General features: G+C 37.0%; 37 protein-coding genes and 1 pseudogene (1 of these 38 running past the window's edge). 15 read left to right on the forward strand and 23 right to left on the reverse strand.

The genetic code is table 11. From position 1 onward, the window contains the following. The 5 genes from ACHFIZ_RS07955 to ACHFIZ_RS07975 form a co-directional block, all read left to right on the forward strand. Positions 1-743, forward strand: the 3' portion of a protein-coding gene (locus ACHFIZ_RS07955; RefSeq protein WP_410884598.1) for a response regulator. It extends 382 nt beyond the left edge of the window; the window shows 743 of its 1125 coding nt (coding positions 383-1125); its start codon lies beyond the left edge, outside the window; the stop codon is at positions 741-743. Beyond that, a complete protein-coding gene (locus ACHFIZ_RS07960) occupies positions 744-1082 on the forward strand; it encodes an STAS domain-containing protein (RefSeq protein ID WP_410884600.1) in 339 nt (112 codons plus the stop codon). Between the two features lie 2 nt (positions 1083-1084). Next, the gene (locus ACHFIZ_RS07965; protein ID WP_410884602.1) at positions 1085-1606 is read left to right on the forward strand and encodes a hypothetical protein; all 522 of its coding nucleotides are present in this window, start codon (positions 1085-1087) and stop codon (positions 1604-1606) included. 314 nt (positions 1607-1920) lie between these two features. Beyond that, positions 1921-2565: a DUF6266 family protein gene (locus ACHFIZ_RS07970; RefSeq protein ID WP_410884604.1), complete on the forward strand. Its 645-nt coding sequence runs from the start codon at positions 1921-1923 to the stop codon at positions 2563-2565. Positions 2566-2979: 414 nt separating this feature from the next. Then, positions 2980-5052, forward strand: a complete 2073-nt coding sequence (locus ACHFIZ_RS07975) for an LruC domain-containing protein (RefSeq protein ID WP_410884606.1) — start codon at positions 2980-2982, stop codon at positions 5050-5052. A 10-nt stretch (positions 5053-5062) separates the two neighbouring features. Here ACHFIZ_RS07975 and ACHFIZ_RS07980 read toward each other — a convergent pair whose 3' ends face one another. Further along, positions 5063-5944 carry a glycosyltransferase family 8 protein gene (locus tag ACHFIZ_RS07980; RefSeq protein ID WP_410884608.1) on the reverse strand — a complete coding sequence of 294 codons (882 nt, stop codon included), beginning with the start codon at positions 5942-5944 and terminating at the stop codon, positions 5063-5065. 135 nt (positions 5945-6079) lie between these two features. On the opposite strand from ACHFIZ_RS07980, the gene ACHFIZ_RS07985 reads away from it, so the two are divergent. Together ACHFIZ_RS07985 and ACHFIZ_RS07990 are read left to right on the forward strand one after the other, a co-directional pair. Next, positions 6080-6853: a glycosyltransferase gene (locus tag ACHFIZ_RS07985; RefSeq protein WP_410884610.1), complete on the forward strand. Its 774-nt coding sequence runs from the start codon at positions 6080-6082 to the stop codon at positions 6851-6853. Between the two features lie 17 nt (positions 6854-6870). After that, positions 6871-7755, forward strand: coding sequence for a glycosyltransferase family 2 protein (locus ACHFIZ_RS07990; RefSeq protein ID WP_410884612.1), 885 nt, complete (start codon positions 6871-6873; stop codon positions 7753-7755). Positions 7756-8375: 620 nt separating this feature from the next. Here ACHFIZ_RS07990 and ACHFIZ_RS07995 read toward each other — a convergent pair. Beyond that, complete coding sequence (locus tag ACHFIZ_RS07995) at positions 8376-8735, reverse strand: acyltransferase family protein (protein WP_410884614.1); 360 nt, start codon at positions 8733-8735, stop codon at positions 8376-8378. 269 nt (positions 8736-9004) lie between these two features. Here ACHFIZ_RS07995 and ACHFIZ_RS08000 point away from each other — a divergent pair, with 269 nt between their 5' ends. Genes ACHFIZ_RS08000 through ACHFIZ_RS08010 form a run of 3 tightly spaced genes read left to right on the forward strand, consistent with a single transcriptional unit; the run spans position 9005 to position 12119 of the window. After that, positions 9005-9976, forward strand: a complete 972-nt coding sequence (locus tag ACHFIZ_RS08000) for a hypothetical protein (protein WP_410884616.1) — start codon at positions 9005-9007, stop codon at positions 9974-9976. Next, complete coding sequence (locus tag ACHFIZ_RS08005) at positions 9976-11307, forward strand: flippase (protein ID WP_410884618.1); 1332 nt, start codon at positions 9976-9978, stop codon at positions 11305-11307. The genes ACHFIZ_RS08000 and ACHFIZ_RS08005 overlap by 1 nt, the downstream gene beginning before the upstream one ends. Beyond that, the gene (locus ACHFIZ_RS08010; protein ID WP_410884620.1) at positions 11307-12119 is read left to right on the forward strand and encodes an alpha-1,2-fucosyltransferase; all 813 of its coding nucleotides are present in this window, start codon (positions 11307-11309) and stop codon (positions 12117-12119) included. Before ACHFIZ_RS08005 ends, ACHFIZ_RS08010 begins: the two co-directional genes overlap by 1 nt. On the opposite strand, the gene ACHFIZ_RS08015 is transcribed toward ACHFIZ_RS08010, so the two are convergent. The 6 genes from ACHFIZ_RS08015 to ACHFIZ_RS08040 all read right to left on the reverse strand — a co-directional run bounded on the left by ACHFIZ_RS08015 (position 12111) and on the right by ACHFIZ_RS08040 (position 20065). Beyond that, positions 12111-13211: a glycosyltransferase family 4 protein gene (locus ACHFIZ_RS08015; RefSeq protein ID WP_410884622.1), complete on the reverse strand. Its 1101-nt coding sequence runs from the start codon at positions 13209-13211 to the stop codon at positions 12111-12113. The genes ACHFIZ_RS08010 and ACHFIZ_RS08015 overlap by 9 nt on opposite strands. Continuing rightward, a complete protein-coding gene (locus ACHFIZ_RS08020) occupies positions 13211-14440 on the reverse strand; it encodes a glycosyltransferase (protein WP_410884624.1) in 1230 nt (409 codons plus the stop codon). Before ACHFIZ_RS08020 ends, ACHFIZ_RS08015 begins: the two co-directional genes overlap by 1 nt. Further along, positions 14437-15894, reverse strand: coding sequence for an O-antigen ligase family protein (locus ACHFIZ_RS08025; RefSeq protein ID WP_410884625.1), 1458 nt, complete (start codon positions 15892-15894; stop codon positions 14437-14439). The genes ACHFIZ_RS08020 and ACHFIZ_RS08025 overlap by 4 nt, the downstream gene beginning before the upstream one ends. 128 nt (positions 15895-16022) lie before the next feature. Further along, positions 16023-17213, reverse strand: coding sequence for a glycosyltransferase (locus ACHFIZ_RS08030; RefSeq protein ID WP_410884627.1), 1191 nt, complete (start codon positions 17211-17213; stop codon positions 16023-16025). Continuing rightward, entirely contained in the window at positions 17210-19354 is a 2145-nt protein-coding gene (locus ACHFIZ_RS08035) for an exopolysaccharide transport family protein (RefSeq protein WP_410884629.1), read from the reverse strand. The genes ACHFIZ_RS08030 and ACHFIZ_RS08035 overlap by 4 nt, the downstream gene beginning before the upstream one ends. Then, positions 19355-20065, reverse strand: a complete 711-nt coding sequence (locus ACHFIZ_RS08040; protein WP_410884631.1) for a TolC family protein — start codon at positions 20063-20065, stop codon at positions 19355-19357. It lies immediately after the preceding gene. 74 nt (positions 20066-20139) lie between these two features. On the opposite strand from ACHFIZ_RS08040, the gene ACHFIZ_RS08045 reads away from it, so the two are divergent. The 4 genes from ACHFIZ_RS08045 to ACHFIZ_RS08060 all read left to right on the forward strand — a co-directional run bounded on the left by ACHFIZ_RS08045 (position 20140) and on the right by ACHFIZ_RS08060 (position 29391). Continuing rightward, the gene (locus tag ACHFIZ_RS08045; protein ID WP_410884633.1) at positions 20140-20760 is read left to right on the forward strand and encodes an acyltransferase; all 621 of its coding nucleotides are present in this window, start codon (positions 20140-20142) and stop codon (positions 20758-20760) included. A 203-nt stretch (positions 20761-20963) separates the two neighbouring features. Next, a complete protein-coding gene (locus ACHFIZ_RS08050; RefSeq protein ID WP_410884635.1) occupies positions 20964-26318 on the forward strand; it encodes an Ig-like domain-containing protein in 5355 nt (1784 codons plus the stop codon). A gap of 1 nt (position 26319) precedes the next feature. After that, positions 26320-27249 (forward strand): type IX secretion system membrane protein PorP/SprF, encoded by a 930-nt coding sequence (locus ACHFIZ_RS08055; RefSeq protein ID WP_410884637.1) that lies wholly within the window; start codon positions 26320-26322, stop codon positions 27247-27249. A gap of 3 nt (positions 27250-27252) precedes the next feature. Then, a complete protein-coding gene (locus tag ACHFIZ_RS08060; RefSeq protein ID WP_410884639.1) occupies positions 27253-29391 on the forward strand; it encodes an OmpA family protein in 2139 nt (712 codons plus the stop codon). Positions 29392-29404: 13 nt separating this feature from the next. Here the strand turns inward: ACHFIZ_RS08060 and ACHFIZ_RS08065 are convergent, their stop codons facing one another. From ACHFIZ_RS08065 to ACHFIZ_RS08135, 15 genes are all read right to left on the reverse strand, one after another. Further along, positions 29405-30487, reverse strand: a complete 1083-nt coding sequence (locus ACHFIZ_RS08065; RefSeq protein WP_410884641.1) for a sugar transferase — start codon at positions 30485-30487, stop codon at positions 29405-29407. Further along, entirely contained in the window at positions 30468-30857 is a 390-nt protein-coding gene (locus tag ACHFIZ_RS08070) for a two-component system response regulator (protein ID WP_410884643.1), read from the reverse strand. The genes ACHFIZ_RS08065 and ACHFIZ_RS08070 overlap by 20 nt, the downstream gene beginning before the upstream one ends. Positions 30858-31018: 161 nt before the next feature. Beyond that, positions 31019-31501 (reverse strand): YMGG-like glycine zipper-containing protein, encoded by a 483-nt coding sequence (locus tag ACHFIZ_RS08075; RefSeq protein WP_410884645.1) that lies wholly within the window; start codon positions 31499-31501, stop codon positions 31019-31021. A 56-nt stretch (positions 31502-31557) separates the two neighbouring features. After that, positions 31558-31737, reverse strand: coding sequence for a hypothetical protein (locus tag ACHFIZ_RS08080; protein WP_410884647.1), 180 nt, complete (start codon positions 31735-31737; stop codon positions 31558-31560). A 158-nt stretch (positions 31738-31895) separates the two neighbouring features. Further along, a complete protein-coding gene (locus tag ACHFIZ_RS08085; protein ID WP_410884649.1) occupies positions 31896-32948 on the reverse strand; it encodes an OmpA family protein in 1053 nt (350 codons plus the stop codon). A 422-nt stretch (positions 32949-33370) separates the two neighbouring features. After that, positions 33371-34759 carry an MBL fold metallo-hydrolase RNA specificity domain-containing protein gene (locus ACHFIZ_RS08090; protein ID WP_410884651.1) on the reverse strand — a complete coding sequence of 463 codons (1389 nt, stop codon included), beginning with the start codon at positions 34757-34759 and terminating at the stop codon, positions 33371-33373. Positions 34760-34817: 58 nt separating this feature from the next. Next, a complete protein-coding gene (locus ACHFIZ_RS08095) occupies positions 34818-35642 on the reverse strand; it encodes an NAD-dependent epimerase/dehydratase family protein (protein WP_410884653.1) in 825 nt (274 codons plus the stop codon). Positions 35643-35712: 70 nt separating this feature from the next. Further along, on the reverse strand, positions 35713-35919 hold the full coding sequence (locus tag ACHFIZ_RS08100; protein ID WP_410884655.1) for a cold-shock protein: 207 nt from the start codon (positions 35917-35919) through the stop codon (positions 35713-35715). A gap of 54 nt (positions 35920-35973) precedes the next feature. Next, positions 35974-36969, reverse strand: coding sequence for a TerC/Alx family metal homeostasis membrane protein (locus ACHFIZ_RS08105; RefSeq protein ID WP_410884657.1), 996 nt, complete (start codon positions 36967-36969; stop codon positions 35974-35976). Positions 36970-37013: 44 nt separating this feature from the next. Continuing rightward, a complete protein-coding gene (locus ACHFIZ_RS08110) occupies positions 37014-37976 on the reverse strand; it encodes a hypothetical protein (protein WP_410884659.1) in 963 nt (320 codons plus the stop codon). An 8-nt stretch (positions 37977-37984) separates the two neighbouring features. After that, positions 37985-39082 carry a toxic anion resistance protein gene (locus ACHFIZ_RS08115; RefSeq protein ID WP_410884661.1) on the reverse strand — a complete coding sequence of 366 codons (1098 nt, stop codon included), beginning with the start codon at positions 39080-39082 and terminating at the stop codon, positions 37985-37987. Between the two features lie 29 nt (positions 39083-39111). Beyond that, on the reverse strand, positions 39112-39726 hold the full coding sequence (locus tag ACHFIZ_RS08120) for a TerD family protein (RefSeq protein ID WP_410884662.1): 615 nt from the start codon (positions 39724-39726) through the stop codon (positions 39112-39114). Positions 39727-39730: 4 nt separating this feature from the next. Further along, positions 39731-40285 (reverse strand): TerD family protein, encoded by a 555-nt coding sequence (locus tag ACHFIZ_RS08125; protein ID WP_410884664.1) that lies wholly within the window; start codon positions 40283-40285, stop codon positions 39731-39733. Between the two features lies 1 nt (position 40286). Next, positions 40287-41123, reverse strand: a complete 837-nt coding sequence (locus ACHFIZ_RS08130) for a phosphoribosyltransferase family protein (protein WP_410884666.1) — start codon at positions 41121-41123, stop codon at positions 40287-40289. After that, positions 41120-41815, reverse strand: a complete 696-nt coding sequence (locus ACHFIZ_RS08135) for an HAD family hydrolase (RefSeq protein ID WP_410884668.1) — start codon at positions 41813-41815, stop codon at positions 41120-41122. Before ACHFIZ_RS08135 ends, ACHFIZ_RS08130 begins: the two co-directional genes overlap by 4 nt. A gap of 280 nt (positions 41816-42095) precedes the next feature. On the opposite strand from ACHFIZ_RS08135, the pseudogene ACHFIZ_RS08140 reads away from it, so the two are divergent. Continuing rightward, positions 42096-42517, forward strand: a pseudogene (locus ACHFIZ_RS08140) (SDR family NAD(P)-dependent oxidoreductase). Positions 42518-43002 lie beyond the last annotated feature (485 nt).

Genomic DNA, 43002 nt, shown 5'->3' on the forward strand with positions numbered 1-43002 from the left:
AACGTTCATTAAGCGAAATCAAAGGAATCGCTGAACGTTTGAACTTGCGTAATATTCCAAAAAAAGCACCAAAGCTTAAGCACTTTAAAATAGATTACTTTAACCAATCCTTTCAAAACCAGCCTGGTGGAGACTTTATAGATTTTATTCAAACAAATGAGCGGTATACATTCATCATTCTTGGGGATGTGATGGGTAAGAAATGGGGAGCCTGGTTTTTTTCATTTAGTTTTTTAAGCTACATCCGTTCTGCAATTCGGCTGTGTGTTTATGATGAAAACTATTCACTTTCAGAGATTCTCAATAAACTAAACAGGGTTATTCATGACGATGAGTTATTGAGCGATATATTTTCCACGCTTAGCATTGTGCTGTTAGATGATGAGTTGGGAACAGTCATGTATGCTGGAGCCGGAGACCTTCCTATTCTCAAATTTGAAGAAGAGACTATGGAATTACACCAGTTTAAATCTGATGGAATATTACTAGGCTTTTCAGAATTTGGTGATTACAATGAGATGGAGATAAAGCTCGATGTAGATGAGGAGCTATATATGATATCAGACGGCATGATTGATTTTGAGTTAAACGGCAAAAAGAAATCCGACATTAACTTATTTAAAGAAAAATTGTTCAACTTTAAGCAGAATAAAGAGAGTATCCAAACTATTAAGGATCGTCTCTTTGATAAACATGTTTCACAGGTTGATGATTGCAGCATCATCATCATAAAGAAGGTTTAAATGAACGTAAAAAAACAGAACATCGATGATCTGGTGTTGCTAACGATTGTTGATAAGGACGCCAATCTTACAAAATCGGAAAACTTTAAAGAAATCGTTTTTAAAGAGATCGAATCCGGAACAAGGAAATTGATTATCTCTTTTGAGCACGTGGAATATCTGGACAGCTCGTTTCTTGGAGCCTTGGTTGCCATACTTAAAAATCTTGTTCCAAAAAACGGCAGGTTAATACTGATAGAGTTAAATAATGACATCAGGAATCTGTTTGAACTAACCCGTCTGGATAAAATATTCGAATTGAAGAATTCTTTAGAAACGGCTATCGAGGATTTCAAATGAACATGTTTCCAATTACGATAAACCTGGATATCCCGAATGATCCCGAAAAGATTTACGAGTACACAAAAAATGTACTCGCAAGTATTTTAGAGCATATTGCATTAGACCTGGGCTATCAAAGAAGAATAAAATTGATCCTTATTGAATTGATAACGAATTCGATTAAGCATAGCAATGAAGCAAACACCTCAATACAGCTACTTATCGATCAGCCCCATCTCAGCATCCAAAAAATAGAAAAAGGGCTGAAGATTGCTTTCAGCGCAAGTTCTCCACAACTACCTTTTGAAGATGTAGAAAGCATTCTAAACATCAGTTTTTCTGAGTCTAATAGGCATAACATTCAGCCTCTTGGAGAATATAAATTCAAATTCCTGAAACCCGATCCTGAAGAAAAGCCAGACATGGAACAAATGCCTGAGCATTTCGGACTTTACATCATCACGCTAGCTTCAGATAGCTTTATATATCAATATGATCCCGAACTAAGGGAAAATACCTATATCGTCCACCTGAACTTTTAGTTAAATAAGAAGCCCCGGCCCTACCTACCATAATCGGGTTCCCACGATTTCCATTTTGATTGTTGACTTAATTTGTAAACTTAATTTATCATTTAATAAAAGGAATTAATCCAGAGTAAAGACCAAGCCGGTATGCAATTTAGAGAAGTTCGTATGTTATAGGGACCTAACAGGGAGGTAACAGGGACGTAACAGGGAGGTAGCAGGGACCTATTCCCTACTAAATTCCTGTTAAATCCGTATTAAATCCTATATAAGTTCTTAATAGTTAAAAGGAAATCCTTATCTTGTATACAACTTATAGAAAATCGAATATGGCAGTAATTAAAAATGGAATAATGGGTGGTTTTAAAGGAACTGCCGGAACCGTGAATGGCTACAACTTAATGGGTCAGGATGTGATGCGTGGTACTCGTGGCCCTCGCCTCAAAAAAGCAACAGAAAAAGAGCTGGCAAATAGGGCCAGGTTTGGCGTTTCTCAAGCTTGGCTTCAGCCTATCACAGACGTAGTAAGAATTGGATTTCAATGGTATAAACCAAAGTGCCACGGCTTTGTTGGTGCCAAATCTTTCATTTCAAAGAATGCGCTTGTTGAGGATGATAATGGCTTTCACGTCGACCCGGCTTTAGCCTGCATTAGTCATGGCCCATTAGATCCAGGATTTGGAGAAATTGTTACTCTGGGTGAGAATTTCACCATTGACCTCAAATGGGATTATCATGTTTCGGCTTACAATGACAGGGTAATCGTAGTAGCCTATGATATTGATAACAGCTGTGCAATTTATGACACCTCCCTCGCCCAGCGTACCATGAAAAAAGCGACACTAAACATTGGCGAAGGGTTTACAGGTAAGCAGTTTCATGTATACATCGGCTTTGTTTCTGAAGATAGGAAACAAAGGAGTATTAGTAAATATTTAGGTGTGATTACGATGCCTGAGGTAACTTTAGTTTAGTGGAAGCGCACAAGGGTAGCATAAAGCATCTGGGCTAAACACAATTTATACCTACTTGGAACATAGGTGGCTTCTATTTGCAAAACTAAATTTCTTTGCTTTGATGATAATTTAAATCAATTTTATTGAAACTCTAAGTTTAATCTGAGCAACGATACATAACCACGAAATAATCTGCTTTTATCGGGAATTAATTTTAGTATCATATATGTTTACCTATTGTATGCATTTTATAACAAATTGGCACAAAGGATGCATAATTTAAAAGGGTTTTTTCTTGCTCGTTTTGAGTATTTTTATCCACAAATACTCCTCCCATTTTAACTCAAAATGAGCTTTCATTCTTATCAAAGGCCTTTCCTATAATTGGTACTATAATTTCTACACGCGCAGAGATAACTTACATCAAATATTATGATCAAAAATTTACTCTCCATTTTTTTAACCATAACATTATTTCTAAGCGCATGCAAAAAAGAGCTCACTACAAATACTGAGAACGCTTTATTAGTAAAAAAATATGCTCCTGATGGATTTGCATATAAAACCACTCGACAAATTGAATTAAATGTTAGACTGCTAAGCCGTACTGAAGAGCCAGTAAGTGGAGTGCTTGTATCTATTTTCGATCCCACAGCTGTCGGCAAAGGCAAAGAGTTGATTAAAGTTCTAAGTGATAAAAACGGTTATGTGAGAACTAAGCTGAACATAGCTTCCTCAGTAAAGAACCTAGTAATTGATCCTTCTCACATCGGACTAGCCTCCAACGTAACAGCATTCATAAAAGACAATGCTTTGACCGCAGTAATAGGAGGAAAAACAGGATATAGCGGAAATATTGTACTCTCTAAATCTAAAGCTGTTAGTAATAGAACCAGTTCAATAGGCGGATATACATTTAATAGAATCTCTGGATTGGGCCCATCTGGCTTTACATCTTATAATTCAGCAGATTTTGACGCATTGGGTCGCCCAATAAGTCTACTTCCTGTGGACAACATAAGTTTTGCTACGTTAATGAATCAAATTGACGCTAGTCTACCAAATGGAATTCCGGTAAAGAACAAGTATATCGCAACTGAAGTCCCAACCGACTTGAAGATTGAGCGTTTAGCAGATGTCTGGATTACGTTTGTTCATGAAGGTGCTGATTATAGAAATACCTTAGCTTATTACACCTATCCAACTGGGAATCCACCAACAAACGAAAATCAAATTACAAATGCCAATGTGATATTTCCGAATTGCTCTCTTATTGGAGGAAATGGTGAAGGAAATATGATAACTGGTGATAAGGTTAAATTAGGTAGATTTCCTGCTGGCACATCGGTAGGGTTTGTTCTATTACAGAATGCTTACCAGGGTAACGGGTCAATTAATTTTGATGCCACGAAATTTTTCTCGACTGAAGGAATTAACCCTGAGAATGATCCTGCAAAAAAACGCCATAATGTGGTTCTTCACAATGTTTCGCAGCGTACTTTTTTGATCGGTTTTGAAGACATCAATAGATTGCCAGGTCAAGGCAGTGATAATGATTTTAATGACTTAGTATTTTACGCACAATCAAATCCCGTTGAAGCAATCTCTCCAGTAAATGTACCTGTATTGGACGAAAGCTATTTAGATGGCGATGGTGATGGTGTTCAAGATGCAATTGATGATTATCCAAATGATCCTACACGTGCTTATACCCGCTGGTATCCAAGCCAGTCTGTTTGGGGAACTACTGCATTTGAAGACAACTGGCCATTTGAGGGCGACTATGACCTTAATGACCTGGTTGTAAGTTATCGTTACAAGTTTGCAATGAATTCATCTAATCAGCTGGTAGACTTAACTGGAGAATTTAAAGCTTTAGCTGCAGGTGCTGATTTTGAGAATGGCTTCGGTGTACAACTTCCTTTCACGCCTTCTCAGATTCAAAGTGTAACCGGCATGAGTGTTTTCGGAAATGCAGGAGTAGTTCTGGACGGTAAAGGCCTTGAGAGAAATCAAAGTAAAGCAGTAATCATTCCTTTTGATCATTATAGAAACCTTTTCGGAGTTGGAACAACTCAAATTAATACTACTTTAGGAGCACCAAAACTGGTAAGCCCATTAGTAACTGTAACTATTCTATTGAATGGCCCACTTTCTGACGAATATACAGGTATGGTTCCATTTAACCCCTTTATGATAAGTAATTTGGATCGTGGAAGAGAAGTTCATTTGGTTAATCAGGCTCCTACTGATCTTGCTGCGGCAAAATGGTTCAATACGGGTGCTGATAATTCTAATGCAGCAACTGGAAGGTACTATGTTTCTAGTCTAAATAGACCTTTCGCTCTTGATTTCTTTGGACCATTCGATTATCCCATAGAGAAAACTCCTATAACTAATGTGTACAATCATTTTGCTGATTGGGCATTATCTGGTGGTACAGTTTATCCTGATTGGTATTTTGATTACACCGGATATATAAACTCTAGCTTGATCTACCGTTAAAGGTGATTTATTATCTTAATCTAAGAAATGCTTTCTTTAACTTATTGAAAGCCTTGCGAAATAATCTATTTTTACCATTTATGACTTTAAAGCCTTTCCAGGGTGTCATATCTAGATACCTAAAAAATTCTTTTTTAAAAAATTCGTTAGAATTATAAGTTGTGAATATTGGTTTTATATCTAGAAAATGAACTAGGGATGGATTCTCATTTTCCCAGGATGCAAACCAATTCCATTTTTGATCGAGTTCTTGCCATTTTTGGGCAAACACGACATTCAATCCATACTGGTCTCCTAGCTGGACCGTTTCTTTATATTTTATTAAAGCTCCTATAATTTCTGCTGAAATATTTTGTTCTCTCCATTTATCTGTGTTTATTAAGAGAACACCGGCATTAAAATACTTTGTTTTTGGATCCAGACCTAGCTCTTTATAATTTGGAAGTCCACCCCATTCACAATCCACGGTTTTCGCTATATCTTGAATTGCACCAATGACATGCTCACCAGTTGACATGTTCCATAGTTTAGAAATGTCATCCTGTAAAATAATGTCAACGTCAATATACAAAAGCTTATGAACATCCAAACCAACTACATTTGGGGCGAATACCCTTAGATAGGTAGTCATTGGAAATCCTGATGTGTCAACAGGAATGGATAGATTTGCTGGAATTATCGATTTACTTGTATGCCAGAAAATAGTCAATCTAGAAGGATCAACTATAGTTTCAAGTTGCTTTTTGAATTTGGTAGAAATTCCATCGTCAATGATGTGGAAGTCGATGTGTTCAGGCGTTTTGTGATTAACATCAATCGACTTAAGTAAGGCTGCGATGAGAATTGCGTAAAAATTGTCGCTCGCAACAACAATGGAAATATTATCCTTCATAACTAAATATAACTAGTGCATTGAATTTCACTAATATAGTCGATAAACTTAGCAAAACAATAAACTAGTAATGATAAAAACATTAAATTGGCTGTATCATTTACTTCAAAAAAATAAAGAAAAAATCGTTAGCTAATGATGTCAAAAAAATATGATTTTCCAGACGTTTCTTTAATGGTAACTCATTATAATCGACCAGATTCTTTAAAAAGATTACTAAAAAGCTTTCAGGATTTAAACTGCAGTTTCGGTGAAGTCGTAGTTTCAGACGATGCAAGCAAACCTGAAAATGTGGTTCAACTAAGAGAACTGCAGAAAATTTTTGATTGTAAATTAATAACCACTGAAAAAAACATGGGTCTAGGAAATAACATCAATAAAGGACAAAGAGCCATTAGTAAACAACTAACTCTTTATGTGCAGGAGGACTTCGTTCCAAAAACGCTTTTCCCAGAAAAACTTGAGTATGCTGTTTCATTTCTTGCAAACGATAAAGATCTCGATATAGTTAGGTTCTATGCATACACATTATTTCCTTTTTTAAAGCCTGTGGGACATGGATTCTCTGCTATGGAGTTTAATGCTGCAAACATCCTAAGTACATACCGGAAGTTTTATATGTATAGCGACCATCCTCACCTACGAAGAAGTTCATTTTTAGATAAGTTTGGCGATTATAAAGAAGGTGTAAACGTAGAAAAGGCAGAATATAGCATGATGATTTCTTTTTTGAAGAAAAAAGGAAAAGGTCTATTCTATGAAGATTTTCAAGGTTTGTTTGACCAGATGAATTCAGCAGAAGAACCCAGCACCTTCAAAAGAAACTGGAAAAGACACCCTAATTTTTTAATAGGCATAGCGAGGCACCTATATAAGCACATCAAATTTAATTACGATTTAAGGTTCTAGAAAGACGCAATAGAGTTATGTCATTATTTCAACTTCCAAAATGGATAAAACCTCATCTGTTTGAGGGTAAAAATTTTAAAGATCTAACTGACGAAGACATTAACTCTCTCCGGTCGAAGATTAAGCATTTTAAATCTGACGATCCAGATGTTTCAATAATGATTCCTGCATGGAACGAAGAAAATAACATCTATAGGACTCTCTCTTCTTTATCATCAAATATAACTTCTTTGAGAGTCGAAATCGTAGTTATAAATAATAACTCAACAGATCAAACTCAGCTAGTACTTGATAAATTAGGAGTCAAGAATTATCTACAACCAAAACAGGGAACAGCTTTTGCCAGAGAACTTGGTTTAGAAAAAGCATTAGGTAAATACCATCTTTGTGCAGATTCTGACAGCTTTTATCCACCTCAGTGGATTGATTTGATGTGCAAGCCATTAATGGCTAATGATAATATTGTTGGCGTATATGGAAGGTATTCATTTATACCGTCTAAAGATGAAAGTCGCTTGCCGTGGTTTCTTTATGAAAAGGTTACCGGGGCCATGGTGAGACTTCGCAAAGCCAGACGGGAACATATCAATTTCCTTGGATTCAACATGGGCTTTATAACAGAGGTAGGACGACAAAATGGTGGATTTAATGTATTGAAGACCCGAGCTTTTGAAAACGCCATAGGCAGTGAAAATTTTGTAGAGGAGGCAGAGGATGGTAGAATGGCGGTTAATCTGAAGAAAACCGGCCAGCTTAAGCTTGTAACGGATAGTAGAGCCAGGGTATTTACCTCTGCTAGACGAATTAATGCAGAAGGAGGTTTAATAAAATCTTTTAAACATAGGTTTTTAAAACATTCCGGTCAATTATCAGAATACTTGAATGGCGTTAAGGTAGAATAACGATTAGCATTAGACTTTTTTAAATTCCCCAGTAATTAAATTGAAAATTGTGAGAGCTTTTCTATCTAGGAGAATTAATAGGCCTAAAGTTGACATAAAACAAATTATTGGATTTATCATCAAAATCGTATTAGAAAAATTGCCGAATATTTTTAATATAAAATGGTAAATAATCATATTGACGAAAGGGTGATATAAATATATCCCTAATGAGTACTTTCTTCCCAAGCTTGCTAGATAGCTATTCTTTAAGCAATGAAAACTGATAAAAAACATGCCCAGAGCCAAAGGAATCGTATTAACTAAAAACTGAAATCCCCACAGGTCTATAGGATCAACCACCCGAAAGTACACCACTTCTAAAATTAATACTATAATAGCAATTGCAATTAAAATAATTCCTCTTTTTAACGTAAGCCTTATCTGGTAATGCGCTAACCACATTCCTAAAGAAAGGAATGAAACCGAAAGAAAGAACCTTGCAAATTCAAGGTCAATGTATTATTGAATAGTTGTTCCTACAGTATAATAAAATAACAGGAAAGGAAGCAAGGATAAAAGGAAAATTAAAGGTAAAAACTTAAACCATTTAAGGGTATGCATGATATACCAGCAGTAAATTAATCCAAAATTAGAGATGGCAGAAACCATAAGTGGCCCTCTGTTCCTGTAAGAATAAGTTTTTGGCTAAATCTAAAATTGCCCTTGGCAATGTCAATTGGCAAAAAAATTATCGAAGCCACCAAAAAAATGCATAACAACTTTGAGATGTTTTTTAGAAAAAAAACATGATCATCTTTTTTATATCCGGTATAAAAGAAGTATCCTGATACCAAAAAGAAAAATGGAACAGCAAATCGGGCAAGTAGCTTTAGGTAAATTTGGATGTCTAATGGCATTGAGCCCATTGAAACGTGTAATATAACCACTGCAAAGGAGGCCAGTAATCTAAAAATATCCAAAGAGTCATATCTGTTCATACTAAATTGACTTATAATAATGATTCTTTTAATTTAAAGAAAAATTTCTGATGTGAATCAAAATTTTCTCAAGCATTACGCTACAAATATTTTTAAAATTTATAAGCGAGTTAGGCAAGACAATAATTGTTTCCCAGCATTAAATCAGATTTTTTTCTGGCTTTCAGGGTAGTAGCGTAAATTTTGCGTATTAATTTAATTTTTTATTATCTAAATTAGACCGTCATTCATACCTATCTAAATGAGTCAAATTATATTTTATTATTAATATGATAAAAAACATACTTTATAAATTTTTAACTCTCATTGTTCTCATTCGCTATAAAAATATTCCTAAAGAATATTTTTATTATTACAGAGAAACTTTTATCTGTCAGTTAACACAATTAAAATATATCTTTAAGGATTACATTTTCAAGAGTAAATATAAAGTGATTACTTACAATGGCGAATTCGCTCCTGAATTACAATTCGCTCTACCATTCGCCTACTGGCATTACAAAAATGGAACATTAAAAAGCACTAATTCTTCAAAATATACTTCGGAAATGTATTTTTTTTCTCCGGATCATTCAGAAATTTTCGAGGGCCGGAGTAATGAGGCAAATTATAATTTTGAAATGCCAAGGGTACTATATAGCCAAAATTATAATATGAGTAAATGGGAGCCGGTTCCTCTTAAAGCTCAATATAAAAATGAGGTATATATTTTTGATAAACCAATACTGATTATCGCCAATAGATATAATAGTGAATGGGATGGCCCTCCCATCAGCTTCTATAGTATTGAAATGCTTGAATTTATTATCAGTAATTTAAAAGACAAATATACCATAGTCTATAACAGGCCAAGGCCACAAAATATAACTATGGATAATAGTGACATCTATGATATGGATGAATTCGAATGGCTCGCTGAGAAACATCCTGAGGTAGTTCTCATGGAAGATCTTTTCAAAGAGAACAAGGCCAATGCTAAAAATTTCAATCATCTTCAGCTTATGGTGTATGCAAATTCTGAAAGGTTTATTTCAATTCATGGCGGAACGGCAACTTTAGCGAGTTACTTTGGTGGAGTAAACCTAATATTTTCTAAACAAGGTCCTGAACACTATTTTGGCTGTTACAGAAAGTTGTATCCCAAGTTTTCTGGCGCAAGTATCCTTCATGCGAAAACTGAAGACCAGATTAAAAATTATGTCAATAAATATTTTATTCACGAAGAAATTCCTACCAATTAATGGGCATAGAAAAAGATAATTATTGGCTTAAATCTGGGTTCATCAACATTTTGCAGAATTTTTCCGGAACTCTGATAAATGTAGCAACATTCTTCATTCTGATTAAATTGTTGAGCAAGAACGATTATGGCGTTTGGGGGATTTATATGCAAACAATTACAATTCTGGAGATCGTTAGAAGTGGCTTGATACAAAGCGCCATGATTAAGTTTATGTCTGGATCCGACAAATCTGAACATAACAATATTTTCTCTGCGTCGTTAACTATAAGTGGTTCATTAACCATCGCATGCATCATTTTCAATTTTATCTTCGCAGGTTATTTATCAAGAATCCTTAACGCTCCTGCACTAGAGCCAATGATGTATCTGTATAATATCGTATTCTTATTTTCAGGTTTTTTAACTCAATTGAATTGCATTGAGCAGGCAAACTTCAAGTACAATGGAGTTTTTGCTAGTAGCTTGGTTAGATCTTCCATCCTACTTCTATTTATTATAATCAATTTTATTTTTGGTTTAACAACAGATCTTTTATTTCTTGTGTATATACAGATCGGTAGTGTAATTGTGAGCGTTGGCGTTGCTTGGTATTTCACCAGAAAATATATTCATTTTGCCTATAGCTATAGCAAAGACTGGATCAATAAAATTTTTCATTATGGTAAGTACGCATTTGCAACGTCTTTAAGCTCAATTTTATCTGGTACCATCGATCAATGGATGCTCGCAGGAATAATATCTCCAGCGGCTTCGGGTTCTTTCAATATAGCGGTGAAAGTTGTCAACTTAGTAGACATACCAACCAATGCTGTAGCGACAATAGTATTTCCACAAAGTGCAAAACGAATTGAAACTGAAGGGAAGTCTGCCATCAAATACCTATATGAAAAATCTGTAGGTACCATACTTGCTATGGTTATACCAGCATTGATCTTTATCTATATTTTTGACGGCTACATCATTGAAATCCTAGCAGGAGATAAATATGCAGACACGGTTCCTATCCTCAATGTTACTTTGCTATATTGTGTTTTAGGTCCATTTGGCAGGCAGTTTGGGGTGATTATAGATTCTATAGGAAAAACCCGGATCACGTTTATCATTGTTCTTGTGAATACTGTGGTCATATTGGTTTTAAATTATTTCTTCATCAGAAAGTTTGGAACAATAGGCGCTGCGTATGCTACCCTTATTGCCAACATTTTTGGGTTTATTGTTGCCCAGATCATACTTTGGAGAGAACTAAGAGTTAATCCACTAAATGCATTCATCTATGCCTACAGATTCTACCCTGAATTTATCAATAAATATATTTTAAAGAAAAGCTAATGATTGGTGTAAAATTTATCGGCAGATTGGGAAATCAAATCTTTCAATATGCATTTCTACAATACCTAAAAACTAATAATAAAGGGGAAACTTTTTTCTTCGTGAATCCCCACCATGGTTACTTGACAAAATATTTCGATCTTGGCACCTTTCAGAACCTGATTCTAGACTCAAAAGTTTATTCAGTAATCACGAGGGTCCTTCCAAGAATAATTAAATTCGATGAAATCTATATAGAGAGTATTCAAGTACCTAAAAAAGTAGATGTTAAGGACTGGACAATTTATAAAGGTTTTTTCCAGACTGACTTTTACGTAAAACAGATAATTGGCGGATTAAACATCAGTATCAAAAAAGAATTTACTGATAAGTTTAATGAGGAATTTGGGCAACAGTTTACCAATAACAAAACTATTGTTGTACATATTAGACGAACTGATTACCTAACTTATGGTAAAAGAGACATTTCACTTCCGATGGAATACTTCAAAAAGCGTCTTGATGCACTCGGCAATATAGACGATCATCTGGTTTATTTCGTTAGCGATGATATTGAGCATGTAAAATCTTATTTTGCAGACCGGCCTAACTTCATCTACTCATCAAACAACGAGATAACAGATTTCCAGATCATTAAAAATGCTGACATTGCCATTATATCAAATAGTAGTTTTGCGTGGTGGGCCGCTTATCTTTCAGATAAGCAGAATAAGGTTTATGCACCAAAGAATTGGATGGGATTTAGAATTGGTAAAGAACACCCTAAAAGGGTAATGACAGATCGTTTTATCTGGTGTGAAGTTTTAGAGTAATGACCTATAAAGGTCAAATGTTTTCTGTAGAGATAAGTCTAACGGGAAATCTTTAAGTCTCTCTTTTCCGCTCTCAATCAAAAATTGCCGATATATTGTATCATTAAGAAGTTTTCTCATCAGCTCCTCAAGTGAATTAAAATCATAAGCATCAAAATAAGCTACCGCTTCCGCTCCAATTTCTCTGAAGCATTCAGTGTCGCTTAATAAAACAGGGCATTCCGCTTTAAATGCTTCCAATACAGGTAAGCCGAATCCCTCATGCAGAGATGGATAAACGAACGCAATTGCATTTTTATAAAGATAGTTAAGCTGTTCATCGGTCACATTTAAGTGTTTTACTTTTTCCTTAAGTTTTAAACGATGGATCAACTCTTCATCTGCTAAAGCAATCTTACCTCCACCCGTCAAAATCATTTCAATATCCGGTTCAGTTAATGACAGACGGTGGAAGGCATCAAGGAATCTGTAAAAATTCTTATATCCGCTACGGTCTCCAACGTAAAGAAAATAGCGCTTTGCAAGTTTTGGAATTTCTTGAAAACTTAATGGAACTTCTAGATCGATTCCATGATAGATCACCGTTATTTTTTGTGGATCAACGTTTGAATAGGCAATAAGGTCCCGCTTTGTAGTTTCTGATATAGCGATAATGCTATCCGCTACCTCAATATTTAATCGTTTATTTCTTGTTAAGTCATCCTCAGACCAAAAATACTCTGGAAGACGCTCATGAGTCATATCATGAATTGTGACTACTACAGGCTTCTTTACTTTCCCCAAGAAATAAGGATCATAGTAGGTTGGATGAAATATATCGAAATTATTCTTGCTAATTAAATACTCACAATATTTCTTGTTTATCTTGTAAGTCTTACCACCATACTTAGAGTTCAAGAAAAATCTCCCAAGTTTACTATTCAGAAGCTGTTGTTCATTTTTGATATAATGATTCGGGGAATACAAACAGCCAATCGTATAGTCAAACTCTGAACTCACTTTCATATTTTGAATAATATTTGCAAAATATCTGCTTATCCCACCATAATGTTGGGTGCTGAACTTCTGGTGATCAAATAATATTTTCGGCATTAGTCTGTATTATTAGCATCTTTAGTGTGTTTCATTTCGTAGAAATTACCTAAAATTTCACTGAATTCTTTTAGCCGGATGTCCCAAGTATTCATTCTCGCAATTTCCAGCCGTTGGTCTACATAACTTTGATTTTGATTAAGCAAATCTTCAATAGAATCGGAAAACTCTTTTGCCGTACTGCAGTAAGGAATTACATCCTTCGTAAAGTCCTTCAAGTCCATGTTAAAATCCGTTGCCACGACAGGTTTTCCAGCTCCCAGATATTCAAATAGCTTAAGAGGAAAGATTGTTGAGCTAAATTCGTCTTTTTTAAAAGGGATCATGCAAACATCGAATCCTTTCAAAACAGATGGCATATCATCGTATGGAAGGCGACCAACAAAATGAACATTCTCAAGCCTTTTAAAGTGCTCATCAATATATTCATCAGAAACCGGACCAACGAAAACAAAGCTTTTATCGGGATTTAGTTCTACGACCTGGTTAAGTAATTTAAAATCAGTTCTTCTTTCTATATTTCCAAAGTATCCAATGACCGGATATGGAATGTTAGCTATCAAGGGATGGATTTTAAGATTAGGATTCAGTGCTTTGCTACAGTGTGTCAAATCAGCAGCATTGGGGATGAAGAAGGTATTGGGATTTATAAGAACTTTTTCTTCATAAAGCTTTTTACTTGTACAAAATACAAGATCGACTTCATTGATAATTTTTAGTTCTGATTTGATCCCATGTTTTTTATCGTGGTCGATAACTAATGGGTCAACGCAATGGTAAACATCTAATTGCGGCTTAAGTAGGTGCCCAATATTTGGATAGTGAAAGTTAAATGAGTTAATAAAAACGAAATGCTGAACTTTGCAAAGCTTGAGAACTGATTTTATCCTGGATACAATAAGCTTTTCATTAAAAGATAGTAAGGACCTATAAAGATTACCTTCAGGCAAAAAATTAATAGATAACATCAACGGCAGGATCAAAATTTTCAATCCGGGTATTTCAGTTGGTAATAACGATGATGAAGTTAGGCGAAAACCTGCCTTTCGAACAGCTAACGCCGTAGTGCCCTTGCCTTTCAAATAATCTTTCCAAGTGAAGGGATAATCAGCATAGAATACCTGATTCTCATGAGCAAGATACTTGGCCGTGGTATAGCTGGTTGATTCATAAGGACCGTCGAATTTAGCGGCTCCTAAAATTACAACCGTCTTATTTTTTATTATCATGTGGCAGTATTCGGTCTCGGATTTTTCTCGATATCTAAACGCAAGGTAATATTTATCAGAGCGATTACCAGATAGAAATAAATATTTAAAGGAAATTGCAGGATTCCTTCTTGGGGAAAGTTGCCTACGGCGAGCGCAAATAAAATTAGCGTCATAGCCAGACAATAATTTTTAAGCTCAGCATCAATGATCTTGAAATAATTATCTATGCCGGTCTTTATAGCGATGAAAGTAAGTGTACACAATAATGCAAGACCAATCCACCCCAATTCTACAGCAGCTCTTACGTAGCCGCTATCGGGTGGGAATCGTGATAGGTAAGTTCCATCTGAAAATCTAACACCTGAAGCTCCTGTAGACCCTAATCCTCCACCAATTGGGTGTGTTTGAATATATGGCTGTATTCGTTTTTGATTTTGTTTTCTTACGTTATAGGAGGCATCATTATTAGGTCTGAATGCTGACTGGAATCGGCTAAGATTTGGGTTTGAGGTCGGAAACCTTACTAAGACTATAAAAAACATGAAAAAGAAAACAGAAAATATAAGTATCTGTTTATTAAGTTTTAGAATAGCAAAAAGAAACATTGCTGCGGGAAAAAGTACATAAGCTGCACGTGTACCCGAATATAACATCACATTTAAGCAGAGTATTGCTAGTAGGCCCAAAAGAATTTTTCTCCATTTGGAACGTGCACCAAAAGCCATAACAACACAAATAATGCTGCTAACGACCATATTGTACGAAAAGGAGACAGGATCAGCAAAAATAGATGACTTACGCCAGTGCCCATCAATAAATAGCAGGCTTTGCAATCTGGGATCAGCGTCGAGGGCGCGTTGCTCAAAATCAAAAAAACCCCAAAATTCTTGCTTTATTGCATAAAGAGCAACAATGAAACTGAACACTAGCCATATATTTATTATACTTCTCAGCATCTTGACTGTATTGATATGGTAGGTGAAAATAAAGTAAGATATGGTGACTCCTGCAATAGCACGTATAGTGTAGACCCATGCAAGTATAGATGCTATTTCAGGATTAACGGCCTGAAAAAAATTGTAGAGAATCCATAATATAATAACTATAGAGATTGGATTATGGAAGATCTTCCAGTTTGGATGATATTTTTGCTCCATGAAAAATCCGAAAATCAACAGCAAAAGCAACGCGTCCATCAAGGTCCCAAGTGGGAAATTAACTCCGAAGTTCATGATAAACATGATCCAATAAGCCATAATAAGATAGATTGCAATACCAAACTTGGGATATTTCAAAATACCAAAAAACGCCATTGGAGCAATGATAGCAATAAGGAAGAGTATTGGTCCTACTGATCCAACAGTTGATGCTACAATGGGCAATCCGATACAGGATACTAAAATTACAATTATGGCACTTACCTTAATCCAGTTTTCAGATTCAGAAAAGAAATTGCTTTTTGTTCCAATCATAAAAAAACTATTTTAATGAAAAAGAAGAGCATTAGGAAGAGTACAACGAGTGTTGCAATAATTCTATTCCATTTTTTAAAAAGGAATTTTCGCTTTTCAGTTAGATTTACAGGTTCAGTTCTCATAATTTACTTCTCTCTCTGTTTGAGTTCTGTATCATCTATATGGTAATGTTTTGTGGCTACAGATATTTTGTTTGCATTCTTTGATTTCAGCAAAGAGAGAATTTGGTAAAATACGAATTGTGGTATATTTATTAATGACTGATAAATACGTTTATCGGTTTTGGAACTTAAAAGGGATACGAGGAAAAAAACGACGAATGTCAATAAGGCCAAAATCCAAACAATGGCAACAGTGTAGTACCCCGTAATTACGTTTATTAAAAATAATAGAAACGATAAAAATAGAAAAATAAATAGTGGTGGCCGAAGTAGGGTGATACCGAATAGTATCTGGTTTTTACTAAAGTTTCTCGCACCGAGAAATAGAATATCAAATCCTAGTCTAAAGTATTTGAACCAAGTATTGATCCATCTGCTACGTTGTTGTACAAGCTGATCAGATTTGGAGGTTTTCTCATCATAAACAATGGCATACTCGTTAAAAGCAATCCTCTTATTTTTCTTCAAAATCCAGGCTTGTAATACCTTATCGAATCCTGCTCCTTTAACATCATTTTCTTTAAGAAAAACTCTATAAAGTGCGCAACTAAAAGCCATACCTGAGCCGGAAAGAGTTGCCGATGATCCTGTTTCATACAAGAGCTTGCCATCGTAAAAATGATAATAGATATCTCTTGCAGCATCAAGGCATGCAATTGTACCATTTAAATTCTTTGCAGCTCTTAAGCCCTGTACCGCATCATATCCCTCAGAAAACGTCCTATTAAGATGAGCTATGTAAGAGGAATTTACCAGATTATCGCTATCTATGATAGTTAAAAAATCATGGTTCCTTTTAAACTGGCTCATAGCATAGAAATGAGACTTCGTATTACTTCCTAAAACATTTGGTGGTCGTAACAATACCACTTTGTCACTATTAAAATCAAGACCTGAAATATCGCAGTTGTCCGCCACTATGTACACCAAATAATTATCATAATCTAGGGCCAGAACAGATTGGACTACCCCTGGAAGGCTATTAGTGAATTGATAAGCTGTGACAATTATGGCGTAATCAGGATGGGAAGTTGCAAAGCCAGTTACCCGACGCCTGTGCGTTAGTTTCCACAAGAGGTACAGTAGTCCTGGAAAAACAAGATTAAAGCCAATTAGAAATTGAAAAAAGAACCATAAAGTTAATAAAATGGTCATGATTTATCCGAATGACTTTGTTTATTTAAGATCCAGCCTTTAAATATTTGCGTCTCTTTAAGAAACTTTACGGTAAGCATTTTTCTTTCATTAAGGATTTTACCATGCCTGAAAATGCCCACCACCACATCTGCTTGGGAAATCCATTCTTTAGCTTGATTACTAACACTAAGAGCAGTAGTATCAATAAGGATTAAATCATAAATACTTTTTACAAATTTCAGTTTATCTTTAATTTTCTCTTCGGTGGTCACCTCCACAAGAGAATTATCACCTCCCTTATTTTTTAAAATGGTGATCGAAGCATTTTCGTTTCCACGTTCCAAAAAAAATCTATCTTTCATGAAATCTTCCAGGTAGAGATTAGAAGTAAAATCAGTACTAATACTAGAGTTAAGGAAGTTGCCATCGATAATTAGAATTTTTTTGTAAGTAACCATCAAAGCGGCGGCTAGATTCATACAAATAAAACTCTTACCTTCCAATGGAGTCAAGCTCGTTAGAACCACCACATTTCCTATTAAATCTCTTTCAATTTCATATCTGATAGAACGAAGTTGATTCTTAAAGTGCATGAGGTCACTGGAAACATTTTGATCATTCCAAATTTCACGGAGACTTAACGTTGAATGGTTCATGTAGTTCAGCCCTCCTAAAACTGCAATACCTGTCTTGTTGGCAAGTTCTGTGGATGTCCTGACGGTATTGTCTAAATAATATAACACGAAGAGAAACACCAAGCATAATGCAACGCTTATTACACCACTTAATAATATGAGTAGCATCTTCTTTGACGGCTGTGAGCTTCCAGGAATTGCATTCTGAATAATATTAAGCTTTAGAGAAAAGGCGGCTTCTAAGTTTGTTTCATTATATTTATTTAGTATATCCATGTAAGCCTTGGTAGCGATATCCACGTTCATCTCCAATGTTTGGACATCTGCCTCTTTTGGCACCATATTGTCAAACCGTAAATTCAGCCTATTTAGCTCATTTTCCAAGGCATTCATACTGTATCTGGATAAATCTAGCTGTATTTCTAATCTTATTTTCTGTGCCATCAGTTCCTGCTTGCTCGCAAGTGGATTTACCAGATACTGATCAGATGCTTGATGAATTTTCTGATCTAAAAGCACATTTAGTGAATCCATTGACACCTGGTATCTTGGCTCGAAATCCGACTGTAATTGCGCATCATATAACGAACTAATCTCATTTTTTATGGAAGCAATGTCCTGATTGACTTTCGAAATTGCAGATTCTAAGTATTTTCGCTCACTGGGATTAAATTTATTATCTATTTCATTAAGTGCGCCTGCATAAGATGATGTAGTCTGGATAGCGTCTTGTTTCTTTGTTTCATATTCTAAAATACTAGTATAAAGCTGCTTTGATTGTTCATCGAGATTTAATACACGATTCCTGATTTTATAACTTCTTAAATCCGTCATTCGTTTGGACAAGGTATCTGTACGCTGAACCAGCAGTTCATTTAAGTAATTAATAGCCTTATGCTGATTTTGTTTAACAACATTTGAATAATTTTTAATGAATTCTGTTGAGACATTGTTTGCTATAAATGCTGACAATTCAGGCCCATCAGATTCAGCCTGTATAATTAAAAAATCACTGCTTCCAGAACGCATTGCTGAAACGCTATTACCAATTGACCCGCTGTCATATCTCATTGATTGAATAAGATTTATCATTCCCAGTTGATCAGGATCATTAGGATTTAAGCTTTCGGCATTATTATATTTAACTTGAATTACCTCTGCCGCATGTCTTCTTGCATCTTCATTAACAGTTTTCATTAAACTACTTGGTTCCCTGAAAACCTTTTGTGAATTAAGATCATTTAAGATCAAAAGGTAGGAAACCTGATCTAAGACCTTCTTCATCTTAACCATCTCGATCAAGTTGGCAAATTCCTGATTTACCTGATCGCCTGGCAAACTCTGATTAAAAACAGTGTTTTGCTTATCATCTGCAATTCCTGTTGATAGTTGTGCTTGTGATATGTACGTATTAGGTTGACTTCTTACCAAAAAATAGGTTACCAAAATAGCTGCAATGGGTACGATAATGAGTACCCACTTATATTTCCTTAGAACCGCTAAAAATTTATAAAATTCATCCATCTATTTTATCTCTTCTAATTTTTTAACCGTCAATTCCTCTAAAAGCGCTTTAGCAGATATAAAAGCCACCTCGGCCTGTAATTTAGACTGGTAAGCGGAGTAGTATGATGTTGAAGCGGAGTTATATTGCTCGATTGTAACTTCAGCCTTTTGGTAGGCGATCTTAGTTGTTTTGAAACTAGTTTCGGCGTCTAATAATGCATTATTAAATGGCAACAAGGATTTTTGTGCCTGTAAATATGCGAAATACCTTCTTTTAACTTCTGCTTCTAATGTAAGCAAATATTCCTCTTTCGTATACTTTGCTACATTAACCTGTTCTTTTGCCTTTTTAACATTACTTGGCTTAGCTAACAAAGATCCTGGGTTGAAACTAACTCCAAATTGATAACCTGTTAATAGGTCAGTATTTGTAACGTTTACAACAGGCGGGGATTGACTCTGATTATTTCGCCCGACATATTGAAAGGAAAATGGGTCAAGCCAAGAAATCTTGGCCGCATTCAAATCTTGTTTTGCCACTTCTACCTGACTTGTTAAAGACTTGATTCTAGGGTAATTCTCTCTTGCGGCAGCGATAAGCTTTTCAACATACAAGTAAGAGATTTCTGGAAGTATACTCTGTTGTTGTTGAGCAAATAAGGCTAGTGGTCTTGAACAAGCGAATATTACCAAACCTAATGATAACACCAATTTTGGATTGCAATTCATAGATTATGTAGTAAAATTCAAATATAAATGACAACTTTAAATTTTGCTACATTGTTCTGGATAAACTTATTAACATGAGACGACTATTCAACATTCTCAAAAGTAAGCCTAAGTTAAAGAAGGTGATTCATTGGCTTTTAATACCAAGCAATGAGGCTCGACCAAGATTATGGGTAAAATGGTTTCTAAATCCATTTTACCATACTCGAGAAAAAGGCAGTATAATAAGGTCTTCTAGTCGTCTTGATGTGCTCCCTTTTAACGATTTCCATCTTGGAAGGAAATCGATAATTGAAGACTTTACAACAATAAATAATGGGGTAGGAAATGTTTTAATTGGAAGCAATACCTTTATTGGAATTGGCGATGTTATAATTGGTCCCGTAGAAATTGGAAACAATACAATTATTGCGCAGTATGTTGTCATAAGTGGTTTAAATCATGATTTTCAATCTCTTGATTTACCCATTTCAAAACAACCCATAAATAAAAAATTAATAAAGATCGATGATGACTGTTGGATTGGAGCAAACGTTGTAATTACATCGGGTGTTCATATAGGTAAACATAGTGTTATCGCTGCGGGATCTATTGTAACTCGAGATGTACCGCCATTTTCTGTAGTCGCAGGAAATCCTGCCAGACTTATAAAACAATATAATTTAAAGACCAAGGTCTGGGAAAAAGTTGACTAACGGGGATTTATTTCAATAATGTGGGACAATATTGCACGTTGCAGTTTTTTGGATTCTAAGTGGCGTAAAAATATTTCCGGATTGTTGCTATATTTATGGAATTTTTATGCTAAATATAACTAATTGGAACACATTTTGTTTAGTGGCGCTATTTTTGGTAAAAGGTAGGATGAATCTTGTTGTAAATTATCTCAATTCATTATATGATTAGACTTATACGTTATCTTGTACTTTTTATCTTTTTTTCGATAGGATATTCGTCCGCTTTTGCTCAATTTCCTTATTTTGAAAGTTTCCGAACAAGTAGCCGTAATGGAATTATAGTTGGAGGGGCGCCTTCAGCGTTCCTAACTGCTGGCGGGAGTTCCGAAACAGGAGGTACGCCAATTGATCCTGAGGGCGATGGATATCTAAGGTTAACCAATGCCTCAAGAGATCAGAAGGGGTTTGCATATAGTACGTCTTCATTTCCTTCAGTAAGAGGATTAAGAGTCGAATTTGAATACTACATATATGGTGGAAACGGAGCTGATGGAATTAGTTTTTTCTTGTTCGATTCTAACGCGAATCCTTTCACTATTGGCGGTTTCGGTGGATCTTTAGGATACGCTCAATACACAAAAACTACACCGACATCCGTTGGCGTTAGCGGAGGATATATAGGTGTTGGTCTAGATGAATATGGTAACTTCTCCAACCCAACTGAGGGTAGACAAGGAGGAACTGGCTTTATGGCTGGATCCATTACTCTAAGAGGTAAAGGAAATGGCGATGCACTTACTCCTACGAACTATCCATTTTTAACAACAGTTAGAACGGCCGACAAAGGAATCCCCCTTGCAGGTAACGATTCTCGTCGATTTCCAGAAACTACCTCTGACGCTTACAGAAAAGTTTTCATAGAAATGGAGCCAAATCCAGCTGGAGGATATTTTGTAACAGTGAGATTGACACAGGGGGGGCCAAATGGTCTTAATACCGTTACAATGATTGACCGGTATCCCTATACTACCGCAGCCCCATCCAATCTAAAATATGGTTTTGCTTCCTCTACAGGCGACAATACTAATTTTCATGAGGTAAGAAACGTTGCGATTTCTGTTTATGACGTGAATGGGTTAGTTGCCCCGACAGCAAATAATGATGCCGTAAATGGCTGCCCAAATAATCAAGTATCCTTTGATGTTACGGCAAACGATGTTTCAAACAATGCTGGAGGTTCTATTCAAAAAAACACTATTGATCTTAATCCATCAACAGCAGGATTACAAAAAACTTCAACCGTAGTTGGCAAGGGCATGTTCACGGCAAATGATGATGGAACAATAACTTTTGTGCCCTCATCATTTTTTACAGGCCCTGTCTCTACAACATATACTATTTCGGACAACTTTGGTGTGATCTCCTCTAATGCTACCTTCACAGTAAATTATGTTGTGCCATCTGTCGTTGCAAATGCAGGTGCAGATATATTTATAAACTTTGCCGCTCCTTCGGTATCTACCCCACTTGCAGGAAATAATCCTGGTGCTGGCAACACTGGCATATGGACTCAAGTTTCAGGTCCAAGCGCAGCTGTTTTCGCAAATAATGCTGTCTTTAATACCATCGCAAGTAATCTAATAGGTGGTGTTTACACCTTTAGATGGACAGTAACAGTATCTGGTGGCTGTTCTACAAGTGACGATGTAGTTGTTAATGTTAATAGAAGACCAAATGCGGTTAACGATGTGGTGAGTACTAATCTTAACACGCCTTTCAATATTCCTATCTTGGATAACGATACTGATCCTGAAGGAAATCAAACAATTGATGTCAGTTCAGTTGTGATTATAAGCCCTCCTTCAAACGGAACTGTTTTCGTTGACCCAGCAACCGGCATTGCTCTTTACACTCCGAATAATGGCTATTCCGGGTCTGATGCTTTTACTTATACTGTAAAGGATATTCGAGGATTAGTTTCAAACTTTGCTACCGTATCAATTGGGGTAAGTGTAAGGCCAACTGGTACAAATGATAACGCAGTTACACTTGCTGGTACTCCAATAGTAATTCCTGTTGCCAATAATGACCCTAGCAGATCAGGAACTACAGTAGTAGAAGCAACGCTTCCTGTTAATGGAACTATAGTGGTAAATCCAGACAATACCATAACCTACACTCCGAATGCTGGTTTTAGCGGTCGCGATCCCTTTACTTACAAACTCAGAACTCCGGGGGGTGTCGAATCTGATCCAATCACAGTAAGTGTAAGTGTAAGGCCTACTGGGGTTGCAGACATAGGAACGACTATAGCAGGGGTTCCTTTAACCAGTTCTATAAAAGACAATGATCCAAGTAAAACAGGTACAACAGTTGTCCCTGTGATTCCTCCAACTAACGGAACTATTGTTGTTAATTCCTCGAATACTGTCACTTACACTCCAAATGCAGGTTTCTCAGGAAAAGAAACTTATACTTATCTATTGAGAACCGCTGACGGACTTGAGTCTGATGCGATCACTGTTACGATAAACGTAAGACCAGTAGGAACTAACGATGTAGTAGTTACCCCTATAAATGTACCTGTGGCTATCCCTGTTAAAGCCAATGACCTTAGCAAAACTGGAACATCTGTAGTTTTAGGAACTCCACCTCTTCATGGTACGCTTGCACTTAACAATACTACCGGAGTAGTAACTTTTACTCCTACTGCCGGTTATGCTGGCCCTGATAGTTTCACCTACATTCTAAGAACTGCAGATGGACTAGATTCAGATCCTATTACTGTCGCTATTACCATTAAACCTGTCGGTACGAACGATGAAGTGACTACCCCTACTAATACTCCGATCACTATTAGCGTGAAAGATAATGATGTAAGTAAAACTGGGACAACTGTTGCAGTGGTAGGGCCAGCAGCAAATGGTACTACTACAGTAGGCAGTGATGGCAAAGTCTTATACTCTCCTGCTACAGACTTTTCAGGCAAAGATCTTTTTACCTACACCCTAACTACTGTTGATGGAGCGAAATCAGACCCGATTACTGTAATCGTAAACGTCAAACCTGTAGGATTGCCTGATAATGTTGGTGCAGTTACCGGAGTTACGCAAATCGACGTAAAAGCAAATGATCCAAGCAAACAAAATACGACGGTTGTAATTAATACGACACCAGCATCTGGTACAGTTTCTGTAAATTCTGCAGGTATTGTAACCTATACTCCTAATGCTGGCTTTACAGGTACGGATGTATTTACATACACCCTAAGAACACCTGACGGATTGGTTTCTGATCCCATAACTGTCACACTTACTTCAAACCCGGCCGGCTCTCCTGATGTGGCCACAACACCTGCTAAAACTCCTGTAACTATTCCTGTTAAAGATAATGACTTGAGTAAAACGGGAACTACGGTTGTTCTTGTGGGACCGCCCTTAAATGGAACCGTAGCCTTAAATGGGAATAACCTGCCTGTCTATACTCCATTCGACGCCTTCTCTGGTAAGGATACTTTTACTTACAAGTTAAGAGATGCGAACGGTCTGGAATCAACACCGATTACAGTTACGGTAAATGTTAAACCAGTAGGAACAGCGGATAACGTAACAACACCGTTAAACACTACGGTAACAATTACTATCAAAAATAATGATGCAAGTAGCTTGGGAACAACTCCTATTATTGTTTCAAACCCAGCTCATGGAATGGTTTCTATTGATGGTTCAGGAAATGCAGTTTTTGTTCCAACTACAGGTTACACTGGCAATGATGTATTTACTTATAAGTTGAGAACTACTGATGGTATTGAGTCTGACCCAATTAATGTTACAGTAGCGATCAATCCCGTTGTTCCTGCACCAGACATAATTTTGCCAGCAACTACAGGAACACCTGTCATTGTGCCAATTCCTGTTGTGCAGCCTGGTGGCATTTACATAATTGTAACTCCGCCTAAACATGGAACGATCACTACAGATCCGTCTACGGGTAGACCTATTTACACACCAACACCAAATTATTCTGGCCCTGACGACTTCACCTATACTCTCAAAGATCCAAATGGTGTGACATCTACACCTGGAAAAGTTACTATCACGGTAACCAGACCTGCAAAAATTGGTCTTGCGAAAAGCCTGATATCTACCGTTAGAAATCCAAACGGTAGTTATAGGCTGGTTTATCTCTTTAATATCTTGAATCTTGGAGATGTTGCATTAGAAAAAATAAGTTTGACTGACGATCTTGCCGGAGCCTTTCCCGGTAAAGCATTCACTATAACAAGACTGAACGCTTCAGGAACTTTGAGGGTTAATACCTTATTTAATGGAGGAGCAGTTAAAGAAATGCTATTAACAACTAGTACACTTGCCGCTAATCAGAAAGAGCAAGTAGAACTTGAAGTTAGCATAGCAGCTAATCAAACTGGTGGTTCTTTCGTAAACAGCGCCCTTACACAAGGTTTTGCTGCTGGAACAGGAACATTAACAATGGATATTTCAACTGACGGTTTATCGCCCGATCCAATTACTCCTGGAGATGTTACTCCTCAGGTTCCAACTGTTGTATTGCTTACTCCAAATATAATTTTACCTGTCAATGCTGAAACTCCAAAGCTAGTTGATATACCTGTACCAACTGGAGGCTCATATATTATTACCAAACAGCCCGCGCATGGGAGGATCAGTACTGATCCAGTAACTGGCAAACCAATCTATACCCCTGATGCCGGTTACACTGGTCCTGACGATTTTACTTACATAATAAGAGATGCCAATGGCAATGAATCTCAACCCGCAATAGTGACGGTTACTGTCAGTACACCTGCGAAGATTGGTCTGGCTAAGGCGGTTAAAACATTGATAAGAAACTTGGATGGAACATACAATTTAACTTATACTTTCACACTTAAAAACTACGGCAACTTTGGATTAGAACGAGTGGCGTTATCAGATAACTTAGCACTCGCATTCCCCGGTACAATAGTTGAAGTATTAAGTGCATCTGCTACTGGAACCTTAAGAATAAACAATGCTTATAGCGGATTAAACGCTACTGGATTGTTATTGAACAGCAGCACTCTTGCAGCCAATGCTACAGAAACTATTACACTAAGTTTAAGACTTGTTCTAGATACTGAAGAAGGGACTTTTAACAATTTCGCGATTGCAGAAGGCTACGGCGTAAATACGGGAACATTAACACAAGATCAATCTACAAATGGCCTAATTCCTGATCCCGACCCTGCAAAACCTGGTGATGTTAGTCCATCTGAACTCACTCAAGTAACTCTTTTAAAAGAGCCAATGAAGATTCCTGGTGGCTTCTCTCCGAATGGCGATGGAATCAATGACTTCTTCGTGATTGAGAACGCTCTAAGTAAAGTTATTAATCTTGAAGTTTATAACCGATGGGGAAATAGAATCTATCGCTCAAAGGATTACAAAAATACATGGGATGGTAGAACAACTGAGGGTATTTATGTTGGTAGTGAAGTCCCTGTAGGTACGTACTACTACACGATTATAATTGATGGAAAAGATAGAAAAGTGGGAGTCCTTACAATTAATAGATAACATGAAACGAATAAATAAAATCATACTTATTGGCTGCTTGTTAGTGACCTCATTAAGTGTAAAGGCCCAGCAGGATGCCATGTACACCCAATATATGTTTAACACACTTGCCATCAATCCGGCATATGCTGGGAGCAGGAATGTTACCTCAGCTACAGCCCTTTTCAGGAATCAATGGACGGGTATTGATGGTGCTCCAAGAACAGGAACGCTAACTCTGGATGCTCCTCTTCTTGAGAAGAGATTAGGCGTGGGCTTGCAGCTATTTTCAGACAAACTAGGTGTGACTCAAACAACTGGTGCAGTGGTTAGTGCCGCTTACCGGATAAGATTAAATGAGGGAACGCTCGCTTTTGGGTTACAAGGTAGTGTTAATCAGTTTCGCGCTGATTATAATAGCGTTAATTTAAATACCAATACTTACGACCCTGCATTTGCATATAATGTTAATAAATTACTGTTGAACTTTGGTACCGGAATTTATTATAATTCGGACAGGTTTTTCATCGGACTATCAGTTCAGGATTTGGTAAAAAATAGGCTTACCAATTACACTACTAATAATTTAGATTTTAGACAAACTCAAGCCATGCACTTATTTTTCTCTAGTGGTTATGTATTTGATCTGAGTGATGATTTTAAATTCAAACCTTCATTTCTTATTAAGGGAGTCAATGGTGCACCCATACAAGGGGATATCAACGCTACACTTTGGATAAAAGATATTGTTGGTATAGGTGCTCAATATAGAACCAATGCCGATGTAGCCGGGTTGATTGAGGTTCAAGCCACCCCTCAGATCAGAGTAGGTTATAGCTATGACTATAGCACCACCGCACTTAGGAACTTCAACTCTGGTAGTCACGAAATAATGCTCAGGTATGAATTTGGCTTCAGTAGTGGTAAAATATTATCTCCCAGATACTTCTAAAATATGATGACGAACTCAATAATCTATAAGGCATTAGCCACTCTTTATTTTATTTGTGTATTCGCAGTAATTACTGTGTTTGCCCAGACTAAAAAAGAGGCGGATCTAACAAGAGCTACTGCTGAATTCAATTCTTTGAGGTATGTTTCTGCCATCAAAGAATTAAGCCCTATCCTTAGCACAGATACGTCAAATTTTAAAGCTCAGGAAATGATCGCTTACAGCTTTAAAATGATCAAAAACTATGAAGAGGCGATGTATTGGTATGAAAAACTAACTAAACAGCCCTCCGCTAAACCTGAATGGTTCCTTTATTATGCTGAAGCATTAGCTAATAATCAACAGTATGAACGTTCGGAAGCTTTGTACAGAAAATACTATGTATTGATACCAACGGATAAGCGCGCAGCAGCCTTCTCTACCTCTAACCTAAATCAATTGAGCAAGAACTTGGGCAATTGGAAGGTAGGATTTACCAATTTGAATTCGCAAGGATCTGACTATTCCCCCATTTACTACAAAGACGGCCTTATATTTACTAGCAACCGCTCTACCAAAAAATTCACCAGACGTATCTTTCAATGGGATAACACTCCTTTTTCTAAACTTTATACCATTCCAACATTAAAAGAAATTAAGGTAATTGATCCAGATAGCCTAATGTCCGTCGCTGGAAGCAAAAATGATAAGAACTATAGGTTTAATGATGATGATACAGCGCCTACAAGTAATGACACCAAGACGATCGGAAACTACAACAACTCATTAGAGCGCGATACAATGGCTCTTCTTCTTGAAAAGAATTTAAACCTATCATTATTAAAGGGTGCACTGAATTCGAAGTTCCATGATGGCTCTGCAGCTGTTTTCCCGGACGGATCGATCATTTTTACACGTAACAACTATTACAAGGGCACAACGAGAACGAGTGCGGACGGCGTAAATAAGCTTAAAATGTATACAGTATCAGGCCATGACCTAGGTAGGATTACTGAGTTCCCATACAACAGTGACGAATTTTCTACCGGACACCCTGCTTTGAATAAAGACGGAACAATCTTGATCTTTGCCTCAGACAGGCCAGGTGGTTACGGGGGCTCTGATTTATATTACTGTGTACGTTCTGGAAATGGACAATGGACAAGACCTGTAAACCTTGGTAAAAAGATAAATACCGAAGGAAATGAACTGTTCCCCTTCCTTGATCAAAAGGGCAACTTATTCTTCGCCTCAACAGGCCACGTTGGTCTGGGAGGTTTGGATGTTTTTGAAGTCCAAATGAAGGAAATGAAACCAGTTGGAGATATTAAGAACATGGGGTCTCCAATTAACACATCTAAAGATGACTTTGGTTTAATTAGAGCGGCTGATGGTAAATCAGGATATTTGAGCTCTAATCGCAGAGGGAATGACGATATTTACAGCTTCAAGAAATCATCTCATGTTGTCCTATTTCAAGGAACTATTAGAGATGGTAGAACGAAACTCCCTCTTTCTGGTAGTCGCCTCTTAATGCGTCACCTCGATGGAACTGATACTTTACGTACCAATGCGAAAGCTGAATTCTCTAGAGAATTGCCTTTAGAAATGGACTACGAACTGACGGCACAGAAACTGGGCTATGTTAATCAGATTAGTTTTGTTTCCTCGATTGGGATAGAAAAGGATACCGTCATTAAACGAGACCTTTATCTATTTAAAACTGAAAACATACAGCAGTATGTATTGAACAATTGTGATTCGCTAAAACGCATCTTCGCTGTTCAGAAAATCTATTATGACCTGGACAAATCTTACGTCCGACAAGATGCTAAACCAGCACTAGACGAATTAGTTGTAATGATGAATAAGTATCCTGAGATTACTGTGATCACTTCCAGTCATTGTGATAGCCGTGCATCTGAAGCCTACAATAGAAGTTTATCATTGCGAAGAGCTGAGGAATCTAAGAGCTACCTAGTGGCAAGAGGAATATCTTCTTCACGAGTTAAAGTAGAATACTACGGTAAAACAAGATTGGTCAACAGGTGTTATGATGGCGTTGCGTGTCCTGAAGAGTATCAACAATTAAACAGACGCACAGAATTTGATGTGATTTTAAATGGTGTCAATATTACCAGACAAAATTGCGATGACAAATAATATAACCAAGGTTTTAGACCTTTTCTTTTTGTACTGCCGCAGGCAAGGTTTTCATCAAAATTTTTAAGTCCAGCCAGAAAGAATGATTTTGGGCATAAAAGTTATCTAGTCTTTTGCGTTCACGTTCTGACATATCCGCCTTACCCCTCCTACTCACTTGCCATAAACCAGTCAGGCCAGCAGGCCCCAAAAATCGCATAGTCCATTCATTTGAGGTCAGCATTTCTGCTTCATATAATGGTAAGGGCCTATTACCTACTAGAGACATGTCGCCTTTTAAGACGTTAAACAGCTGAGGGAGCTCATCAATTGAGTACGTTCTTATAAATTCGCCGAACTTAGTGATGCGCGGATCATTCTTAAGTTTAACAAAAACACTTTTTGATGCATCTTCCCCCTTGTATTGGTTCAGATCACCAAGGTCTTTCAATTCGTCACTTGCTCCAGATCGCATAGATCTAAATTTATAAAAATTAAACACTCTATAACCGGTACCCACTCTTTTACTTTTGAAGACTACAGGCCCTTTTGACTCAATTGCAATAACCGCCGCAACAACTAAAAATAATGGTGAAAGTACTAGCAAGGCAGAGCCAGAAACTGCGATATCAAATACCCGCTTAAATACAGGGATTTTATAGCTATAATCAATTTTAGATAAATCTGCAAGTTGAGGTTTGATCAACTTAAATTTGACAAGAAAAATAACACGCTCACAAAGATCCTTTACAGGTATAGGATAAACATAGAGGTCATTAACCTTATGATCCATAGCTAACTTTCGGATGCCATCTTTCTTATCTTTAGTTAACAGAATGATAACAAGCCCTTTCAACAAGGCGTTGCCTTTTAACATTCTCACAAAATCAAAACACCTTAGTTCATCATCAACTTCGAGAAGAATTACATCTGGCAAGCTAAATAAAGATTGTTCTTTCAAATAGCTTTCAAGTGAACTAACATTAGACTCGGCGTGTACGGCGAAGTTAGAACAAAGCTGTGGTAAAAGGTCCGATTCAAATGTAGGAGAAGAAAAGAGTAGTGCTATGGAATGTTGACTGTTTTGCATAGTGTATTTAGTTTCCAACGGTCTCATATTTTTTGAAAACATTTGAAATGGCTTCTTTTAGCTGCACGGGATTAAAAGGCTTTGGAATATATGCATCAAGTTTAAACGGCATCTGAGAGACACGCTCTTCCAGATTAATGGCTCCGGAGAGTATAATCACTGGAGTATCACGATAGAATCCACTGATTTTTAGGTTATGAATAAATGAACTACCATCAAAGTATGGCATCTCCAAATCTGAGAGAATTAAAGCAGGAGAATTCCCCTCTTCTAACCATGTTAGCGCCTCTACTCCACTATTTTTAATGATCAGATCATAATCATTAGCCAGGACAAAATTCAACAACTTAAGTATGCTAACTTCATCATCCACAACTAATATCTGTTTCTTAGCCATTCGAATTATTTAAGCACGTAATAGGTTCCACTTAATCTGTAACGAACATACGAAATATTTGAACAAGTTGAATTGCAAAAAAAACTTTAACTAAAAAAGAGCGCAAAAAAAGAGCTATTTATTTGATTAAATAGCTCTTTATGAAAAACTAGGTGCTGAAATTAGTTTTTTGGTGTTACTCTGCCAGATTTTCTGTCTTTATCGCGTCCAATTAAGTATCCCGCACCAGCGCCAGCAAGTCCGCCTATGATTGCACCTCTACCATCCTTTTTATCAATGAGCACGCCACCCAAAGCGCCTGCCCCAGCTCCAATTAATGTACCCTTTGCTGCAGAACTCCATCCTTTTTTTCTAGTTGCAGTCTCGGATTGGCTGTAAGTTCTAGGTGCCGGAGCCGCTTCATTACGTTCTGCAAGTAACAGTTCGCGTTTTTCTTCCCTTACTCTTGCTGCTACCCTTTCGTCTTCGACCCGTTTTGCTGCTAGAGCTACGCGCTCTGTCTCAGTCCGTTTAAAGCTGTCTAATTTCAAACTATCTTTAATTGCTGCGACTGCTTGTTGCTTCGCTGCTTCTTCCTTCTTTGCATTGTAGGTACATGCTGAAAGCATCACCGCGATTCCTAATACTGAAAATATCTGTTTCATGTTCTTGTAGTTTGATATGTAATACCTACCTGTAAGAAAAAATGATGCCAAACTTCCTATTTATCGTCTAGAGGCGAATAAACTTGAATACTCCCATTACCCGATACCTGATCGTTGTCACTGTTATGTTGATTGTTCTGCTCATCAGAAGACTGGTCAGCGTCGAGGCCAAGATTGAGTCTCTCGTCGATCTTTATTTCTGGATAATTTTTTAACGGTTGTTTTGAAGTTTCCATAGTAGTGTCTTTGATATGTTTAACTAACAAAGAAGCTGATGTTAAGTTTGGTAATAACAACTGAGCCTGCATCGGTTTGGATACAGGCTCAGTTTATTATGTGTCACCTAAAAGTGTATTGCGTACTTTTGAACCTAATTCAGTACCACGGGTTTGTACTAATATAAAGTAAACTCAACACGACGGTTTTTCTGACGACCGTCTGCTGTTTTGTTACTTGCAATTGGTTGATTAAATCCGTATCCAGTAGCCTCGATTATAGATGCATTAGCGCCTTGAGAAACTAGATAAGTTTTAACAGATTCTGCATTATCTGCATGACCAGCAAGTTTCAAGCTAAAATTTTTCTCTACCAAAAGCGCTGCTACTCTATCGAGTGTTAAATTTGAAGTCGAGCGTAAAGTCGCTTTTCCTAAGTCAAACTCTAAATTTCTTATCGCTTCATCAACTACTTTACGATCTGCTTTAGTGATTACAATTTTTTCTCTAACAATCTGTGCTGGTACTTTTAATGCACATCCTGCCCCGTCTAAAACTGTATTCGCATCTGTTCCTGGGCATTTATCAAACTTGTTTGCTACCCCATCACCATCGTCGTCACCCATTTCCTGAGCATATTTAGCAGTAAGAGCCTCTCTATCTCGTCGAGCAGCCTCTTCTGACATCGCTAATTGTCTTTTCAATTCAGCACTTTCCGCAGCACTTGCTTCACGTAATGCTGCAATAGCACTGTAATTCTGTAATTGTGATGTTCCTTTTCTGCCTAAAGCTATCTCAACACCAGAGTGAGCATACGAGAACCTATCATTAGCTAGGCTATTTACACCATCGAAGTTTCTATCTTTCATGAAGTTTACAGTGTAACCTAAGTCGATATTGACTCCTTTTAAAACTCCTAATTTAAAACCAGCACCAATTGGAACGAACCAGTTTTCTCCAAATCCAGTGTTTGCACCATTACTTGCATTTGTATTGGCACTTGATGACATATAACCAGCACCAGCGGTCAAATACGGAGACAAAACATTTCTCTTCTGGTTTAAGCTCATGTTTGCGAGTACTGCGGCGGACCAGTCAATTGTTGAAGTAAATCGTGCGTTAGCAGGTATACCTGCATTTGGTCTTCCACCCTCAACTTTTCCAGCAAGAAAGTCTGCTTGAACACCAAATCCTGGTAAAGTCTGTTTTTTATATATCCACCATAACTCCAAGCTTCGTATGGCGTGTTAAAGTCACCGTTAGTTCTGTTATTAAACGGAGTGAAGTGCGTTAACATACCTCCATTTAGTCCAATTGACCAAGTACGGAAATCCTTTCTCGAGAATCTATCGCCCGAGTCTTTTGCATCATCTTATGCAAATAATTGCGACGATCACCCTACTAAGGAAAATAACATTGCCGCTTTTGTAAATCTTGATTTCATCTTATCGTATTTAAATATAAACGTTCGTATTATTGAACGAAGTGCAGTACGTAATAATTTTGAGAAAGCGAACAGAGAAAAACTATCTGACATAATTTCCTTACGAATCAATGCTCTACCTGTATGATTAATTGTAACTAAAATGAGATAAATCGTGATTTTATAAGCATGGAATTGTATAGTATTTAATACGATATTTAGTTTTAAAAACTAAATATCGTAACCAACACCCTTTAAAGGCATTTCGACTGAGTATCCTTCTTTCGCTAATGCCTCAGAAAGAGTTGTCATACTTTTAATTTCGCCATGAACAAGAAAGACTTTTTTGATCTTCTTCGGATCCTGAGTTTTTACGGTGTTTACTAGATCATTATGATCTCCATGTCCGCTCAATAAATCCGTTTGTTTAATCGTAGCATAAACCATAAGGTCCCGATTTCTTAAACGTACAATTGAATCTCCTCTCAACAGCCGGTTTCCAAGGGTACCTTTAGCGCAGTAACCTATGAAAAGAATGGTACAATAATAGTTTTGGATATTATAATATAGATGATCTTGAATCCTTCCCCCTTCCAGCATCCCCGCTGAAGAAATAATAATACAAGGCTCATGGTAATTGGAAACTGAAAGACTCTCTCTTTTGTCTTGCACGTACGAAAGTTCGTCGAATTCAAACTCATCTCCTTTACGTCGGTAAAAGTCCTGAGACTCGTCGTTCAATAAGTGCTGATACTTCCTATAAATGTCAGTTGCGAAACTGGCAAGGGGACTGTCGACAAATATTCTAACCGGAGGAAGCAATCCCTCGCTGAAGATCCTATTTAATGAGTAGACCAAAGACTGCGTCCGACCGATGCTGAATGCAGGTATAATTAATCTGCCAGGAAATTTCACACAGGTCTCATTAATGGTCTCTACTAACTTATCTTGTAGATTTGTATCTGCACTATGTAATCGTCCACCATAAGTGGATTCGGCAACTAAATAGTCAACCTGTGGAATCTGCTCTGGGTTGACTAAAACAGGATAATTTTTTCTACCTATGTCACCGGTAAATCCAATTTTCTTCAGTTCTTCTCCATCTTTAATTGTCAATACAACTGCCGCCGCTCCCAAAAGATGTCCAACAGGGATAAAGGTAACTGAAAGCTGCTCGTTAACTTTGAAATCCTTATGGAAGGCAATAGTGACGAAACGTTCCATTGTCTCGTTCACATGTTTATGAAGATAAAGGGGTTGTGGACCAGATGATCTCCTATTCCTACCTTTGGAATGTTTATGTTGCTTACTAAGAAAAATATTCACGGAATCTAATAACAACAGCTCAGTGAGATCAGCTGTTGGTGGGGTCGAGAGTATTTGGCCTTCAAACCCCATTCGAACCAACGTGGGTAAATTTCCAGAGTGGTCAATATGGGCATGTGTTAAAATTACAAGATCGATCTCGATCGGATCAAAGGGGAAATGTTGATTTTCCTCCTGATAAGTGTCTTTTTCATAGTCCAATCCGCAATCAATCAACACATTATACTTCTCAAATTGTAAAAGGTGCATGCTACCTGTTACTTGCTGAGCTGCTCCCCAAATCGTTAATTTCATATATAGGCTATCGTATTATAAAGCAAGTTAATATTTTATTGAGTAGCCGACTCCTAATTTATAACTTATCTTGGCCTAGAAATTCTGACCAATTGTTTACCAGATACTTATAATTTAGTTGGGTAGAAACCTTGTTTCCATTGATTAGTTTCCATTTGCTGAGCTCTGGGAGAAAATGAGGTTTTTCCAAACCACTAATTTCCGCAACCTTTGTGTACATATCCATCCTTGTGGGATGATCTGGTGAACAAGCGTTGAATGTGTATCCGAAAGCATCGCTGTTTAAAATATGTTCTGTAAGTTGAACGCAATCTTCAAGGTGAAGAAGATTCACGGGCGCAAGTCCGTTAGCAATGTTGCATTTACCAGAAAAAAACTTAGCTAAGTTTCTACCAGGGCCAATTAGTCCACCGAAACGAAGCACAGTTGAACAAAAAGATTTATAACTTTCAATTATTTGCTCAGCCTCCAAAATGGCAATCCCTGATTCCGTATCTGGCTCTGGGATCTCTCCTTCTGTTACTTCGCGATTTACATCGGCATATACCGACGTTGAGCTGATCATCAAAACTTTTTTTACTTTACCTAGCTGAGCAGCATCGGCAATTTTCCTAATCTTTTTTGGATAACTTGTATGCTCGCCTGAATGTCGTTTAGGTGGCAAACAAATAATCAACACGTCTGATTCAAAAAAAAAACTGCCGAAATAGTTCTGTTCTAACTCGAAATTTATAAGAAAAGGATTTATTCCTTCTTGCGCCAGGAGAGAAATTTTGATTTCAGTTGTTGTGGAACCACTCACGGAATAGCCTTTAGAAACTAGAGTTTTTGCCAAGGCGAACCCATACCACCCACAGCCTAGAATACTTATTTTACTATTCATTTTTTAGATTTAGATTAATAAAAAAGGGATAATGCTGAGCATACCCCTTTTTTATTAAAATTTGAATAATTTACAGAACCGTTACATTTGAAGCCTCGGGACCTTTTTTACCCTCATTCATTTCGAATTCTACACTGTCACCTTCAGCCAATTCCTTGAATGAATCGCCTGCGATTGCCGAAAAGTGCACGAAAATATCTTTACCTCCCTGTTCGGGAGTTATAAAACCAAATCCTTTTGCAGAATTAAACCATTTAACTTTTCCTGTTGTACGCATAGTATTCTAGTATATTTCGTTGTGAATTTAATGAATTGGTTTTTAACATCAAAGCTATTTCTCTTCCACAGATTCCTTAGGTACAAACAACAAGGATGCGATAACAGAGATAACCAGCACCCCTCCCACGATAGACAATGAGAGTGGAGAAGATATGTGATAAAAGGGCGCGATAACCATTTTTATCCCAATAAATGTCAGAATAACCGCTAATCCATATTTTAGAAGACTGAACATATGAATGAAATTTGCTAACAAAAAATACAATGCTCTCAGTCCAAGGATTGCAAAAATATTCGATGTGTACAAAATTAACGGATCATCTGGAGCTATTGCAAATATAGCTGGAATTGAGTCTACAGCAAACAAAACGTCCGTGAACTCAATAACAGCTACCACTACTAATAATGGCGTCGCAATTCTTACACCGTTCTGTACGGTAAAAAAATTGCCGCCGTCGAACTCTTTACTCACTTTAAAAAGTTTGTATATCAAGCGTGCGCCTGCACTTTTACTGAAATCCTTCTCTTCATCATCGTCATCAGTACTAACGCCTGATTTTATACCTGCATAGATCAGAAATAATCCAAATAGGAGCATCACCACATTAATTTGAATGGAATGCCCGAAAATTGTCATAGCCGGCAAATACGTGAGATTGATTAAACCAACTCCTGCAAAGATAAAGATAGCTCGGAAAATCAACGCTCCTATAATCCCCCAAAACAACACCTTATGATGAAGCTCCTTAGGCACATTAAAGAATCCAAATACCAGTATGAAGACAAAGAGGTTATCCACCGACAAAGCTTTTTCAATCCAGTATGCCGACTGAAATTGCGTGAACTTCTCAAATCCTGAAACGTAATAGATCACGCCACTAAATGCCATCGATAAGGAAATCCATACCACCGACCATATAACAGCTTCTTTGCTGCTTACTGCATGTATTTTTTTGTTGAAAACCCCTAAATCCAATAATAGCATGACTAGTACCAAAACGGCAAAGGCCACTATAACCCCAGGGTGATTGATTAAATTGTTATCCATTATTAATAGTTTATTTTAGGCTCTAGTTTTATTGGCCAAAAATGCTAAAAAAGATCGGTTTTCAGCATTGCTTTTAAAATATTAGCCTGTACATCGTAGTTATTCAGGTGATCCAGGAAATTAATATCTGAAATCTTACTATAGTCTTCTTTTAACAACAAAATGATTTCTGCGGGAATATAGCTTTTTAAAGCGGCGGCGCTACTTGTCAGTGTGTCATTCTTGTAGGAAAGTTCCTGGATGATTCTTCCCTTCTCACTCTGATTGTTATTGAAATCTATACCTTTTAATTCTGCTAGTTCACAGAACAAAAACAAATTTCTGCTTGGAAGAAAAAGAAAGTACCGCTCACGCTCTACAAATTTATAAACCTCCACAATAAGTTGTCCCGATTTTAAACCGCAATAAAACGCTGTCTTAAAATCATATTTACACAATTGCCCCATAAGCTTTTTTTGAATACTCGCATGGCTGCCCATATACATATCCTTCGGATCAAAGTCGATTAGCACACCTAGCTGATCAGCGGTAATGTCAAAGTAAAAGTCGCCCGCATATCTGGAACCGAAAGAATTAATATTTTTAGAAAAAGGGAACTCTTCTGTATCGTCAGATAGTACGCGGAATAATTTCCGCAAAGATTGATTGATTTTCAACGATTGCTGTTGCTTGTCCAGATTAAAGTTTTTCTCATTGAAAACAGAATTACTTATCTTCTCAATCAGCTCTTTATTCAGCGTGATTTCATCATAGATCAAGCTGACATTATTCTCGTTACTTTTTTTGATTTTTCGCAGTAACTCTATCAAACTAACTGTAAACTGAATATGGAAAATCTCAAGCTTATCGATATCAAGGTCCTCATTATTGTCGAACATTTGATGGATAACCTGACTACGCAAGAATATTTTATAGAGTGTTTCTTCTGCAAAAAAAACAGAGAGTAGCTGTAAACGGCTAATCTCTGTGCTTGAAGCTTTTAAAATATTTGCATGGCGTTCATCCATCTAAGCTGTTAATTAACTCGGGTAACGTTCTTTTTAAGCTCAGCTTCTAAAGTCTTCAATTCCCCATCCAGAACTCTTCTGCTTTGAGCACCTGCCTCATGGATTTGCTTAACTTCGTTAAGTGTGTCAATTAGAGATTGAGTAGTCATCTTTAGGGTTTCAATGGAAACAACTGTTTTCTCATTTTCTCTTGCCACATCAATGCTATTTTGCTTGAGCATATCCGCATTCTTCTGTAGAATAGTGTTTGTTGTATCAGAAATTTTCTTCTGCATCTCCACATTTGCCTTCTGTCTCTGAAGCGCCACAGCAAGCGTTAGCTGATTTTTCCATACCGGGATAGTTGTTGACACAATAGATTGGGCTTTCTCAGCAATGGATGTATTGTTATTTTGTACTATCCTGATTTGAGCAAGCGACTGTAGCATAATGAAACGAACGATTTTCATATCAGCTAGCCTTTTGTCAAGACGACTAATATAATCTCTTAGATCTGCAATCTCATAATCTTGATAATCTGCAGGCCGGCCTTCCATTTCCGCAAGTTTTATAGTCAACTCATCGTATTTAATTTGCCCAGAGATAATTAGCTCCTCCATCTGGTGGATGTAGCCAACATTGCTATCAAACATAGTTTGTAGCGAACTATTATCCTTGATAGAGTTTAACCTTCCTGCCTTAACCTTATTAGTGATCTTGTCGACATTATTGATTACAACGTCGTATTTTTGAAATAGCTTCTTGACATCAACAACAAAATTTTTAACGAAAGGAATTTTTGACAGAAAACCCTTGAAACCAGTTTGTTCCAACTCACCTACATCTATATAGTTTAGTTCTGTAAGCAGTTCATTGATCAGCCCACCAACTTCTCCGCTATTATAGGTTCGCACAGAAGAAAGAAAATCATTACTGTATTTCTCCATAGAATTCTGGGCGTCAGAGCCATAGTTTAGAATTGAATTGACGTCAGATGGTTCCAGCGACTTACCAATTTCTTTATACTTTGTTTCCTCTTCAGGAGTAATCAATGTGAGGTTAACGTTGCCATCTTTATCTAGCTTTACTGGAGTGATGGTTTGACTTTCATTAGCGTTTGTTTCCATAATCTGGTGTAATATCAGGTATTTAGACCTTAAAGATAGCTTTGTGTTACTGTTTTGACTGTTTCTTCGAGCTTTTTATCTTTCGTAGGTTCACCGATTGCATTGAATTTCCATTCCCCATTTTTCTTATAGAAAACACCCAGTACCATAGATACGTGACCAGCGAAACCTGCTCCGTTAGCGATGTCATATTTGGCAAATACTTCGTTCACAAGTTTAGGAGTGCCTTCATAAATCCTGATAGAAGCAAAAGGAATGGCACCAAAATCATGACCTCTAAAGCTATTCAGAACAAAGGCGACGTAGTTTACGCTGCTGTTTAACCTTGAAAAATCGAGGGTAATGACCTCATTGTCTAACCCATCATCTCCGCCCATATCACCAGTCAAATCGTCACCGCTGTGTCTAACTGCACCGTCTTTAGAACTAAGATTACCGAAATAGATCACTTCTGAAAGATTTTTTGCGTCACCATACAATGCACAGCTAGCATCAAGGTCAACTGCTTCTTTCGTTTTACCGAAACCAAACATACCTTTCTTTTCAATAGCTCCCCAGTTAATGCCTACACAGATATTTTGAAGCTTGCTACCATTAGTTTTTTCCAAACTTATGCGCTGCCCTTTTTGAAGATTAATTGCCATGATATTATTGATATTTGTTTAAATAATCCTGCAAACCGCCTTTCATTCCCACTCCGACGGCTTCAAATTTCCATTTGCCTTCACGTTTATATATCCTTCCAAATTCGACTGCAGTTTCAATAGAGAAATCTTCTTCTAATTCATATTTAAGAAGTACTTCGTTTGTTGATGCATCAAAGATACGTACAAATGAATTCCTAACTTGTCCAAAGTTTTGTCTTCTACCTTCAGCATCATGAATGGTTACCACAACACAAATCTCTGCAACTTTGGCGTCGGCCTTTGTGAGATCTACCTTGATCTGTTCATCATCGCCATCGCCATCACCAGTGAGGTTGTCTCCAGTGTGCTCTATAGCATCGTCAGGTGATTTCAAGTTATTATAAAAAACCAAATGATTGTCTGAAACCAGTTTCTTATTTTCATTCAACATGAAAACCGAAGCATCCAAATCAAAAGCACTACCTGTACTTGAGCTATTGGTATCCCAGCCCAGTCCTATCGTAAATTTAGGAGCATCAATATTTTCTCTTTGCCCTTTTTGTAAGTTAATAGCCATATTATATCAGGTTATAGTTTCTATTAGTTATGTAATTTTTTAAAAAATTAAAATTCTCAGAATAGCTCTCAATCGTATGGTAACTATTTCCTAGTGAAAGATTGTACAAACTTCGAATAAAGTCGTCAGTCTGCTGTTCCAAAAAAGACTGAAAACTGTTGAAATCGCAATTTAATATATATTTAACAATCCTAGTGTTAAAACAAAAACTACCACTTTTCACAACTGCATCGAGATCAGAAACAGTCTTTATTTGATGATAGTTTAAATAATTTTCAATATTGGGATGAATATCATTGTTTACTAGTTCTGCAAAGTAAAGCATAAAAATACTATTGGTTAGCCCGTATTCTTTAACCATTTTGAGAATCATCTTTTCATGACTGCCCGTTATCTTGATATCATCAAGAAAAAAAAGAACTTTGTCCTTAAGAAAATCCTTATCAATGTGAAATGAGTCATTGCCGATTAATTTCAGCCTGTCTACCGCATTCAATTCTCCGTAATCTTCTTTATAAGTAATAGTTCTGTGAATCTTGGCTTCCTGTACAACTGGCTTGTTATTCTCGGCGAGCCAATGATTAAGCTGATAAACAAAGTAATTCTTCATGGCGAAGGTTGCCGTCGGAATGAAACAGTACGGGCTGGAAATAACTACAATCTGATCGTTCAAAGCGCTGTCTTCCAGAAAATCTTTAATAAAACCATCGGCAAGGGACTTCCCAAAAGTCTTTGCGACCAGGTCATCGCCAAATTTAAAACGACTATAATCGTCTGGATTAAAACCAAAATTGATACCATTATCAATTTTATACAGGGAGTAGCTGTAGGGGATCATAACAGTAAATGATGTATTTTTAGGTGATTAGAATTAATTAAAAGCGACTTTATACCAAGTGACTCAGCGCCCATGCAATCCGCTATTGGGTTATCGCCGATATGAAGGACTTCATGAGGGTCGATTGATAAATGCTTTTTCTTATCAATAGTATCGAGCATTAACTGAAAGAACTTAGGACTAGGCTTTGACATCCTCACCTCATCTGAGTAAAGCTGAAAGTCCAGTGCCTGATCAATTTTCAACTCCTGCAGAATCTTTCTTAAGGTTATGCCTTTAATGAATCCAGTGTTGCTCAAGAGACTGACAGTGCTATTCCCCGATTCTTTTAACTGATGCAGCACACCTAGACTTTCTGAGCAATAGATAACCGGCATGTTTTCTAGCAAAAGCGTTTCCATACTGAGGTACAATTCGTTTACGTCTAAAGCAGAGAAGTCTGTACTATAGTTATTGATGATGCTAATTACCATTAGATACATTTCCTCAGCATCAATGTTCAAGCCCGATTTCTCGTTGATGCTATTAACCATAAGATCCACATTTCTAAACATCGCAGTTACCTCTTCCAATGATTTACCGAAGGAATTATAGTTGGCATGAAAATATTTAGCACGTTCAATTTTGAACGCAGGATTGGACCTGATTAATGTAAGCCAAAGATCAAATGAGTAATGTTTAAAGTTTGGCATTAGCAAGTAGCTTTCCAGTTAGTATTTTTTTTTGGCATAATGTTACGAATTTATAGGCGGGATACCAAAGATAAGATTACTTCACGTCAACTAATTGTTAAGAAATTTGTTCTGTTTTATGGAAGATGATATATTTAATAAAACATGGTTAATCAAAGGATGCTAAACAGGTTTCGGTCGTAAATTTGCAAATCAAGCATTGGCTCTCGGTCATAATGTCGCTGTTTCGTCCAGAAACATTTAGGATATCAAGGACATTGTCAATTCTTATCCTGACACAGTGATTCCCCTCGCTTCGAACGTTACAAAATCAGATGATATCTCTAACGCGGTAAGACAGATTTCGGAGATCTTTGGACGTGTAGATGTTCTGGTAAATAATGCAGGAATTGGATACTTTGGCGCTGTAGAAGAAAGGTATGACGCCGAGACCAGAAGAATGTTTGATATAAACTTCTTTGGACTGACTGACATTGCAAAGGCCATATTATCAATAATGCGGAAACAGAGAAGTGGTCATATAATCAAGGTCGCTTCCATTGAGGCCTTGTCGGATTTCCAGCGCTGGCCTACTACAATGCAACGAAATTTGCCGTTGACGGTTTCTCTGAAGCATTAGCTAAAGAAGTTAAGCCATTAGATATTAACGTTTTCGTACAGATTGGACAGGAAGATCAGCCAATGAAGCAGCAAGTATTATAGAAGATTATAAAAAGACAGCCAGACAAAACAAAGAGAATATACGCGCTTAAAGTGGAAACCAATCAGGGGATCTGGTTAGAACTGCAAAAGTTATTATTAAGGCTTTAGAATCCTCAAACCTACCATTACTCTCACTTCTTGGAGCTGCAGCACTTAAAAACGCTCGCAAAAAACTAGATGAATTAACCCAGGATTTTGACACTTGCCAGGAAACTACTTTTGCTGCAGATTTCCCTAAAGATTAGATCTTTTCAGCATGGTATCCAATCTGATTCAAAAGCATGATTACTTCTTTCGGGTTTAGTGGTTCACCTGTTTCTATGCTCAGCAGTTTATCCGGATGGTTAGTATCAACTTTCCAGTTATCAACATTGTTTAAACCATTTAAAAAAGGCGTAACTATTTCGATGCAAGCATCGAATTTTATGTTCGTTTTAAACCTTAGTATATGCAGATCGTTAAATTATGTAAATTATTGTTTTTAA

This window comes from Pedobacter sp. JCM 36344, assembly GCF_046546555.1.
Lineage (GTDB): Bacteria > Bacteroidota > Bacteroidia > Sphingobacteriales > Sphingobacteriaceae > Pedobacter.

What these genes read in the sequence shown, in the direction of transcription:
- ACHFIZ_RS08065 (WP_410884641.1), bottom strand. Translation starts at nt 30,487, where the DNA reads ATGAGACCGTTGGAAACTAAATACACTATGCAAAACAGTCAACATTCC.
- ACHFIZ_RS08050 (WP_410884635.1), top strand. Translation starts at nt 20,964, where the DNA reads ATGATTAGACTTATACGTTATCTTGTACTTTTTATCTTTTTTTCGATA.
- ACHFIZ_RS08075 (WP_410884645.1), bottom strand. Translation starts at nt 31,501, where the DNA reads ATGAAACAGATATTTTCAGTATTAGGAATCGCGGTGATGCTTTCAGCA.
- ACHFIZ_RS08130 (WP_410884666.1), bottom strand. Translation starts at nt 41,123, where the DNA reads ATGATCCCCTACAGCTACTCCCTGTATAAAATTGATAATGGTATCAAT.
- ACHFIZ_RS08120 (WP_410884662.1), bottom strand. Translation starts at nt 39,726, where the DNA reads ATGGCAATTAATCTTCAAAAAGGGCAGCGCATAAGTTTGGAAAAAACT.
- ACHFIZ_RS08135 (WP_410884668.1), bottom strand. Translation starts at nt 41,815, where the DNA reads ATGCCAAACTTTAAACATTACTCATTTGATCTTTGGCTTACATTAATC.
- ACHFIZ_RS08025 (WP_410884625.1), bottom strand. Translation starts at nt 15,894, where the DNA reads ATGATTGGAACAAAAAGCAATTTCTTTTCTGAATCTGAAAACTGGATT.
- ACHFIZ_RS08030 (WP_410884627.1), bottom strand. Translation starts at nt 17,213, where the DNA reads ATGACCATTTTATTAACTTTATGGTTCTTTTTTCAATTTCTAATTGGC.
- ACHFIZ_RS07990 (WP_410884612.1), top strand. Translation starts at nt 6,871, where the DNA reads ATGTCATTATTTCAACTTCCAAAATGGATAAAACCTCATCTGTTTGAG.
- ACHFIZ_RS08080 (WP_410884647.1), bottom strand. Translation starts at nt 31,737, where the DNA reads ATGGAAACTTCAAAACAACCGTTAAAAAATTATCCAGAAATAAAGATC.
- ACHFIZ_RS07980 (WP_410884608.1), bottom strand. Translation starts at nt 5,944, where the DNA reads ATGAAGGATAATATTTCCATTGTTGTTGCGAGCGACAATTTTTACGCA.
- ACHFIZ_RS08105 (WP_410884657.1), bottom strand. Translation starts at nt 36,969, where the DNA reads ATGGATAACAATTTAATCAATCACCCTGGGGTTATAGTGGCCTTTGCC.
- ACHFIZ_RS08100 (WP_410884655.1), bottom strand. Translation starts at nt 35,919, where the DNA reads ATGCGTACAACAGGAAAAGTTAAATGGTTTAATTCTGCAAAAGGATTT.
- ACHFIZ_RS07960 (WP_410884600.1), top strand. Translation starts at nt 744, where the DNA reads ATGAACGTAAAAAAACAGAACATCGATGATCTGGTGTTGCTAACGATT.
- ACHFIZ_RS07965 (WP_410884602.1), top strand. Translation starts at nt 1,085, where the DNA reads ATGTTTCCAATTACGATAAACCTGGATATCCCGAATGATCCCGAAAAG.
- ACHFIZ_RS08000 (WP_410884616.1), top strand. Translation starts at nt 9,005, where the DNA reads ATGATAAAAAACATACTTTATAAATTTTTAACTCTCATTGTTCTCATT.
- ACHFIZ_RS08040 (WP_410884631.1), bottom strand. Translation starts at nt 20,065, where the DNA reads ATGAATTGCAATCCAAAATTGGTGTTATCATTAGGTTTGGTAATATTC.
- ACHFIZ_RS08020 (WP_410884624.1), bottom strand. Translation starts at nt 14,440, where the DNA reads ATGATAATAAAAAATAAGACGGTTGTAATTTTAGGAGCCGCTAAATTC.
- ACHFIZ_RS08005 (WP_410884618.1), top strand. Translation starts at nt 9,976, where the DNA reads ATGGGCATAGAAAAAGATAATTATTGGCTTAAATCTGGGTTCATCAAC.
- ACHFIZ_RS08095 (WP_410884653.1), bottom strand. Translation starts at nt 35,642, where the DNA reads ATGAATAGTAAAATAAGTATTCTAGGCTGTGGGTGGTATGGGTTCGCC.
- ACHFIZ_RS07995 (WP_410884614.1), bottom strand. Translation starts at nt 8,735, where the DNA reads ATGAACAGATATGACTCTTTGGATATTTTTAGATTACTGGCCTCCTTT.
- ACHFIZ_RS07970 (WP_410884604.1), top strand. Translation starts at nt 1,921, where the DNA reads ATGGCAGTAATTAAAAATGGAATAATGGGTGGTTTTAAAGGAACTGCC.
- ACHFIZ_RS08035 (WP_410884629.1), bottom strand. Translation starts at nt 19,354, where the DNA reads ATGGATGAATTTTATAAATTTTTAGCGGTTCTAAGGAAATATAAGTGG.
- ACHFIZ_RS08010 (WP_410884620.1), top strand. Translation starts at nt 11,307, where the DNA reads ATGATTGGTGTAAAATTTATCGGCAGATTGGGAAATCAAATCTTTCAA.
- ACHFIZ_RS08060 (WP_410884639.1), top strand. Translation starts at nt 27,253, where the DNA reads ATGATGACGAACTCAATAATCTATAAGGCATTAGCCACTCTTTATTTT.
- ACHFIZ_RS08045 (WP_410884633.1), top strand. Translation starts at nt 20,140, where the DNA reads ATGAGACGACTATTCAACATTCTCAAAAGTAAGCCTAAGTTAAAGAAG.
- ACHFIZ_RS08055 (WP_410884637.1), top strand. Translation starts at nt 26,320, where the DNA reads ATGAAACGAATAAATAAAATCATACTTATTGGCTGCTTGTTAGTGACC.
- ACHFIZ_RS08110 (WP_410884659.1), bottom strand. Translation starts at nt 37,976, where the DNA reads ATGGATGAACGCCATGCAAATATTTTAAAAGCTTCAAGCACAGAGATT.
- ACHFIZ_RS08090 (WP_410884651.1), bottom strand. Translation starts at nt 34,759, where the DNA reads ATGAAATTAACGATTTGGGGAGCAGCTCAGCAAGTAACAGGTAGCATG.
- ACHFIZ_RS08115 (WP_410884661.1), bottom strand. Translation starts at nt 39,082, where the DNA reads ATGGAAACAAACGCTAATGAAAGTCAAACCATCACTCCAGTAAAGCTA.
- ACHFIZ_RS07975 (WP_410884606.1), top strand. Translation starts at nt 2,980, where the DNA reads ATGATCAAAAATTTACTCTCCATTTTTTTAACCATAACATTATTTCTA.
- ACHFIZ_RS08125 (WP_410884664.1), bottom strand. Translation starts at nt 40,285, where the DNA reads ATGGCTATTAACTTACAAAAAGGGCAAAGAGAAAATATTGATGCTCCT.
- ACHFIZ_RS08015 (WP_410884622.1), bottom strand. Translation starts at nt 13,211, where the DNA reads ATGCCGAAAATATTATTTGATCACCAGAAGTTCAGCACCCAACATTAT.
- ACHFIZ_RS08070 (WP_410884643.1), bottom strand. Translation starts at nt 30,857, where the DNA reads ATGGCTAAGAAACAGATATTAGTTGTGGATGATGAAGTTAGCATACTT.
- ACHFIZ_RS07985 (WP_410884610.1), top strand. Translation starts at nt 6,080, where the DNA reads ATGATGTCAAAAAAATATGATTTTCCAGACGTTTCTTTAATGGTAACT.